Raw genomic sequence first — 41,201 nt, 5'->3', positions numbered from 1 at the left:
CAGGTTTGAAGGGCTTGACCCGTGAGGGCCGATTAGAGAAGTCCCGATTAAAACGACACTTGTTTTCCTGACTTTTGCGACATCGCAGAATAGGGAATTCTGCAACGGTCGCAATGGCCGGGATTGGCGGCAATTCCGCCAAGGCCGACCGCTCTCGGCGGCCCAATGCGGCCATTGCCAACGCGGCTGTTCTAGGGCTGCCCGAGAGGGTTCGCCTTCCCCGCCTCGCATTCCGGCAGTCGCACAGGTTTGGCGAATTTCGCCAGCGCCTCGTGCTTGGCGCACGCCGGGAAGCCAGCTAGCGGCATCGTCTCTATGAACCGACTGCGCTCCATTGTGCTTAGGCCGGGTTCATTGATCATGCTCTCGACAGTCAGGTCCGGGTGCTGCTTGAGAGCCTCTATAACCGAGGCATTTGCCTCATCGGTTCGACCCAGTGCCGCGAGCGAGCTGCTACGCACCACCCAAGTCCACTTTTGGTAGTTGTTAGGCGTCATGCGCTCCAGCATCTTCACCGCGTCCTCATATCGGCCCGCCATAAAATAGGCAGGTGCGAAGAAGTTGGACGCCCACATCGGATAGTTCGGGTCGAGCCGCATTACCTGGTCGACCATTTGAGCGCCGCGTTCGGGCTCACCGAAGCGTGCTGCAAAGCCGGTATAGAAAGTCAGGATTTCAGACGAACCCGGAGCTAGACGAAGGGCCGTGTCCAGCTCAGACTTGGCGCGGCCCATGTCGCCCTTGTTGGCAAGGCTCATACCAAACACTGCATGTGCTTCAGCGTCGCTCGGATCAAGCCGTACCGCGCGTTCGGCCACATCGGCAGCAGTCTTGCGGTTACTCTCGGGATCGACGCCAAAAACACCCATTAGATCATGAGCATGGTAAAGTTCCACCCAGGCCCGTGCCAGCCCCGGGTCCAGTTCGACGGCGCGGTTGAGAAGCGTGATGGCCTCCTGGTCATCGGCTTTGGTGAGCTTTTCAATCTTCTCGGACCCCAGAAGATAGTAATCATAGGCATTCAGGATTTCAGGCCGTTTACGTTTGGCTGCAGCCCGCCCGGCCTCTTGAATCAGTCCCACTCCGCCGCCGAGGCGGTTGGCAACCTGCTCTGCGATTTCAGTCTGAACGGCAAACACGTCCTCAGCGGGCCGATCCCAATTCTCCGACCAAAGATGGTGGCCGGTTTTTGCATCGATCAACTGTGCTGTGATCCGTACCCGGCCACTCTGCCGCTGGATCGAGCCCTCAAGTACAAAGCCGACATGGAGCGCACTTGCGACCTGGCGGGCATCCACCGGCGTGCCTTTAAAAACTTCCGTCGAATTCCGCGCCACCACCTCGAATTCGGGAAACCGCGCGAGGTCGGTGATGATGTCCTCAGTCAGGCCATCGGCCAGACGCCCGCTCGCCTCGTCGCCGCCATAATTGTCGAAGGGCAGCACCGCCACCGACGGCTTGCCGCTCAAAGGTTCGGGCTGCAAGAACCACCAGACGCCGGTGCCCGCCAGAGCAAGCGCCACGATCGCCGCCGCAGCCGGCTTCGCCCAACGCGGTATCATTCCGAGAAATGGGCGACGCGCCCGTTTGCCGTCGAGCCTCAGCCGATACATCCGCACCGGGCGGCTGATGTTCTTGACCTGCTGATTGCCGGCGAAATCGAGCGGCCAGTCGAGTTTGCCCTGGAGATGATCGTATGCCGTCCCCGACACCATCACGCCGCCCGGCTCGGCCAAATGCTCCAGCCGCGCGGCGACATTCACCCCATCCCCATACACATCGCCATCCACCAACGCCACATCGCCCAGATTGATCCCGACGCGGAATACGATGCGCTCCGGCTCCGGCAGACCAGCGTTGCGCGCCGCCACGCTATTCTGAAACTCCGCGGCGCAGGCAACCGCATCCACCACGCTGTCGAAGGCGACGAGCGCGCCGTCGCCCATCAGCTTGATAACGGTGCCATGGCGCTCAGAGATGGCGGGATTGATCAGCTCGGCGCGGATGTCCTTCAGGCGCTTGATGGTGCCCGCCTCATCGGCCTCCATCGCCTTCGAGTAGCCTACCATATCCGCCGCCAGGATCGCGAGCAGCTTCCGGTCGAGCGCGGGGGTACTCATCATCGTTGCCTTGCATGAACATGCAACAGTGCCGGCAGCTTACACCCACCGAAGCGCCGCAACCAGCACACCGCCAAAACGGCATGGCTGCTTGTGGCGCTTTGGCGTCGACCCTACCGGTGGGCCACCGTGTCAACTTGTCAGCCGGAGGGTCCGCCCGGTAGTATTCCGGACGGACCTGTTCGTGTCAGCCTTGGCGATTGGCCCACAGCCAGTGGCGATGAAGTGCTTCTACATCGCCGCTGGTCAAGATAGGCATCGCCTCCCCCAACGCTGCATCAGACCAATCCCACCACTTCATTTCGAGTAGCAATTCAATCTTCCTATCCTCGAAACGCCTGCGGATAGGCTTGGCGGGATTGCCTCCAACTATGGTGTATGGTTCGACATCGCGTGTCACCACTGCACGCGTTCCGAGCACTGCGCCATCGCCAACCTTGACACCAGGCATGACGATAACCTCAGAACCGATCCAGACATCGTTGCCGATCACGGTGTCGCCGCTAGGCAGGTATCCGTTTTCCGCTCCGCTGAATTCGGGTACTTCCGGCATCCAGAAAAACGGAAACGTGCTGATCCATTCGTTACGGTGCCCCTGATTGCCCGCCATGATGAAGGCAGCGCCCGATCCGATTGAGCAGAAGCTCCCAATTACGAGCTTGTCGGCTCCCTCGTCACCCAAAAGGTACCGGGCGCAATCGTCAAAGTTGTGGCCATGATAGTAGCCCGAATAATAGCTGTATCGCCCAACGATTATGTTGGGATTTGTGACCTGCTTGTCGAGCGTAATGCCCTCGAAAGGGCTTTCAAAATGGTTGTTCATCGATGTTCTCTCTACATACGTTCCTGACAGCATGCGCCATGGCAAGCGAATGCAAGGCGAGAAGCCCTTCAGACTCTCGCTCAGGCTCCTCGCGTTAGCGCGGGAGAACGATGTGGGGGGGTACTCGATGCTTTGATCATGCCGACTTCATATCGCAAAAGCTGCTGCAAGCCAATCGAAGGAGCGGTTCGCCGTCATCATAGTAACAGTTGCACCGACCCCAAAGTTCCTGCAGGTTCGCGCTGCTGCCCAGCCTTCTCGCCGCCCAGCCAGGAGACATGCAGGACGGTCATCGCATTCACGTCAACGACAAAGACCGATTACAGGACATCGACCAGATCAAGATACTCGCCGGCAGGGGGTCGGCAATTTCAGTCACAGGCATCCGTCCCGATCTTACGTTGAAGCGGTCGGGAACTGGATCCTGATCGCCGTTCAGGAGGCGCTATCCGCAGGCTGGCGCGGGATGCCGGGTTTTCTCCCGGCAAGCTCCAGATGATTTCTGACGCAACCGGCGTCAATCTCTTCCTTGTCGCCAGCGCGTAAGGAATCGCGTCGCTGAAACGCCAAACCGGGATCCTTCGTTCAACACCCGCTGCAACGCTGCCGAGGTTATTCAGGGGGCCAAGTCCTCGAGACATGCTGACGGATGAACAGGGCGAGAAGCTTAGGTTCTCGCACCCCAACATTCGGCGAACCGCAAATTGTCAGGCCGCCTTATTCGCTCCCATCATAGTCGATGCACTCGCGGGCCGACAGCGTCCTTTGCCGAAACCCTCCTATCCCGCCATTCGGTGGGATTGCTGTAGATAGGAGCGAGCTTCCGCCTCGATCCCGAGGCGCAACTCCTCATAACTTTCAACTTCTTCGCTATCGTGCTCCCGACGATGCTTTTCCAAGTGTAGATTTGCTAGGCTGTAGCATTCCAGAAGTTCCCCCATCTCAGGTGCAGCTGCCGAAAGTACGCGGAATTCTGGGAGCCTGAGAGCTAAGAGAGCCCATCCGTGCTTGACGTGATCGATCATCGAGTGCGTCATCTCCCTGTTGGACGGCGCATCGCCATCGCCCGCAAAACCCAGCATAGAATGGCGACATTCTCAGCTAAGTCACGTTATCCTTTAGTGCACCCTAAAACAGAAAATGGAGATGAACGAGAGTGATAATGGTCGTACCATGTTGCCTTAGAGCCCCGCTTGGAGCGTGTAGGAAAGATGTCTGCGGTGAGCCGCTAGTTGAGCACGCCCTGTCTTCCTCGGTTCGAGAACTGCTGGACGAGCATAATGCCCTGCTCGAGGAGGACCTCTGCTGCCTTGATATCCCCTGGCGCAAGGTCGCCGGACAAGCCTCGGATTGTATTGGCAACGAACAGTGAGTTGGCGACGAAGCGCGCATCGCCTTCATCCCCTGCTGCGTCGGCGGTTGCCTCGAGAGCATCGGCAACGGTTTCGATCAAGCTTGATCTCTCGAAAACGGTCATATCAGTAAGAGTTTTCGAAATGTCGTTCATGACTGTCTCCTCGCGCGTGCCGACCATAGGTCGCAGCGCCGGTATGCAATAGACACGCGTGGCGTACCTGGCAGGTGGAGACGATTGTTGGGCGACACAAGTTATGGCAGCCGCGCGCTTATTGCATGGATGAATCGAGAGGAACTGAAGTCTTACAAGTTAATTAATTAGTGAGGACGAGCTGCCCGACAAGGGTCACGCGCACTGAGCCGTTGCACATCGCCGATAACGGGACGGAGCGGGAAGACTAGTCAAGCGTGCCTGGTGGCAGAGTCTATGGACGACAGCTTGAACGATGCGCACAGTTCCGCAATCGTTGGCGACGAAATCGAGTCGGCCGACGGAGGGGACCCCGCACTGCGTTCGAGGATTACCGCACTTCGATGTTTACGGCTTTAGGGCCTTTCCCCCTATTGTCTGGCTCCGTATCGAACGACACCTTCTGCCCGTCACGAAGCGATTGGATGCCGGAAGCCTGAAGAGCCGAGATGTGTACGAACACATCATTGCCGCCTCCATCAGGACTTATAAAACCAAACCCTTTGTCGGCATTGAAGAATTTTACTGTACCGGTTGGCATAGATTACCTCATGAACTACGAGACGGCACCAACATGTAGCCGACGCTTGTCCTTCGCAAGCGAAAATACGCCTGCCGGATGTAATGTTCGTCGCGCCTGGGGTTACGTCACGGCGACCCGGTGAGTTCTTGCCGGCGCTGGAGGGTTAATTCAATCCTCGTCACACGTTCTTCGTCTGACCGAACTTCGAAGGCAAGGTTAGGTAGCGTTGCGATTTTGACAAAGGCGATTTCGGCGGCGGTGTTTTCGTCTGGGGCGTCCACGACCGTGGTCGTACTGACAAGAAAGCTCGGCATTGGTGCTTTTTGCGCATCGGTGGAATCGGAGGGCTATAACCGGTTCTGCCCCAATAGGTTGACCGCCTGTCGGACGTCAACCTCGCGAGATGTTTGAAATTGACTCTGGTGATTGGCTGCGCACTAGCGCTAGGCTACTAGCGCGTCCGCAGCAATTCGTCCCACGAATCCAGTGTAGGCCGCCTCGTGGCAGGGGCCCTGCTCCTCATTACTTCTCCACATCACAGCTAACGCGTTTCAAAATTCCGGCCGCCACGATATCTAAGCGCCCTACCGCGTCGATCTGCGCCAACTGCAGAGAGGAACCCTCAAAGAAAATGCCTATCCGAGAGCGCTTTGCGCGGCGCAAATCCTATCGACCAGAGCATCGAGTTCACCCCTTGCCGGACGGCTTTTCGCCAAGCGCTGCTTGACGTGCATGATTGGCTCAGCCAGGACTTCATCCAAGCTTTCCGCGCAGGTGAAGTCACCCGCCACGTGCTTGACCTTCGAATTGTCGAAGATCGCAGTCCAGGCCTTGTCGCCGATTAGCGGGCCTACCCAATCCGGATTGTACTTGATCAGGGTGTCCGTCGGCACGTGGACGATCTTGGCCTCTACGCCGAGCAATCTGGCGATCGTCTTTTGAATATCGTCCCAGATGTGTGCGCGATCGGAGGTGATGTGGAAAATCTCGTCAAGCGCCGCCTGCTTGCCGAAAAGCCCGACGAAAGGCACTGCGAAATCGACCGAGCGGGTCAGTGTCCAGGGCGTGTGGCCATCGCCCGCTACAATAGTGGGCTCGCCATCCAGCATGCGTCTCGCCATGACGTCGCTGTCGCCCATCATGATCGGCAGACCCGTGCGAACGGTGTGGCTAGGGCGGACGATTGTCCAGGCCAGATTTTTGGATTTCTTGAGCAAATCCTCGCAGGCAATTTTGGCTTGGCTATAGGGCCAGTAGGGATTGATCGCCGGTGTCTTCTCAGTAATGACATAGTGACGCGCCGGCTTCTCATAGACCGAGGCCGAAGAGATGAAAATGTACTGACCGCAATTGCCCGCAAACACCTCGATGTCGCGCGCGACCTGATCGGGCGTGAAGGCGATGAACTGGCATACGACGTCATAATTGGCCTTGGCGAGATCCGCGTAGGCCGTCGATCCAAGTTCGCCGACGATCGAGGTGACGCCCGCAGGCAGCGGGTCGCTTCTCAAGCCGCGGTTGTAGATGCTGACATGATGACCCTGGGTAACGGCGCGCTCGACGCACGGAAACGAGATTTGGCCGGTACCGCCAATGAAAAGGACTTTCAAAGCCATGTGGAGGACCTCAGTGTCTGACAGGCGGGATCTATGATCACTCTTCATAGCGCGAAAGAACCTGAGCGTCTCGCGCAAATCTCATGCACCCATGATCCCACCGCAAGCGTGGAGTTTCCGCTTTAGGGCGCCATAAGCAGCCCTGCATCTTGTTGGCCTCCGCGATGGCAGCGATGGCTACCCGAGGATCGTCGCCCTCGGTCTGCGTGGCCCTCACTTAAAGCACATGACAGTATCGACAACGTGCAGTTACTCTGGCCGCTCGAAGCGTCAGAGGAGAAACGAATGAACGAGGACGAGATAGAACGGCTCGCCAAGTCACTATGGGAGCGCGAGAACCACTCGAAACCGTGGGCAACGCCGACCTCTCGCCGCGTGCTCGGCCAGGACGTCGAAACAGGCGCCACCGAAGAGGAGCGCGAACGCTATCGCGATCGAGTGCGACACGGCGACCGCTGAAACGAGCAGACAACGCGAACATGGCATTCATACATGCGATGTGGATCGACAACGGCCAGAAGATCAGCATCGGCGACCACTCAAATCATTGCCATTTCTGTGATCGAGAGATCACCGACATTAAGCGACCGCCGCCGATGGCAACGCGATCCACGTCAAAGAATAGTACGCCGCCATCATTGGCATTCGAGCGCGGCTCGTGGATCTAAGTGAAAGCCATGATCAGCCCCACGACCGCCACGGCGCAGAGCAGAAACAAGACAATCCTCTCTGTTCGCGGGCTCATCGGGGCCACCACGCTGCCAAAGTGCTGAGAGCGAAGGTCAGCGCCAGGATGGCAATGAAAGCGATCCAGCCGAGAGTTTGGCGGACAGGACGAGGAAGAGCATCCAGACGGCTTTGCAGGCGATGTGTAAGGCGTGGTCCTGGGCGAACGTTGTTCTCCCCGTCACCTTCGCCTCGCCGATCGTCGCGTGAGTTGTCCATCCAGCCAAACCGAGCCATATGCTACCCGAGACCACCGCCACGCCGGCGCCTTGGATGCCGGAGTGAGCAATCAGATGGTAAACGCGTATTGGCCTTGATTGTTTGGCATTCGAAAGGAACTGGCCTCGAAGCGGGTAATCGCACAACCAATGGGCGCTAAGCAGCAGAAGTGCCAGCATCAGGAAATTTTCGATCATTATCGCTAAAGACTGGATCGACGCAGCTCACTTTTGTCGGTACGAGCCAGGAGCAGAGGAGCCAGCGCAACCTGCTTTGGAACTTGCGATCTACATGGTCAGTGAGGCTGGCGGCCGTCTCCGGTGGCTCGCTGAACTTAAACGCGCAAAACCCGCCGACCGGGTGACAAACCGGCGACGGGCTGAACCGAGGGCTCGTTGGCCCTCATTCGATATAGTAGTCTTGTCCGGCGTTTTGATACGTGAGTTTTAGCGTCCCGTCAGGCTGGACGACATAGCGCTCGTTAACGCGGTAGCCGAACTGCCCGAGGAATGTGTTTTTGATGACAGTTCCTGGCCGATAGGGAGAATGAACGACCCTGCCGCCGTATGTCAGGCTTCCTGGAAGCGGCTGGATCTCCGTCGTTGAGGTGGTACAAGCTGCCAAAGCGATTGCGAGCGTTGCGCTAGCAATCATTGGAATAATTCGCATTCGATGCTCCATGAAAGCACATCAGACAGCGGTTCTCTGCCAAGGTCCGCGGTTTGATAGGTGCCGCTGCCCCTCCCTGTTGGCGCAGTGGGCGTCAGGAGCGGATTCTAGTAAGGACCAATGCACTGACGCCGAGGGCCGTAGTAAGGCTGAAACGTGTTGTCATATGCCCGATAGGATCGATATCGAGAATAACACCAGTCAACGTGCGAGTAGCCATAATATCTGGGCGGAGCATAATATCTCGGCTGAGCGAGCATGCCGCCAATAATCGCGCCCGTCGCTAGTCCGCCGAACAGCAGGCCGAAATCGTTGTAACCACCATAGTAGTTGCCGCGGCCGTAGCCGCCATAGCGTCCGTACCGGTAGCCACCATAGGGCCGATAGCCGCCGTAGTAGCTGCGGCCGTAGTTCCTATAGCCGCCCCACGAGCCACCGTAGTGTCGGCCGTATGCGCGGGGGAAGTGCCTGCGATATTGGATCAGCTGTAGGTCCGAAGCTTGAAACGTCGGCCCGTTGAGGGTTGGGAAAGCCTGCGCTGGCATCACTGTCGAAAATGCAGCCACCAGAGACAGGCTCAAGACTGCGATCTTTCTCATTATATTCACCATCTGCGTTCAACACGCAAAACGGCCGGAAAGGTGTTTTGTGCCACATTAAATTATGGGTCACGCCAATGTGAACGCTCCCCGCGAAGTCCTGCAGTTCCACGGCGCATTTCTCCTAGCGTGCTGAGTGCCTGGACCGGCGCCGTTCGCGCACTGCAATATTACGAAGAGGGAGGCGTGGCCTCGAATTGGTGCCTGGCTACCCTCCCGGCTTGACCGCTGTCCACGGCCCGAAGCCGTGGTTCTCGATCGCCGGGGCAGCAGCGGCTCACCGCGCGTATTCTATGTAGCGCTAGACCGGATTGGTGGGCGTCTCTTCGCTCTCGATGGCCCTTCGATCCGCAAGCAACGAATCCAAAGCCTTGTGTTCCGGGCCAAACGGGCGCTGATTTAGAAATGAAGTCACGAGAGTCGTCGTTTCATGACCGCCCGACGATGGGTTGCCACGGTGAACAACCACCTCTCTGTTTGTTACGTCGTCGATGCCTAGAAACCACCGATCGCCATTTGTGCTGGAAGCAAATTCTCTTAGATTTTCCAAGTTAGTGCTCCTTCTAAAGGTAGAAGTAGAGCGCGGAACTGGAATTACGATGAAATACTTCGCTTCGGCTGCATGGATCACCACGTCCGCGGTTCGCATCGGGTGCTGGGTTGTCAGTTCTGGCCTGCTTCTTTGCTTACTGGGACAAACCAAGCGTATGCTAACCACTTGCTAAACTCCGAAGTTAGCTGCTCCAGAGGCAGCCGACTGAATGCTGCCGGCTCCCCGAAGCGGTGTTTTCGCTGTTCTGTTTTGCGAAGGGTGTCATGAACATCGCGTTCGCTGCGCCTTGAGCTCTACAGAGCCCTCCAAATCCCCTGTCCCGGTGGCTGGTATGACTGGCAGCCGGACAGAGCGGCGGCCACCCAGTCTCATCTAAGCCACCCTATTTGCAACGATGCCAGACCGAACGTCACCGCCACCAAGGCGAGATAGACGGCCCATGCAGCAGCATTGCGGACAGGACGAGGTAGGCGAGCCAGACGATCTTGCAGCCGATGTGCAGCGCCTAATCCTGGGCGAAAGTTGTCCTTCCGCGCACCTTCGCCTCGTCGATGAACGTATGAGCCAGCCATTCTGCTAACCCGAACCACATGTTTCCTGTGACCACAGGCACGCCTGCACCCTGTATGCCGGAGTGAGCGATCAGGTGATAAATGCGCAATGGGCCGGATTGTTTCGCGTCCGAGAGGTCTCCGTTCCGTTCAAAAATGGTCAATGGCGCCACACGAGCGTGAGTTCGCGCATGAATGCCTCGAAGAACACTTCGCTGCGGTTTTCCGTGAACAGCACGATATAGCCGTCACTGTCGATCAGCACCCAGCCTAGCCGGCCGTCTATCGTTGCCTTGCGCATGTAGCAGCAATGGTCGCGAGGGGCGAAACGGTTTGGATGTGCTTGCTCGGCCATATCAGAACCTCAACGAGACCTGGCGGCGGATCGCAGCCGAACATGACGAAAACCTGCGAACGAACGTCATGCTGGTCGGTTAAACGGCAGGGGAAAGCCCAGGTAGGCTGCCACGCTTCTGGGCCGATTGCGGTGCCCCCGTTTCGTCGCCTCAGGCGACCAATAGAAACGCTTGCTCTTCATCTCGGTTCAACGCGCCTGCCAATTCCTCGGCCTCTTCGGCAGTGAGCATGTCCATGACAAATCCGTTGACCACGGCTTCCCGCCCGGTGGTTTCTTCGACCACCGACCAGTAGATGTTGAGGTTCTTTTGAACGCTGTATGGCTGGGTTTCCATGGGAAACTCCTTCTTCAGGCACTTATAGAAAAGCACTGCCGCACCAGAAAGTGAATCGTGCGTGCGAATATTCACACTATCCTTTTGGATAGTTCGGCCACCCCCGCTCGCCCCGTGTAACCCGGTTCATCATTTGGAGAGCCACGTGAACTCTACTCAATCTCCTGCGTTTTAAAGCGCGAAGACCGCCGTTCGTGCCGGAGGAATGAAATGAGGCTCGTGCAATTGACCCTGATTGGACAGGCTGCGATGCCTGTTTTCGTAAACCCGAACCAGGTCGTATCGCTGGTTGCGCTTCCTGACCGTACGCAGATAGTGACGACTGCAACTGGTAACCATGGAGCTGCAATCGTCTACGATGTGACAGAGTTGGCTGCGGAGGTCGTACGCCTGCTGACGACCAATCCTTCTGTCGCCCCACCAGGGCGAGCCTAAGGCAAAAAACCCGCCGACCGGTGAAGGTGGCGTTAGCGAGTTGTTAGATTGAGAGCCTAGCGAGAACGGTCCGGTTCGGTTTCGTCAAAATTGACATCCCAATCCTTTTCTGGCCCCTCAGTTCCAGGCGGAGTGCGGTTTCCGGTTACATCTTCGGACCCGGTGATCACAGTAGGCTTCGCGCTTGCGACTCCACTGCTTTCCGCGTCGGCGCCCGATTTCGCAAACTGGCCCTTCGCGTCCTCTTTAGTCTTGAGGGCGTCAGACGGCCGGCGTAGTTCCGGGTCTTGGTTGTTTTCGCCCACAGCGTCCCGATCGACATCCGGCTCATCCTTTGCGGGAAGGTAACCGCGTGGCCGGTTCTCCTTGGGGCCTTCCCAGCGCGGCGACTGATCAGTTGTGCCAGGTGCGCCGTCTTTTGGTGAGTTCATACCCATAGTTTGATCTCCTTTTCTGGAGGTCAAAGCTCTGTGGCGTTGAAAAGTTCCTCTGGTCTTGCTCGGGAAAGCGAAGCTTCCGAAGGGCTCGCGGCTCCTCGGGGCCCACGCAGATGCACGTCGACCAGCGTCAGCCGCACTGAAGGGCAACCTTGTAGATGTCGCAGGAAACGACGAGATTGGTTCAAGTCATCTTCACCTCAATGAACTCAACCGGAGCTCCAGGGACATCATCGTCGAAGACCGCACATGAGAGCCTTCCATCGAAGACACATGCGCTATCGACGTTGGTTCTATTGCCGATCGTTCGGGGATTGTGGGCGGAGGGGGTATGGCCATGAACGAGGTGCTTGCCCCAGAATTCGTTGGAGTCGGAGGGAGTGAACCGCGTCCACATCAAATCGTGGGGTGTCTGATCCTCCAGATGGACGCCGTCTTTAACCCCGGCATGTACGAACATGCGGTACTGATCAGAGTGGATGAGCGGCAGGGTATCCGCCCAGTCTAAATGAGCCTGCGGAATGAGCCCGCCGTAGGACTCAACCGTCTCGATGCCACCGTTTGCAAGCCACCAGGACTCTTCGTAGCGGCCCTCCATCGCGCCGACCATCATGTCTTCGTGATTGCCCTTAAGCGCGATCCATTTCCACTCCAGCGACTTCGGGCCGGCAATCAGCCTCTCCACAACGCCCCGGCTATTAGGTCCCCGGTCGACATAGTCTCCGAGGAAAATGACAGTCCCGCGCCCATAGGGTTCGATCCAGCGAAGCATTGCCTCCAGTTGCCTGAGGCATCCGTGTATGTCACCGACGGCAAACGTGAAGCTCATGCTCCAACCCTTCCACCTGAATGACCTTGCTCGAACGATCGGTCGCACGGACGGAAATAGTGCGTTGGCTTGAGACTTCGCGTGGACCGTCTCACCGTCGCGAACGAGATGCCCGTTGAAGTATGCGAGGAGACGAGTTGTGACAGCCCTAAGGGCCTCGATCTCGGTCGGGAATACCTTCGGTTTGTCGCCGCCGACCATGATGGGCTTCGGGTGACTGCAGCGTCGGGGCCATCTTTGCCGTCTAGACGCTGTTCGATTTCGTGCACTGCGTAGAAATGGGCGTCCTCGCGGGTCTGAGCGAACCGCCCCTACTTCGCGCCGACCCTATAGCTGGCGCCGGCGCTGTCATCCAACTCGTCGACCGCATCCAGAGCCAGTCGGTATGCTGGTGGATCTCGATCCGCGCGCGGTCCCAGACGTCTCGGGGATGCTTGAGCTTGAAAATGAAGTTCGTTTCGGTCTGCAGGACCGGCTCATCCACAACGGCGGGAACGCGGACAGCTGGGCGGCGAAGCGTGTCGAAAAGGCCAAGCTGCTGCATCACAGAAGCCTCCCCTGCGTGGTCATACAGACGGAACGAAAATGGCGGCTCTTTCGTTTTTTGTATCAAAATGGGGAGTGCGATGTTTCAAACTGCATGGAGGAACTTGGCAGTAAGGCGAATGGAGGTTCCCGCGAGAAAGCTCGGAGAATAGCGATGAGTGAGAACGAAGTAGTTGTTCGCAGCGGAAGGAAGATTGCGGTCGGATCCGAGTACTGGGAGATTCGAGACGGCGGAGCGCCGGTCGAATATGTCGACATCATCACGGAGCTGAGGCATCACAATGGCGTAGTCTACGTCAGCCTGGGATCGGCTATCGTTGACGCAAACAACTTCCCGCTTGTTGCGATTGCTGGTCGGTACCGGATGGACATCGGAACCGCGCAGAGCCTGCACACGCTGCTCGGCGACCTGCTCGCCGGCATGCTGAAGCCCGTGGATCAGCCCAAGGCACATTGACATCAAAGCAACTCCCTCGCCTCGTACGGCTCCTTGAAATCAGGCCCGTAACTGGCCGTTGCGCCGGTCCAGCGGATCTCGCGCCGTCGCGGGAACTCGTTTTAGGAGAGAGAGAGAGAGAGAGAGAGAGAGAGAGAGAGAGAGAGAGAGAGAGAGGATCAGCGACCGCTCATCGCCTCGGCCGTCGAGTCCAGTGTCTTGTCGATCGCATAGCGGAAGCTCTCCGTCGGCTCGTTGCGTTCCTGAACCGAGGTAACAATCGCTGTTAGGCGCTCGCTGCATTCCTTGATACGTTCGATGAACTCCAGCTCGTCCCGAGCCTTGGCGCAGGCGAAGTAGGCCTCGTCGGCAATTCTCATCGCCTCTCGGCAGTTGAAATATCCGGTGATCGTATCGGCGAAGTCCAGAACGTTCATGACGTTGACCGCTACCATCGCGAGACGAGCAAGGTACTGCACCACCGTCATGTCCTTAGACATCGCCACCTGCGGCGGTATGAACGAACGGACCGTGATAGGAATCAGGCCCTTCTTCGCCTCGGCGACTGTGCTTACTTGAGCGAAGACGGCCCCCCATGACAGTTGAAGAGCCTCATGCCGCGCTCCTCCGGAACAAACGACCTGCGAGAGAATTGGGTCTCTAGAAAGGAGTTCGCAATGACGACCATTCCAACCGAGCCGACTCCAAGCCCTAAGCCTGGTCCCCTTCCCGATCTGCCGCCCGATGTTCCGCAGCCGCCGATCGAAGAGCCCGATCCTGACTTGCCGCCGGAAGAAGTTCCAAACCCGACCCCAGGCCCAAAAGAGTTTCCGCCAACGATGAGGTGAGCTCACGGGCTCCACCAAGCTGCCCTCCTCTTCGCTTCGAATGAACTGGTACGCAGTTCTATGAACCGCTACCGCATCCGCTTGATTTCGGGGATCGCGCATTGTGCAAGCAGAGAGGCAGACGCCGATAGCCTCGGCCGCGTCGCGTTGCATGGCCTTGTAGGCGGAAGAGCGAGCCCTCGCGCTGGGCGTATTCAACTAGGTCGTTCAGTTCGAGAGATGTGTGTGCAGGAATGCCTTCGCTCTGGTGAAGGACTGCTAGGTGTAACTGACACACCGGTCAGCCGGCGTCGGCATTAAGGTCGATGATCATCGAGACGGTTCCGAAGAAGTTGGTGGCAAACAGATCCTCGACCTCCTTGTCGTCACCCTCCTCGACCGCAGCCCGGTAGCCGTAGCCCGCGTTCTTTACGAGAACGTCGACGGAGCCGAAGTGGTCCTGCACCTGAGCAACAACCCGAGCCACCTGCCCTTGTCCGTGACGTCGAGGGCGGCTTCAGCAAGGCTTCTTCCCAGTCCCGTCGAGCAGCCCCTGATTATCCCGGTCGTCATCGTCGTTCCTTTCGTGTCGTCCTGATCTCTTGGCCGTACATAGAAGATGCCTCAATCCGGTCAGGTTCGCGGCGGCGCTTCCACGCCAGAGACGACCAGGACCTGGTCAGGTAGTCGCGCGCCGTTTACCTGAATGGCCGCGACGGCCTTGTTCAGCTCCGCGACCTCTTCGGGCTCGAAGTGGATGGAGGCCGCACCAATGTTCTCAAGCATGTGCGCAATCTGCGTGGTGCCGGGGATCCGTACGATCCATGGCTTCTGGGCCATGAACCACGCCAACGCGATCTGGGCGGGCGTCGCTTTCTTGCGATCAGCCCAGGTCTTCACTAGAGCGACCAGGGCCAGATTTTTCGGCAGATTTTCTGGCGAGAACCGCGACTCGACGCCGCGTATGTCTCCTTCGGCGAATCTTGTCCGTTCGTCGATGGCGCCAGCAAGGAAGCCGACGCCCAGCGGGCTCCATGGAACGAAACCGATGCCGAGTTCCTCGCAGAGTGGAATGACGGCCTCCTCGGGGCCTCGCCACAGCATCGAATACTCGTTCTGGACTGCAGTAAGCGCCAGCTCGGCGTGTGCGCGCCGTACGGTGTTGAGACCCATCTCAGACAGCCCCCAGTGCAGAACCTTGCCCTGCGCCACGAGTTCCTTGACTGCGCCCGCGACGTTCTCGATCGGAACCTGCGGGTCGACGCGATGCTGGTAGAGAAGATCGATATGGTCAGTCCGCAAACGCTTGAGCATGCCCTCGACGGCGAGCTTCACGTGCTCTGGACGACTGTTGAGCCCCGGCAGCCGCTTGCCGGTCTCCAGGTCGATGTTCCAGCCAAACTTGGAGGCGATGACGATCTGGTTCCGGAACGGCTGCACGCCTTCGCCGAGGATCCGCTCGACCTCATGCGGTCCGTAGGCTTCCGCGGCGTCGTAGAAAGTGACGCCACGCTCGTGTGCTGCCCTGATGATGCCGATCATCTCCGGACGGTTGGGGATGGTCGTCTGGTAGGTGCGGCTCATGTTCTGCACGCCGAGGCCGACGCTGGAGACCTCGAGCGATCCGACCTTTCGTCGCCCAAGCACCCGGCAGATGAGCCGGCGGCCGATGTCGACTGCGCCAAGGCAGGAGATAGGTTTGCTTCCAGAAGCGGGGTGGCTGCGAGCGATCCCGCCGCTCCCAGGAAGCTGCGACGGTCCAATGTCATCTTCTCACGGTCTGCCCCGCGAGGAAAGCTTCACGAAGGCCGCCGCCAAGCTCGGCGTGTCGCAGTCGGCCCTCAGCCAAACGATCCGAGGGCTCGAGGAGCGTCTGGGCATGAGACTGCTGACAAAAACGACGCGTCGGGTTTCACCCACCGCAGCCGGCGAGCGGCTGCTGCAGACCGCGGGGCCGCGTTTCGATGAGATCCAAGCGGAGCTCGCGGCACTGAGCGCGATGCGGGATGAGAAATCGAACCTAGAACTGGCCAAATAGGCGAAAACCCGCCAATTTCCGGCCAATATGGAAGTCAAAACTGGCCAACCGCATAACGGATTAAAACTACAGTAATTTCAGGCGTTTCGACGCCTGAAATTGGTAACTGGAACAAAGGGACAGCCCCCGAAGAATGGAAGGTCTTACATCCTGCGCCAACGACAGCGACACTTAAATGTCGACTGGGCAGGGCAGACGGCCTATACTCTTGAGACCAAGCCGCCTGGCGTCTTCCATTCTCCTTGTTCACTATATTTTCCCTTTCACCAGATCGTTGAACGCCCATAAATGAGCGAACACCGCTTGCATTGTTCACTTTAAGGCTTAGCTGGACAGCGTCATCGGTTGCGATGCCTTCAACGCCGTCATTATCGGCACGCGAACAAAGGGAGACAAGCTAATGGACTTGGCCTTTCAGCCGGAACTTACCGTGTGCGGCATTGACGAACTGCCGTCGCAAAGCGACCGCAATGTAACTCATGTGCTGTCGATCATCGATCCTGATCGCGCAGATCTTGAAGCCTTTTCGGCCTATGGACACCATGTCCGCACGACGCTCCGTTTCCATGACATAATCACACCGATTCCGGGCCAGATCATGCCTACTCACGATCACGTCAAAGCCGTACTCAAGTTCGGCGAGGACTTTCTATCGCGGCAGGATCGTACCGCTCGGAGCCACGTGCTTGTGCATTGTCACATGGGCGTCTCGCGCTCTACGGCCGCGATGATAACGCTGATGGCGCAAGCCAATCCCGACGAACCGGCTGAAGCACTATTCGCGCGGCTTGTGAAAATACGCCCGCAAGCCTGGCCAAATTCCCAGATGGTCGCCTTCGCTGATGACCAGCTCGGTCGCAACGGTGATTTGAGTGCCGCACTCTCTCGTCACTATGGCCGCCAGATAGAGATCCAGCCGCAATTTCGTGATTGGATGACCCGGCTCGGCCGCCAAGCCGAGCTCAAGATGGCGATCATAGAATAGACCCCCAGTGGCAGCGCAGTGGTGGGCAACATACCAACACCAAGAACAAGACCAATCGCAATGGCACGAAGAGCCTGTTAAAATTAATCGCATCTGAGCCATTTCAGGCCATTGATGGACCGGACTTACTTGCATTGTCTCTCCAGGCCACGGGCACTAGATGGCGATGGTAGCGCTTCCTAAATTTACGGACAGGTCGAAAGCATGGACGTGGATCAAGGCGACCACTGCGCCTTGGTCGCCTTGAAGGGATACGAACCGAAGACCTGACGACGGCGAAACCGCTTCGAGCGCGGTGCGGTCGTGCGTCGATTCTGGCGCAAAGCCGTCCATGCCAACAGCGGCAAGATCGCAGACGAAGGAGGAGAGAGCAGATGTCCGTCGACACCGTACCGAGAAAAGCGGACGCCGAATATGCCATTGAATACCTCCAGGAGCACCCGGAGGCTGGGCTCTGCTGCGAGGATCTACGCTGGTGGATCACGCCGAATGCAAACGAGACCGATCAGCAGGTTCTGCTTCTTGATGTGGTAGAGGCCGAACGGCTCAAAGATGATCCCCGCGTCCGGCCCGTGTCGGGAATCGCTCATGCGGGCCGGTCACTCTGGGTCGTTCGGCGAATGACATAAGTCCTGGTACTTGAGTGCACGCAACCTCTTTGGCATGCCCCTGAAGGCAAGGGACCGCGTCTTCCATGGCGCTCGTTCATATTCGACTTCATGCCAGCCTGTGTGCTGTTGTTGCCAATTCAGACCCCAAAAAGAGCATACCAGGCCCTGTGACGCCGCAGTCAGTTCGCGCACGGCTTGACCCGTTAAAGGGTCGTCGCCGGAGGTCCGGCTTGAGCAGGCGGCCCAAGGCCGGGAACCAGGACCGACCAAGCCGTTCCGTTCGATCGAGGGATTCCACCGTCGCGATCAGGCAACTCACCCCTCTCCTGCTCGGCCGCGCCAATGACTGCGCAATATCGATGATGTGGTCGCGGGCCGCGGTTGGGTCCTGGCGGTTCCAGGCGACCAAGCCCAATGCGGACTTATGGAAGTTCGATCTCGCCGTCAACCACGTGGTTGAGGCCGGTGCCTTCCGCCGTCAGCGTCATGCGGACCTTCAGCTTCTTGCCGTCGGTCTGCCCTTCACGCACCGTCTCCTCGATCTTGCGCTGCGAAGTGACGCCGACTTCCTTCAGGAACTTGCGGATCGACATGTTGAAAGCGTCTTCGTTCATGACGGAACTCCTGTGTGTCCGGAAGCGATTGTAAGGGAAGGCAAGTCGTCAAGAAAGCAGGGGATGAAGCGCGATGCCACACAAACAGACCGCGATCCGGGAGGAGGCGACGGGCGACGGGCAGAAACAGTCGTTGCCGCCAGGCGGGTGGCTAAGCTCCCGCATCCTTTGCGAACGTTCCAAACGATACATTATGCGCCTTCGACCAGCTTTCTCATTTTCCCTCACAGCATCTTCACCGGCGTATTATTAGCGGAATGCGCGCCAGACGCGAAGGCACGGTCAGAATCCATTTCCCCGACTGCGCCATCACGGCCTCACGACCGTGTGCGCTGCACAAATAAGTGCTCTCACGACGGCGATCACAACGAGCAACCGCACATTTCATGAGCATATGGAAAGTCTGCATAAAGAATAGGCATTCCTGGAATCGCGTGATTTCTCCTTTTGTTTCATATTGTTACGAGTTACCCCTAGAACTGGCACGCTGATTGCACGTTCCGACACGCACCGGTCAACGGCGACCGGCGCAGATAGGCGCGGCATAAGCGCCTACACACGACACCGACGTCGCAAGGTTTTTGATGTCCAGGATCCTCCGATCCCGTGACCGCAATTTCCGGCGGCGTTTTTTTGTGTCCAAAGTTCAGCCAGCAGAGGGAACCTGCGCATGACAAAGATTTCGACGACTGGGATTTCGACAAGCGGCGTTACCCGCCGCAGCATACTCAAGACGACTGCAACGGCTGCCCTCATCGGCGCCGTCAAGACTGCCTTTCCGTCCGGCGCCTTCGCAGCCGGGGCAGGCCCTGAAGTGAAAGGTGTCAAGCTGGGCTTTATCGCTCTCACGGATTCCGCACCGCTGATCATCGCCAAGGAAAAGGGCCTTTTCGACAAGCATGGCCTTCCGGAAACGGATGTCGCCAAGCAGGCATCCTGGGGCGCGACCCGCGACAACCTCGTGTTGGGCGGCGCAGCAAACGGCATCGACGGCGCGCACATCCTCTCGCCGCTGCCCTATCTCATGCAAACCGGCAAGGTGACGCAGAACAATAAGCCGGTACCGATGGCGATCCTCGCCCGGCTCAATCTCGATAGCCAGGGCATCTCCGTCGCCAAGGAATATGCTGAAACTGGCGTGCAGCTCGATGCCTCCAAGCTCAAGGCCGCGTTCGAGAAAAAGAAGGCAGAAGGCAAGGAGGTCAAGGCCGCCATGACCTTCCCAGGCGGCACCCACGACTTTGGATCCGCTACTGGCTCGCCGCCGGTGGCATTGATCCGAACAAGGACGTTTCGACCATCGTCGTGCCGCCACCACAGATGGTTGCCAACATGAAGGTCGGCAACATGGACGTCTTCTGTGTGGGCGAACCGTGGAATGAGCAGCTCGTCAACCAGGGCATCGGCTTCACCGCAGCCACGACCGGCGAGCTCTGGAAGGGTCATCCTGAAAAGGCGCTCGGGCTCCGGGCCGACTGGATCGAAAAGAATCCCAATGCGGCAAAGGCTCTGCTGATGGCTGTCATGGAGGCTCAGCAGTGGTGCGAAAGCATGGACAACAAGGCGGAGATGGCAGATATCCTCGGCAAGCGGCAATGGTTCAACGTCCCGACGAAGGATGTGCTCGGCCGCCTCAAGGGGGACATCAACTATGGTAACGGCCGCGAGGTCAAAGCCACCGACCTCTATATGAAGTTCTGGAAAGACGGCGCCTCCTACCCGTTCAAGAGCCACGATACCTGGTTCATGGCGGAAAACATCCGGTGGGGAAATCTGCCAGCGAGCACCGACATCAAGGCGCTGGTCAACCAGGTGAACCGCGAAGACATCTGGCGCGAGGCCGCCAAGGATCTTGGCGTCGCTGCAGCCGACATTCCCGCATCGTCTTCCCGCGGCAAGGAGACCTTCTTCGACGGCAAGGTCTTCGATCCTGAAAATCCCTCCGCCTACCTCGACAGCCTTTCGATCAAGGCTGCCTCCTGACCCCGCATCCGGCGCGCGACGCGCGCGCCGGCCTTTCATTCACGTGAGGAGCGCGTTGATGTCCGCCCTGGCAAATAAAGAAAATCCCTCCACAGCCGCCTCTGCCAAGACGGCGGCGAAGGTTCTGCCATTTTCCGGCAAGCATGGATCGCGGATCGATTTTCGTCGTGCGGGATTGACCGCACTTCGCAATATCGTTCCGCCGGCCGTCGTGCTGGCAGTTATCCTGCTCGTCTGGCAGGTGCTCTGTTCATCGACGGATGCGTCTTTGCCCTCGCCGCATCAGGTCTGGCAGGATAGCTATGACCTGATCGCCTATCCGTTCTTCAACTACGGCTCCCAGGATATCGGGCTCGCCTGGCGCGTTCTCGTTTCGCTGCAGCGCGTGGTTTATGGCTTTGGCCTTGCGGCGGTCTGCGGCGTTATCATCGGTGCAATCATTGGCCAGTCGGTCTGGGCGATGCGTGGCCTCGATCCGATCTTCCAGGTGCTGCGTACGGTTCCGCCACTCGCCTGGCTGCCGCTGTCACTCGCAGCCTTCCAGGATTCCAACCCTTCAGCCATCTTCGTCATCTTCATCACCTCGATCTGGCCGGTGATCATCAACACCGCCGTCGGCGTCCGCAATATCCCGCAGGACTACCGCAACGTCGCCGAGGTGCTGCGGCTCAACCAGTTCGAATTTTTCTGGAAGATCATGCTGCCGTCGGCAGCACCCTACATCTTCACCGGTCTCAGGATCGGCGTCGGCCTCTCCTGGCTCGCCATCGTCGCCGCCGAAATGCTGACTGGCGGCGTCGGCATCGGCTTCTTCATCTGGGACGCGTGGAATTCATCGCGCCTTCCAGACATCATCGTCGCGCTCGCTTATATCGGCATCGTTGGCTTCGCCCTCGACAAGCTGGTGGCCGCGCTCGGCAAACTTGTCACCCGCGGCGCCGTCGCCAACTGAGGAACGCACTGATGAACGCCTATCTCAAGCTCGACCACATCGACAAACATTTCGATCGGGGTGGCGTACGCGCCGACGTCCTGAAGGACATCAATCTGACGATTTCCGAGGGCGAATTCGTCTCGATCATCGGCCATTCGGGCTGCGGCAAGTCCACCCTGCTCAACCTCATCGCCGGCCTGACCCCAGTTTCAGCAGGCGCCGTGCTCCTTGAAAACCGCGAGGTCAACGAACCGGGTCCGGAACGCGCCGTCGTCTTTCAGAACCATTCGCTCCTGCCCTGGCTGACAGTCTACGAGAACGTGAACCTCGCCGTCGCCAAACTCTTCAACAGAACAAAGACCAAGGCCGAGCGGCATGACTGGGTCATGGCCAACCTCGACCTCGTGCAGATGGGGCACGCCAAGGACAAGCGGCCTTCAGAAATTTCGGGGGGTATGAAACAGCGCGTCGGCATTGCCCGCGCGCTTTCAATGGAACCGAAGATCCTGCTGCTCGACGAGCCCTTCGGCGCTCTCGATGCGCTGACCCGCGCGCATCTTCAGGACGCGGTGATGGATATCCACGCCCGGCTTGGCAATACGATGGTGATGATCACCCATGATGTCGATGAAGCCGTGCTCCTGTCCGATCGCATCGTGATGATGACCAACGGCCCGGCGGCCCGCATCGGCGAAGTGCTCGATGTGACCATATCCCGTCCCCGCAATCGCATCGAACTTGCCTCCGACCGGACATATCTCAAATGCCGCGAAGCCGTGCTGAAGTTCCTCTACGAACGCCACCGCTTCATCGAGGCCGCGGAGTAGATACCGCGAAATGAAGACCGGGAAACTCGTCCGTAACATACTGTTCCATCTGCCGGATAACTTCTACTGCCCAGCTCGGTAGCCTGATCAACCAGTAGGGACCACAGATTGGGGTGTCGGACGGGCGCTGTCGCAGTTCGTCAAGTTCCTGCAGCAGTCAGCCCCTCCCACCTGGTTGGCGAAATTGTCTCCCATCCGACCCATCAGCGAGGCGCGTGATTCGGTTCATCCGCAAGTTGCTTAGTTCCGCGTTATCGTCTTGCCAAACACGGCAAGCAGTATCAGTATTTCAGTGGTTCCGCATATTCGCGTCCCCCGCCTCGACAATGCCTTATGAGCTCTCCCGCATCTGAAGGGATGTCCTGTGAACCTCCTCAGGGAACCACTGCTCCACTTCGCCCTTGGCGGTGCGCTCTTGTTTGCGGGATACGCAGGGCTGGAGCGCGAACAGACCGATGCCAGCGGCCTCGAACCGGTCCGGATCAGTGAAGGCGAGATACGCTGGTTGAAGGAGACCTGGGCCAACCAGTGGCGCATGTGGCGGGTCGATCGGCCTGCCGACATAGCGGGGTCACCTCTCGCTGCTCAAGATATACGCGCCGAACTGGTGCTGTGATTGCCAGTGATGGCGAAATGTGGTCGAGGAAACCATCTCGGGGTCCGCACAATCAAGGCGGCCATCATGTCGTGCTGCCTCAACCACATATGCATTTTCGAACCCTGCACAAATGAGGTCGGATCACGTCGATAGCTGACGAACGTTCAAGGGAGACTGCCTCGATGACGACGATAGCGCAAACGGCTATGCAACTCACAGCCACGCTTACATCCGCGGTGCTGGCACTGACCATCGTGTCTGGAACGCCTTCGGACGCAGCGGCTGGCGAAACCGAGGCCAAGGCTTTGGTCAATGTCAGACCATATGGCCAATCAAAAGTCGGTCTCGTTCGCCTACGACACCAGTCTCGAGGTAGTCACAAGGAACATCAGAAACTGCTGCTGGCAAGTTCAGGCACGATGAATATGGCTCGGCCCGACAAAATCCGCGCCACCCGGTTCGGCGGCTTTGCCAATGTCGAGATCACCTTCGACGGAAAGACGCTGACGCTGTTTAGCAAGGACAGCAATCTCTACGCTCAGTTCGAAGTGCCCGGTTCGATTGACAATCTCATCGAGGAGTTAAGATCACCTACCCGTACCGGGCGCTGATCTACTCCAGTCAAACGTCTACGACGAGTTGATGCGCGACGTTGTCGAGGTGAAGGATCTCGGCAGTGGCGTGATTGGCGGCACGGAATGCGATCATCTCGCGTTTCGGGCCAAGGAAGTCGACTGGCAGATATGGATCGCACAAGGCGAGCACCCTCATCCCTGCAGATATGTCATTACTTCCACACAAGTAGACCAAGGACCGCAGTACAACGTCCAGATCAGCGACTGGAAGAGCGGCACGGAACTAAACGCGCAGGATTTCAGCTTCAAGGCCCCGACGGACGCCAAGAAGGTCGACGACCCGAAGCAACTTATCGATATCGATGAGCTTCCAGCTAACTTTGTCGTAGGAGACACCAAATGAACGTGTCGACGAAACTCAAAATCGTCCTGCTGACCGGGATCGTCGCGTTGGTCGGATTGGAACTGGGATCCGAGCTTTTAATTCCCGGCGTGCAGAGTTTTGTGACGACCAGCGAGGCGAGGGTTGGGCGACCACTTACCCCGGTCAGCGTCGCCGGGGTAGCACGGCGCACGGTGCGGCGCTGCGCGGTTGGTGTGTACTACTGCTAGGTGCTGCCTCAAGGCGGAGGTTTTGAAAACCGTCCCGGCGGGCTTCCATCGGCAAGATAAAAGCGCCTCGCGGAGCGGCCGACTGAGAGAGTGCGTTCGCGCTGATCATGTCGCACGATGATCTCAGGTTGCTCGACCGGGCGACCTTCGAGGCGGAGGAAGTCGCCGACTTGGTCTCGATGGGGACCGATCGTGTGAACGCGACGCTGGCCGTTGTATCGCTGGAACCGGGCAAGCTTGTCGAGGTTCCTGACGGACATCTCTTCCTGGGCGACGCTATCAGGGACACGCCAAGTGTAAGGCTGGGCGACAGTTTCGTCTTCACCATCCCGCAGACATTCTGCAGCCATGTGCACAGGATCATGGATCGCCTCGCCTCCGAAGCCGGACTGAAGGAGGCGTTGGAGAAGGCGCGCGCGGATTATCTCGAGCGAAAGCTGGACATAACGCTGCGACGGCCCTGCTAGGAGCCTACCTCTTTCCGGAAGAGCTTCGCGCCGTTCATCGCAACGTCATGCACGTGCTTGCATCGAACGCACTCGGTGAGCAAGGCGTCTAGACCTCCGTGCTGTTTCTAAGATCGACCGGCGGATGGGGTGTTCCTTACGAGGATTTACGGATCGCGAGACGCGTGGACTAGCGGTCCCGATCCTTGCTCAGTTCATTCTTGGGGACGTCTCTTGTTCGTCCAATGTGTCATCTCGATCATTGTGGGACGGAAACCGACAGCAGCGAACAAGCTCTGAGCCGCCTCGTTGCGGTACGCCGTCGAGAGCACCAGGAGCTCGGCGCCTTTGGACTTGAGATCGTAGATGGCTGCCTCAAGTAGCGACCTGCCGATGCCCTCACCGCGGCGGGCTGGATCGACGAAGAGATCGTGTATGACACCTGCGGGTCCGCGCAAGGACATGTAATCCCTGCCCTCGTGCGCCGCGTAGACGTAGCCGACTAGAGACCCGTGATCTTCGGCCACGAGAACGACCGCATCTGGTCGGCCAATCTCCCTCTCGAGAAAGCTCGCATACTTCGACGGCGTGGCAGACCCGGCCCCAATGAACCGCTCGGCGTCGAACTGATGGTGAAGCGCGATAAGCTCCGCTCCCCACGTCCCGAGAGGCTGCGCGTCCGCCGGAACTGCAGGGCGAACCGTCACGGCATCCTGAAACGCTGCTGTCTCCGCCATTCTTTCCACCTAGCCGCCCAACCAGCCTCTAACCTGCTCAAGCGTTTGTCGTTCCTGATCGGCCTCCATTGAAAAGGCTGGTTTCAGGTCTGCTCGAGGCGCCAAGGAAGTCAGCACGTCGATGCTGTTTCCCAGGCCGTATCCTCCATGGGTCATGAAGGGATATACCGCTTTTTCAGACAAGTCGTGAGTCCGGATAAACGAGCGGATCACCGGCGGCGCTGTCATCCCCCAGATTGGAAAGCCGAGATAGATCGCATCGTACTGACGGACCTCCCGGACGGACGCCCTGAGAGGTGGAAGGTATCCGGACGCTGTCTCGCGGCGGGCCTGCGCGACCGTTTCTTCGTAGTCCTCCGGGTAGGGGACTGCCGGATCGATTTCGAACAGCGCGGCATCCTTCGCTCTCCTGATCTGGTGTGCGATCACCCTTGTGTTTCCTGTTCGCGAGAAGTAGGCGACCAGTGTTCTTGGGCCGCCACCAAACTCCTGCGAAAGGGCGCCTTTCGGAACAGCCGACACGGCTGCCGCGGCGAGCGGCAGGGCCTGCAGGAAGTGGCGTCGAAACATTGATGCCTCCATCGCCGGTTTGCACCGCTCAATCAAGATTGCGGCCTGCGGCATAGTCTTCATCGGAGACCTTCTCCATCCACGTCACCGAGTTCCCGTCGAGGGCCTCGGCGACAGCGAAGTGCGTCATCGCCTCGTCGGTGGAGGCGCCGTGCCAATGCCGGACCTGAGCTGGTATCCAGACTACGTCACCGGGACCGACCTGCTCGACTGGGCCACCCTGCTTCTGAACCAAACCACGACCCGACACAATGAAGAGAGTTTGGCCGAGTGGATGGGTGTGCCACGCAGTCCGTGCTCCCGCCGAGAACGAAACGGTCGCGCCACCGATCCGAGCGGGCGCGTCGCCGCGATAGAAGCCCGACGTTTCGACCTTGCCGGTGAAGTACTGCTCCGGCGCGGCCGCCCTGCCCTCGCCTGCGCGGGTCACCTTCAGGTCGGCCGGAGCGGTGGCGGCCTGAAAAGCGGCCTCGCGACCTTCGAAGGTCTTCTTGAGAACCGGGACGGCCGACATCGCCCGAGGCCAGCCGGCATAGAAAGCCACTTGCGTGACAACCTCCGAAGCCTCGGCGTGCGTCAGGCCGCTGTCCATCGCGCGATTGGCATGGAATGGAAGCTGCTCGGGCTGTCCGATCGCGACCAGGGCCGCCATCGTCACCAGGCTGCGATCGCGGGCCGACAGATCTGGACGCTGCCAAAGGTCACCGAAGAGAACGCGGTTGGTGAGATCGGCCAGTGCCGACGCCGTCGGCGCAACGTTCGCGTCGACTGTGGCCCTGCGCGTCACTTCGGCTGCGGCTTCGAGCTCGACCCGGGCGGCGCCGCTGTTCGAAAGGGTGCCGATGCCCCGCTCCACGAATACGTTCTTTGTCTCGGTGACAGCCGACATAGCGTTCGGCCAACCGGAATAGAATGCGAGTTGAGTGATCAGCTCGCCGATTTCTTCCGGCTTCACGCCGTTGTCGAGTGCACGACGAACGTGGCCGCCGGTCTGCGCGACCCTGCCGGTCGACACGAGCGTGGCGACAGTGACGAGGCTGCGGTCGCGAGGCGAGAGCTCCTTGCGCTCCCAGACCTCACCAAAGAGGACATTGTCCGTAAAGTCTCCGAGCCCCGGCGCCGTCTCGTATACGGCCTGCGGCGCGACGCGCTGACGCTTCTCCTCGGCTTCGGCACCGGTCGCTGCCAAGGCCGACATTGCGGTGGTGGCTGCAATCTTCTTCATGAGCTCGTCTCCGTCGATGTTGGTTTGAAGGAGTGAAAGGAAAGGCCGCCGAAGCGCCTGTTCCGTCAGACGCGAAGAAGCGTCTTGATGGCGCGGCGCTCGTCCATGGCGCGGTAGCCTTCAGCGACGTCGGCCAGCGGGATCTCGAGGTCGAACACCTTGCCGGGGTTGATCGTGCGATCCAGGACAAGATCCATCAGGTACGGCAGGTAGCGACGCACCGGGGCCGGGCCGCCTAGCAGGCTCTTCTGCTGGAAGAAGAGGTTCTGGCCGTCGAACGTGACGCCGTGCGGAACACCGACGAATCCTATCTTGCCGCCCGGACGGGCGCAGTTGACCGCCTGGCTCATGGATTCCTGGGTGCCGACGCATTCTAGGACGGAATCCGCGCCGACGCCGTTCGTAAGTTCCTTGATTAGTGCCACGCCTTCGTCGCCGCGTTCGGAGATGATGTCGGTCGCGCCGAACTCCAGCGCGAGATCCTGCCGGCTCTTATGGCGGCTCATCGCGATGATCCGAGACGCGCCCATCTGCTTGGCGGAGAGGACGCCCATCAGGCCGACCGCGCCGTCGCCGACGACCACCGCCGTACCGCCCCCTTGGACGCCGGCGGCATCGGCCGCGTACCATCCGGTTCCGAGAACGTCGGAAACGGCGAGCAGGCTCGGGATCAGATCGTCCGACGGAAGCTCCGCTGTTGCGACGAGAGTGCCGTCGGCGAGAGGAATGCGGGCAAACGGCGCCTGCGCGCCCGTCATGAACTCGCGCTGCTCGCAGGAGGACTGGAAGCCGAACTTGCAGTGGGGGCACGTGTTGTCCGACAGGCAGAAGGAGCCGACCACGAACTGACCCGGCTTGACCGTCTTCACCGCGCTTCCGACGTCCACGACTACGCCGCAGTATTCGTGGCCCATGGCGAGCGGCTCGGTGACTTCGTTAGCGCCACGGAACGGCCAAAGGTCCGATCCGCAGATGCAGCTCGCCGACAGCTTGATAATGGCGTCGGTCGGCTTGAGGATCTTCGGCTCGGCGACTTCCTCGCAGCGGACGTCGCCCGGCCCGTAAAGCTTCGTTCCCAACATTAGCGTTGTCCTTTCGTTGTTGAGGTTGAGCCAGATCCCGTCACTTGGGTGCTAGCTCGCCGTAGAAGTACGAGGCGGTCACGCCGCCATCGATGAGGAAGTCGCTGCCGGTGATGAAGGCGCCGTCCGGCCCCATGAGGAGAGCGGCCAACGATGCGATCTCGTCCGGCGTTCCGGCGCGTCCTGCGGGAGAGAGGTCGATCATGCGCCTATATCCTTCGCCACGCGGGCCAGTCAGCTCGTCCTTGGCAAGTGGCGTGATGACGATGCCTGGGCTCATATTGTTCACGCGCGCGCCGCGCTTGCTCCACCTCACCGCCTCGGCCTTGACCCGCAGCGCGTTGCCGCGCTTGGAGATCTGGTAGGCGTTTAGCGGGTCGGCGACCTTGTCCGGCCGGAGCATGGGCAGCGCGAGCAGATCCTCGGCGGGAGTCGTGGCGAGAGCCTTGTCCTGCTCGGCGGTCAGGGCCGGTAGCCGGTGCCCGGACATCGACGCGATAACTACGCAAGAACCGCCTGGCGCGATCACATCGCCGAACTCCTCCAGCACGACCGCCGTCCCGTAGAGGTCGACCTTCAGGATGACTTCGGGAGGAGCCTGCGAAGGCGAAACGCCCGCGGCATGAACGACTCCAGATATATCACCAATGGCGGTGGCGGCTTCGACGAGGGCGTGCACCGAAGCCCGCGACGAGACGTCGACTACCATGGTGCTGACGTTGAAGCCCGCCTCGCTCAACACCTTTGCGGCAGCGTCGGCATTCTCTTTCCTGAGATCGGCAAGAACCACATGCTTCCCGGAACTGACACGCCGGGCGATCGCCTGACCGATGGAGCCTGCGCCGATGACAACGACCACATTTGTCATGAGGAAGTCCTTTCACACGGGCGAACTAGCCCGCCGTAGAGGTTCTTGTCGCTCTGTCCAAATCGCGTCGGACGCGGTCTGGCTCCTGATCGAGCGGCATGTTGTCCATGTCGAGGACCGCGTCGAGCGCGTCGTCCGGATCGCGCCGAAGCGCGGCGAAGAGCGGGTCGAGGTCTGCGGGCGCAGGGCCTTTCTCTGCGACGAGCTCCAGTGTCTTGCGCGTTGCGGCGTCCGACGTGAGGCTCTCGACCAGAACCTCTGCGATCTGCTTCCGGGAGATGACGCCGTCGCTTGGCGTGCCCAAGTGACGGCGGTCGCCCTGCAGGAAGACCAGACGATGCTGGTCCGCGGCATTATAGTCGAACCAGCCGGGACGCACGATCGTGTACGGCAGGCCGCTCTTGCGAACCAGTCGCTCCGCTCTCCGCTTCCAGTCGTGACCCTCGTTTGTCCGATTGTAGTGGCCGTTCCGCTCTGTGACTCCGATCGTTGTCATGAGGGCAATCCGCACGGGCCGTTCGCCAATGGCGACAAGCATGTCTCGGACGCCGCGATAGTAGACGGCCTCTGCCGCTTCTTTCCCCTGGCCGTCGGCGTTAACCGTGAGGACGACGGCGTCGATATCCTCGAGGGCGGCAGCGAACGTCTCTGGCCTTGTAACGTCGCCAACCACGACGTTCACGTCGGTCGAGAGTCGGGTTGTACGGGACGCGCTTCGCATAAGGGCGCGGACCTTGTGGTTCTTCTGTGAGGCATTCTCCACGACGAGGCGACCGATGCTTCCTGTCGCACCGATGACGAGGACGTTCATCCGTTGCATCTCTGGTGTTCCTTTCATCTCGCGGAGGAAGATAGCGCCGCCAGATTGATCTGATTAGACGCTCTCGATGGCATGTACCTATGCGCAGAATTCATGAATTCAGCGCGCATAACCACGTCCAGGCTTTCGAACAGTACGAGTCTTGCCGTGAGGTGGAAGCATGGTTTCTTCGCGCGCTCGTCGCCCTTGTTGCGGGCGTCGGTTTGTCCAGCCTCGGAGTGCTCGAAATCTGGATCAAGCTGACATTCTACAGCATGCGCTTGTGGACTTCAGCGAGTCCGGGGCGCCGTTTTTCATTCGATGGGGGTCCGTGCTTAGTCTCGGCGGTCATGTGTTCACTAAGCTCCGCTCCTGCCGTCGCGAAGGCGCGTGCCGTCTGTCACGAAAACGGCGGGCGACCGGTGGCATCTATGAACCGATTTCATGACCGCATGCCGATTTAGCAGACTAATCGCATCAAGCACTTCGTCCTATCTTCCGGTTCATCGCAACACGAGAGGTGACGACGATGAAGAAACGAAAACTCGGACAAGGCCTGGAGGTCTCGGCGCTCGGTTTTGGCTGCATGGGCCTGAACTTCAGCTACGGCCACGCGCTCAGCAACGATGAGAGCATTAGGCTCATCCGCGACGCCGTTGATCGCGGCGCCACGTTCTTCGACACGGCGGAAGTCTATGGCCCGTTCACAAACGAGGAGATCGTCGGTGAAGCGTTGCGCCCCGTGCGCGAGCGGGTGGTTATCGCCACGAAGTTCGGCTTCAACATCCAGGACGGCAAGATGGCCGGTGTCAACAGCCGCCCGGAGCACATCAAGCAAGTTGCCGAAGCGTCGCTTAAGCGGCTGGGCGTCGACGTTATTGATCTTTTCTACCAGCACCGTGTGGATCCGAACGTTCCGATCGAGGACGTGGCAGGGGCCGTCAAGGAGCTGATCACCGAAGGCAAAGTGAAGCACTTTGGTCTTTCCGAACCGGGTGCGCAGACAGTGCGGAAGGCACACGTGGTGCAGCCGATCACTGCGCTCCAGAACGAATACTCGCTGTGGACCCGCGGCCCCGAGACGAATGGCATCCTGCAGGCATGCGAGGAACTTGGCATCGGATTGGTCGCATACAGCCCTCTCGGTAAGGGATTCTTGACCGGCGCGATGGGTAAGGACAGCAAGATCGCAGAGAACGACTTCCGCAAGATCCTGCCACGCTTCACGCCCGAGGCGATGGAAAAGAACCAAGCCCTGATCGACCTGATCCGGCGCGTAGCGGAGGAGAAGAAAGCGACGCCGGCCCAGATCGCGCTGGCGTGGCTGCTGGCCCAGAAGCCGTGGATCGTACCGATCCCTGGAACGACGAAGCTTCACCGCCTTGAGGAGAACCTCGCCGCAGTAGAGGTCAAACTGACCGCAGCCGATCTCACCGAACTGGACGACGCCGCAGCGAAGATTCAGGTCGAGGGCGAGCGCTACCCCGAGCACCTGATGAAGACCACGGGTCTTTGATTCATTCGGAGGCGCCGCGAGGCGCCTTCCTTCTTTGCGAGCGAGTACGTCATGTCACAAGATTTCGCCGAGCAGCCGACCGCCTTCGTCACGGACGAAACTGCGGAAGCAGGCCCTAAGCCCCAGCGCCTGCGGGTGCTTGCCATCCTGAGTGCCCTTATGGGCTTTGCCTCGATCTCAACCGACCTCTATCTTCCGGCGATGCCGAGCAAGGCGAAGGAGCTCCACGCCAACGCCGGCTCCATGGAACTGACGGTGTCCGGCTTCCTGATCGGTTTCAGTCTCGGCCAGCTCCTTTGGGGGCCACTAGGAGACAGGTTCGGCAGGCGGCTCCCCGTCGCGGCGGGGCTCCTGCTGTTCGTGCTAGGCTCGGCGGGCTGTGCCCTTTCCGGAAGCCCCGAGCAGATGATCTGCTGGCGGATCGTGCAGGCCGTCGGTGCCTGCTCGGGCGTCGTGCTCTCACGCGCTATGGTGCGCGACCTCTACGAAGGCAGTCGCGCCGCGCAGATGCTGTCAACCTTGATCACCGTGATGGCGATCGCTCCGCTTCTGGGGCCCATCGTCGGAGGACAGGTTCTTGCTATCGCCGGCTGGCGCGCGATCTTCTGGCTCCTCCTAGTTGTCGGCCTGGTCACGCTTGCCGCGCTCTTCACCATGCCGGAGACGCTGCCGGCCGACAGACGCAGCAAGGATTCGATCTTCGACGCGCTACGTGGATACCGCCGGCTTGTCTCGAACAGGCGCCTCCTTAGCTTCGCCGCCGCTGGCGGCTTCTTCTACGCGGGCATCTACGCGTACATCGCCGGGACGCCGTTCGCGTTCATCGAATACTACCATGTGGCTCCGCAACTCTATGGGGTTCTTTCCGCGCTGGGGATCGTCGGCATCATGCTTGCCAATATCTTCAACGCTCGACTGGTGAGAAGCTATGGCAGCCGCCGTCTTCTGCAGTTCGGCTCGGCCGGCGCTGCGGTCTGCGGTCTGGTGCTGCTGGTAACGGGCTCCACCGGCTGGGGCGGGCTGGCTGGCCTTGCGATCCCGCTTTTCGTATTCGTATCATGGTCGGGGTTGGTCGTCGCCAACTCGATCGGCGGCGCCCTGCAGGACTTTCCCGCGCAGGCGGGCGCGGTTTCCGCTCTCGTCGGCGCGCTCCATTACGGATCCGGGATCGTCGGCTCCGCCGCGGTTAGTCGGCTTGCCGATGGGACACCTTTCCCGCTTGCCCTTGTCGTCGCCGTGGCAGGCGTCGGAAGCCTTCTGAGCCTTGTGCTACTGCCACCAAAAGCTTGACGGAGCAGCGGTTGCTTGCTTCAACTTAAGCAATCCGCCGCCATCGATATCAGGAGTTCATGAGTGAGACGCGAGGAACTGGTCGATCTAAACGCGTTCATGACGGTGGCGGAGGAACAGAACTTCACGCGCGCGGCGGCAAAGTTGGGAACGTCGCAGTCGGCGCTAAGCCATACGATCAGGCGTCTTGAGTCCCGGCTTGGCGTCCGCCTCCTCACCCGGACGACCCGAAACGTCGCCCCGACCGATGCAGGCGAGAAGTTGCTCGCCACACTCCGCCCCGCGCTTGATAGCATCAGATCAGAGCTCGCGTCCCTCAGTGCGCTCAGAGAACGGCCGGCCGGCAATATCAGGATCACCACCTCGGAACATGCGGCGACGACCGTCCTCTGGCCAGTGCTGCGGAATCTGCTCGGTGAGTACCCGGAGATCAATGTCGAGCTCGCAATCGACTCCAGTCTCATCGACATCGTTACCGAACGGTTCGACGCGGGGGTGCGCCTTGGCGAGGCCCTCGCCAAGGATATGGTTGCCGTCCGAATCGGGCCGGACCTTCGAATGGCGATAGTCGGATCACCCGAGTACTTCGCGAAGCATCCGAAGCCGATCATTCCGCACGATCTCGCGTCGCAGCGCTGCATCAATCTCCGTATGTTGAGCGGAGGCGGGCTGTATGCGTGGGAGTTAGAGAAGGAGGCACGCGAACTGCGCGTACGCGTCGAAGGCCAACTCGCGTTCAACAACGTCAACATGATCGTGCGCGCCGCCGAAGACGGGTACGGATTGGGTTTCGTGATGGAGGACCACGTGAGCCAGCAGCTTGCCGACGGACGCCTTGTGCGCGTGCTCGAAGACTGGTGCCCCTCCTTCCCCGGTTACCACCTCTACTATCCGAGCCGCAGGCAGCCGTCGGCCGCGTTCTCGGTGCTGGTCGACGCCCTGCGCTACCGCGGTTAATCAACTCCCCTCGGTAGAGCATTTCGGTATGACAAGGCCGACCTCCGCAAAGCAGCTAGTCGGCCTTGACGAACCATAACGGACAACATGGAAGGACGCCGTCTGGCCGCCGTCGATTGAGCGAGCTGTTGATGAGGCAACGCATTAACGAGCGGCTCGTTTGCTAAGAGCTGCCAGAATGAGCGGTGCGGCCGCCGTCGCAAACCTTCCAAAGGGAAGCCTTCTCGCCAGCCGTGTCAGCGCGAAGCTTCCCGCCATGGCACCTACCAGCTTCGCCCACGGGTATTCGCCGAGTTGAGCATGTGCGCTGGCATCTGCCCATTCGGCCCGTGATCTGATCGCGATTTCCGCCTGGCGAGTTAGGATGGCCAGGCGAGCCCGAAGATGGTTCATCTCATCCCGCACAGTCTCGATATCGGCCCGCACATCCTCGAATGTGCGCCTGTCCCGGCGGAAGTCTTCTGGAACCGATATGTCTTCGTCGGACGGCGTATCGGTCTCAAGGAGAGCGAGATGCTCCTGTAGCTCTTCGTCGGTGTCGAAGTCGGGCGCTCGTGGCCGGATCGCGCTCATGTCAATGTTTCCTTCCTCTGATCGTTGCCCGGGCCGTCGTCGTCCGACTAGGCGTCATTCTTCGCCTTGCGACGGTGGTCGGCCGACAGCGGTTTGCTGACATCGACAGCCCTCCTGAAGCGGTCGTGGTCAGCGCGGCGGATGTAGTGCTTGCCTGTTCCGGCATATCCATGAGTTCCCCTTTTGCAATGGGATCGCATACTTCGATTGTGCTGCGCATAACGCACAAGATTCCAAAAAGATGCATTAGTCGGCTTACCGACGACTTTTGCGGAACCCCGGCGCTCGACCGGAGTTGTGTCCCAGTGGAAGGAGTACTCATGCAAGTCATGGACACCAAAGTTACCCGCGACGGCACCGCGCTGAAGGCCGACGTCATCGGTGAAGGCGGCGAGGTAGGATCTGTTCGCATGAGCGACGAGGATCCCAAACTCAATGTCCAGACTGCGATCGACCATGCGAAGGTGATGATGGTGCAACTTTCGGCCTTCGGCGCGCGTGACAGCGGCGGAAGCGTCAATGAGTACGACGCTCTAGCCTTGGAAACATCGAGGACGGGGATACGAGCGATTTTGCAGCCAGTTCAGATGAACGCGAAGGAAAAGAAGATGGCCAGCCCGAATGAAACATCGCCTGCGGTTGAATCAATGAAACGCGAGCAGGCACGGCAGCTCCGTAAAGCTAAGAAAGGAGAGTTGGACAAGGGACTGGAAGACACCTTCCCGGCGTCCGATCCGGTTTCCATCACACGAACAAGCATCCCCGCAGGCCGTACCGACCAGGAAGAAGCGCAGCGTGTAAAGGCGCAGCCCAATGAATCGGAAGAGCCATTAGTGGAGGAAGCGTTAGAATCGCGGAGCCGTCAAGCAAGCGACTTTGGCGGAGCAGAAGTGCGCGCACTGCGCTCCGAAGCAGCACGCCTTTCGGAATCTGTGTCTGAGCTTGCATCAGGGTCGGTCCGGCTGGCGAAGGCGCAAGGAAAATCGTTTTTGACCGATCTGGAGGAGCGGGTGAAAGAAAGCCCGCTAACGGCCGTTGCGATTGTGGCAGCAATCGCGTTTGTCTTGGGTGCCACGCGGTAGGAAATGAAGGTCCGCAAACGGGATGGCCCTCTAGTGCAGACCGACACATCCAACCTGGGAACGTAGATGGGGACAGATCTTGCGAAAGCCTACGTCGATGCCGTTATCGAGGCGGGCGGCGATATCGTGGTTGTTGGTCCGGATGCCTATGTGATCGCCCGCACGATCAATGGCACATCATCGAAGTCAGACGAAGTTCTGGATCGATTTGGCAACGTAACACATCTGAAGAAGGAGATTGTCGCGTACCTTCGGAAGCTTGGTCGAACGATCGAAGGCGAGTGATACCAGCCTCCTTTCGATCGTTGCGTGTCGCCGCAACCAAGCCATCCGCAGCGGCTGGAGCCTGCGAGCGCCGTTCGTTTTTGCATTGCCTCCTTCGACTTGCGATCGGCTTCGCAGAAGCAGGCCAGCCTGTGCTTTTCACGTGAGTTCGCTCTGTCTCGGTCGCCGGCAGTGTGTCGCGGATTAAGGCGTCGCATCCTTCGAGAACGGCAGATCGTATCCAGGGGCAACTGCTAGGAAAATATGTTGCGAAAGGGCATGTGTTTGGCTGGTGACCCCTTATCCGGCATCAGCGGCCGTAGTCATTTCGTAGCGTGAGGACCGAGAAAGCGCACCAATCGGGTTGGCATCGGACGGAACACAACGTGCGGCTCGCAGTTTGATTGCTATCAGCAACAGCGATCATCGCCATGGGCTATCTGATCCAAATCCTGCTTCCAGTCGTCGAGGAAGTTGATTTCCGAACGATACTCGCCGACGTTCGGGGGCAGTTGATCGAGAAGTTCGGCGGCGTCACCCTGCATGTTAACGCGCCCGCCGAAGGGCTTTGGGACGATGGCGCGGGAATTGAGCGAGATCGGATAGTTGTTGTAGAGGTCATGTCCGGCGTCTTCGACCGCGCATGGTGGCTCGACTATCGATGTCGGCTGCAAGTTGAGCTTGAGCAAGATGAGATCGTGGTTCGGGCGTTCTTCATTGATCGGATGTGAACGTCCTTGCGATCGCGGGGAATCGATTTGCGCTCCAGATCTCGAGTGCTGAGAACTGGACTGCAACGGACTAATCGCCGGTAGGCTCCATACGGCGTCGATTTACGCTGCGCCAATGGAAGCAGACGGCTCGTGGTTGGAACTGACATCAGGTCGTTTGAGAAGGTCCGCCAGATGCGAGAACCTGGCGGCCCATAAAGGTCAGTTGAACAGCAGCGCGCACGTTCTGCGGCGATCCAACAAGCCGGAGAGTTGTCGAGCGCACAATCGGAACCTTAAGAGAGCCGTGGTCTCCATTCGCCGGCTACGGCGACTTATACAGATAGCTGGCTTTCGCCACCCGCTCGTTGGTCGGCCACACCCTCGACGCAGTCGGCCTTCTCCGCCAGTTTCCGACTCAGATCACGAAGCTCGTCTTCCCCGAGCTTTTCGATGCCGACAAACTTGTTTTGTGCCTGCGATGTAAGGATGAGTTCGTCCAACTTGGCCTGCAGCGCCTTGCCATCACGGTTCTGGGAGTTCTGAAGAACGAAGACCATCAGGAAGGTAATGATGGTGGTGCCGGTGTTAATCACCAATTGCCAAGTCTCGCTGAAGCCGAAGAACGGTCCGGAAATCGCCCAGACAAGAACGAGTGCGACTGCCGTTGCAAACGTTGCTGGGCGACCGGACCATTCCGCTACCGCGCTTGCGAATTTAGAAAAGAAGTTAGATGTGGCATGTTCTGACATTTAAATCTCCCGACTCGGCGGACAGTAAACGCCGAGCCGCAAGAACCGGTTCCACATGGCGTGCGAGTGCCGTTTTCTGTGCGGCACGGCTCGCTTCTCGTTAGCATGTTCTTTTCCGGATGCAGTGATGGCGAGGCCGGAAGGACGGTTGGCCGTTCGATCCGCCGGGTTTTCGATATCACCGATCATCTCGACAGTACGTGGCCCAAGCGCCTGGCTTCGGTCCGCCTCCGCCGTGAGCTACCAGTTCGACGCCCGTGCCTATCCGTCGCGGCCTCTGGGACCTTCCTCGCGAGCATCTGTCCGTCGCGACCGAGTACTGGGCAATACGCCAAAATGCGATGATTGACTACAATCCCTTCAAGAAGGGTGTCCGTGCGATCAACCTGGACCGCGCCGCGAGCGTCGGTCCGAAATTCAACAACTGATGGTCCCGATCGAAGTCGGGGCCGGAAAAGGCGTCGCCGAGCTCTTGTTGAGAGCGTCCGCGGCCAACGGGTACTAAGCAGCACGTGGATCTTGGATCGGATCGCTTACAAGAACTTCTTCCAAGTACCTTCGCGGCAAGCACGTGGTTGGAGCGAGGAAAAAGGAACTCGGCCCTCTGCTTAGAGTTAGCCACGACGCGGGTCTTAGTTTTTCGGAGCCATCTTTCTCAACTGCTTGCAGAAATATGGGTATGGCCGCTACAGCAATTTTTGTGGAGCACAAGTCGGTCTGCATTCTAGGGGGCCTCCTGGAGACCAAGGGCGTAGATAGCCCTTATGGAATGATGTGGGTCTCCGACATCCTTCGCACCCAGTGCCCAGCTTCGGTTGTCGCCATGCCGGAGTACGGCAATTGAGCTAAATCAGACCGTTGCGGGATTATGAAGCAGACCCACTGCTTTCCCGATCACTATGTTTTTTCCGGTATGTCTCACATAGGGGTTATTTGCTTTCGTGCGCTCCGTAGGGGGCGTATCATACAGGGGGTCGGCTCATCGTTTCCCGGGCAGGGCTGCTTGAGAGATTTTAAGTGCTCTTGCCTTGGGCAGGAGCCGTTCGATGAACTTTCTCACCAACGCGGACCTCAGCGACAACGAACTCGAAACTGTCACCGCCTCCCTCCAGGGGTGGTGCGGGACGACCCGAACTGACCCGAACAGCCTTTCGGTGCAGACGGCCGCAGGTGTTGCCATCGATCTGTTGTGGCAATTTCCGACGTTAACAGCCCCTGAGTTACTTGAATTGCTACTTCTTCGCCTTCCGGCCTCAGCTGGCAAATAGCGTGGAACAACGCCTCACTGTGGAGGTTCACAGAGTGGATCGCCGGGTGAGGATTTTTCTCCCCTCATGTCAAACGCTGGCTAACTGTGCGATCCACCATTTTTGCAGGGGGATCGGAGGACGAGTGTCAGCACCGGGGTGGCTGATCGTAATCGTAGAACGCAACAACTCGTTCTACACTATCGCGTCAGCGGAGGACGCACTGGATCTGCTGTTTTCAGATTGGCCAGTTAACAGCGGCGCAGCGTTCATATCGGCGATGGAAGCCTGCGCTGGCACAGCAACGGGCTTGGTAACCCAAGAAGAAGCTCAGTGGGCATTTCTTTTGGCCGCGGACGAGGCAAACGTACTTTTTAGGTTTGTTTGACCGAGGCAATCTATTCTAGTTCGAATACGGCAGCATTATCCTGCTCTCTCGCAACCCCTTATAGGACGCGTGGCGGAGCTTGCCGTCATGCGTCCCAGGCGCGATATTCCATCTCAGCGATGAGTGTCGGCTGAACCCAAACGAGGTTTTTTCGTCGATCGCTGTATTCGACAGGTGGCGTCTTTCGCTTGATCCGATCGAGCGTCTTCCGCAGGTACTCCGCGCTGCGCTCGTTGAAGCCGGTTCCGACGTTGCCAACATAGGCCCAACCACTGCCCCTGCGAGCGGCGAGTAGCAGGCTGCCAATCCCCGATCTGGCTACGGTCGAGAGCTCGTAACCCACGACGATGAAGCTGTCAGACTGGACGCACTTCACCTTTACCCAGTCACCAAGCCGGCCGGAGCGATAGGTACTGTCCTTGTTCTTGGCGATGATGCCCTCGAGGCCATGTTCACAGGCCGCAGCAAAGATCTCGCGGCCGTCGCCATCGACTTCCTCCGAGAGGCGGATCGCTCCTCCTCGTTCCGAAGCAGTGACTCCAGGAAGAACCGGCGTGACGACAACTCCATGTTCCGGATGTCATGGCCGTCGAAGTAGAGGAGATCGAACGCGAACATGATCGCATTACCGGCGGGCAACTTGCCGCCGCGCCCACCGAGGGAATTTTGGAGCCGACCAAAGTGCGGCCTGCCCTCCTCGTCGAGAACAACTGCCTCGCCGTCCAGGATGGCCGTGCCCACGCCAAGTCTTTTGAGATAATTACATCAAGGAATGCGCAAAAAGACAATTAACTTGATGTGACGATGAGCGAATACAAACCCGGCGGAACCAAGCGAAAGTGAAAGCGTTAAGGAGCAGGAAACGCGAGATTTGTCACTTCGCTCGCGTGTGCCCCTTTCCACAGTCCCTCTTCCTCGCCCCGCTTGGTACCCCATGCGGGGCTCTTTCTGACGGGACGCTATACAGGCGGAATTGCGACGGTATGGCCAAGTATGGAAACTGTGATCAACAGCGCGCACGCCAGGCAGATAAAGGCGGTTATGCCAAGAGCTATTGGGGTCTTTGGTTTCATGGAATGAAGATAAGAAGCTCGCTGCAGCGATGCTAGTGCGGCGTCTCGTCACGAAAGTCAGCGCAGCCCACACCTCGTCATTGACCGAAAACACGCAAAGGCCCACATTTATCCGCGGCGCATCCCCCAGAGCGCCAGTGCTCCTTAGCACTGCGGCCCGTTTGCCCCGGCGGCAGCGGGCCGTTTGCTTGTTGCCCCTATAGCGAAATGAAATGCCCGAATATCAACCGAAATATCGTTGGCGAGAAACGTCGCCAGGTGAAAGGTCATCAGGATTTTGCCGCGTGGGATGGCGATTCGGAATTCGGACGGATAGTGCTCGATCTCACCACCCCAAGAAATGGTCAGTGGATCTGGGCCATCAACCACATACCGTGGCAGTGACAAACCATCTCGCCCCACCACGGATGGACGCCGACGCCACGCTCGGCGTCTCGGCTGGTGGAAGGGACCTACGAGAAGGTGCAACAGTTGAATTTGACCACACCGCGATATGGAGCGGGAACAAAAATGCAGCGTCGAGCGTTGAGGCCCAGCCTTGAGAAACGAAACCCCTCAAGGCCCAACTCTCGCCTCTGCCCTCGCAGCCGCGACAGCGGGGGTTCTTTTTGCAGACTGTTCGAACTGACGGTGGCAATATGAACGTATCAACCGCTCGAAAATCGGTTGCAATGACGCGGGACCAGGAAACCCAAGCCGCCGTGATGGCGCTTCTCCCAAAGGTAAAGGCAGTCCTCAATCTGTACGAGATAGGACAGCCATTGGTCGCCCAAGGGTTCACGGAAACCGAGATCTTCGACGTACTGATCAATCTGACGCACCAGAAGGTCATCGAACTTCTTCCCGGCAATCAGTTGAGAGTTCTTAGAAGCCCAACTTGCTCGCGTTCATAGAGCGAAGGATGCTCGACTCGCGGGCTGACGCTGCGATCTGGAACTAATCTTGGATAGCCGCGTTTTGCCCAGGATGTCGATGTCCCTCGACATCAGCTCAACTGCACGAAGCTCTGTGTTCTCTCCTGTTCGCAGAGCCTCATCCGTGACGGCTTTGAAACATGGAAAACCCACGCTTCAACAGCTTTCGCTATGGATTGGCGGTGCTTCTGATGCGCCACCCACGTCTCCGGCCCTATGCCCCTAGCGCCCATTGGTGGATCGAAGATATCGAGAACTACGGTGACGCCGTCAGGTTCCGCGACAAGTTGCGTGCAGAGGGAGGCAACAAGGTACTCCTGAAGGAATACGAGCAACGCTGCCTCGAGCTTGAGGAGGAGGTGCTATCCTATTTTGGCGCATCCGACCACGATCGGTCGTGACGAATCCTCTCCCCAACCCGATGCCATGAGCGTATAATAACTGTTGTGCCAATGATGCGCATCTTTGGCACTCGGACGACTTCAGGTAAACCTCCAAAGCGAGCCTGAAGTCCCACTGGTGTCCTGTCCCCTAGGGCAGGATGCGTTGAGGGGTAAGGTTCTCGACAGCGTTGCCTGCGTGCGCCCAGCTGCTGAACCTCCCCTCGATGTTTTCTTTTTCGGACTTTGGTCCGACTAGCGATCCCGGCAGATCGGCGTACTCTGATGATTGTTCTGTCTCGGGTGAGTGGGTCCCGGTAGGGACGATGGTTGCCCATCGCCCCCCGGCCAGATCCGTACGTGCGGCACTACCGCATACGGCTCCTATCGGATGTCTTGACGGT

At 59.1% G+C, this 41,201-nt stretch carries 46 protein-coding genes and 6 pseudogenes; 25 read left to right on the top strand and 27 right to left on the bottom strand.

Features of this window, described 5'->3' with window-relative positions:
• Window positions 1-191: 191 nt before the first annotated feature.
• The 5 genes from BSG20_RS29600 to BSG20_RS29570 all read right to left on the bottom strand — a co-directional run bounded on the left by BSG20_RS29600 (window position 192) and on the right by BSG20_RS29570 (window position 6,628).
• The gene (locus tag BSG20_RS29600; protein WP_072381143.1) at window positions 192-2,120 is read right to left on the bottom strand and encodes an adenylate/guanylate cyclase domain-containing protein; all 1,929 of its coding nucleotides are present in this window, start codon (window positions 2,118-2,120) and stop codon (window positions 192-194) included.
• A 187-nt stretch (window positions 2,121-2,307) separates the two neighbouring features.
• Window positions 2,308-2,943 (bottom strand): type B chloramphenicol O-acetyltransferase, encoded by a 636-nt coding sequence (gene catB, locus BSG20_RS29595; RefSeq protein ID WP_072381068.1) that lies wholly within the window; start codon window positions 2,941-2,943, stop codon window positions 2,308-2,310.
• A gap of 1,228 nt (window positions 2,944-4,171) precedes the next feature.
• On the bottom strand, window positions 4,172-4,450 hold the full coding sequence (locus BSG20_RS29585) for a hypothetical protein (RefSeq protein ID WP_072381145.1): 279 nt from the start codon (window positions 4,448-4,450) through the stop codon (window positions 4,172-4,174).
• A 370-nt stretch (window positions 4,451-4,820) separates the two neighbouring features.
• Entirely contained in the window at window positions 4,821-5,030 is a 210-nt protein-coding gene (locus tag BSG20_RS29580) for a cold-shock protein (RefSeq protein WP_072381072.1), read from the bottom strand.
• 617 nt (window positions 5,031-5,647) lie between these two features.
• Complete coding sequence (locus BSG20_RS29570; protein WP_072381076.1) at window positions 5,648-6,628, bottom strand: SDR family oxidoreductase; 981 nt, start codon at window positions 6,626-6,628, stop codon at window positions 5,648-5,650.
• Window positions 6,629-6,913: 285 nt separating this feature from the next.
• Here BSG20_RS29570 and BSG20_RS36730 point away from each other — a divergent pair, with 285 nt between their 5' ends.
• The gene (locus BSG20_RS36730) at window positions 6,914-7,087 is read left to right on the top strand and encodes a hypothetical protein (protein WP_167371622.1); all 174 of its coding nucleotides are present in this window, start codon (window positions 6,914-6,916) and stop codon (window positions 7,085-7,087) included.
• Between the two features lie 323 nt (window positions 7,088-7,410).
• On the opposite strand, the gene BSG20_RS29560 is transcribed toward BSG20_RS36730, so the two are convergent.
• The 6 genes from BSG20_RS29560 to BSG20_RS29540 form a co-directional block, all read right to left on the bottom strand.
• The gene (locus tag BSG20_RS29560) at window positions 7,411-7,752 is read right to left on the bottom strand and encodes a DUF3307 domain-containing protein (RefSeq protein ID WP_072381147.1); all 342 of its coding nucleotides are present in this window, start codon (window positions 7,750-7,752) and stop codon (window positions 7,411-7,413) included.
• A 223-nt stretch (window positions 7,753-7,975) separates the two neighbouring features.
• Window positions 7,976-8,242, bottom strand: a complete 267-nt coding sequence (locus BSG20_RS29555; protein ID WP_370874334.1) for a hypothetical protein — start codon at window positions 8,240-8,242, stop codon at window positions 7,976-7,978.
• Window positions 8,243-8,349: 107 nt separating this feature from the next.
• Entirely contained in the window at window positions 8,350-8,841 is a 492-nt protein-coding gene (locus BSG20_RS29550; protein WP_072381151.1) for a BA14K family protein, read from the bottom strand.
• A 301-nt stretch (window positions 8,842-9,142) separates the two neighbouring features.
• On the bottom strand, window positions 9,143-9,391 hold the full coding sequence (locus BSG20_RS35910) for a hypothetical protein (RefSeq protein ID WP_143147549.1): 249 nt from the start codon (window positions 9,389-9,391) through the stop codon (window positions 9,143-9,145).
• 714 nt (window positions 9,392-10,105) lie between these two features.
• A complete protein-coding gene (locus BSG20_RS35905; protein WP_072381083.1) occupies window positions 10,106-10,300 on the bottom strand; it encodes a hypothetical protein in 195 nt (64 codons plus the stop codon).
• Between the two features lie 151 nt (window positions 10,301-10,451).
• The gene (locus BSG20_RS29540; protein WP_306372259.1) at window positions 10,452-10,712 is read right to left on the bottom strand and encodes a hypothetical protein; all 261 of its coding nucleotides are present in this window, start codon (window positions 10,710-10,712) and stop codon (window positions 10,452-10,454) included.
• A 135-nt stretch (window positions 10,713-10,847) separates the two neighbouring features.
• Between BSG20_RS29540 and BSG20_RS29535 the strand changes: the two genes are divergently transcribed.
• Entirely contained in the window at window positions 10,848-11,072 is a 225-nt protein-coding gene (locus tag BSG20_RS29535) for a hypothetical protein (protein WP_072381085.1), read from the top strand.
• Between the two features lie 56 nt (window positions 11,073-11,128).
• Here BSG20_RS29535 and BSG20_RS37075 read toward each other — a convergent pair whose 3' ends face one another.
• Together BSG20_RS37075 and BSG20_RS29525 are read right to left on the bottom strand one after the other, a co-directional pair.
• Window positions 11,129-11,377 (bottom strand): hypothetical protein, encoded by a 249-nt coding sequence (locus BSG20_RS37075; RefSeq protein WP_083540025.1) that lies wholly within the window; start codon window positions 11,375-11,377, stop codon window positions 11,129-11,131.
• A gap of 316 nt (window positions 11,378-11,693) precedes the next feature.
• A complete protein-coding gene (locus tag BSG20_RS29525) occupies window positions 11,694-12,338 on the bottom strand; it encodes a metallophosphoesterase family protein (RefSeq protein WP_072381155.1) in 645 nt (214 codons plus the stop codon).
• Window positions 12,339-12,723: 385 nt separating this feature from the next.
• Between BSG20_RS29525 and BSG20_RS29520 the strand changes: the two genes are divergently transcribed.
• Window positions 12,724-13,341, top strand: a complete 618-nt coding sequence (locus BSG20_RS29520) for a hypothetical protein (protein WP_093041566.1) — start codon at window positions 12,724-12,726, stop codon at window positions 13,339-13,341.
• A 158-nt stretch (window positions 13,342-13,499) separates the two neighbouring features.
• Here BSG20_RS29520 and BSG20_RS29515 read toward each other — a convergent pair whose 3' ends face one another.
• The 3 genes and pseudogenes from BSG20_RS29515 to BSG20_RS29500 form a co-directional block, all read right to left on the bottom strand.
• On the bottom strand, window positions 13,500-13,820 hold the full coding sequence (locus BSG20_RS29515) for a hypothetical protein (protein WP_143147548.1): 321 nt from the start codon (window positions 13,818-13,820) through the stop codon (window positions 13,500-13,502).
• A gap of 628 nt (window positions 13,821-14,448) precedes the next feature.
• A complete protein-coding gene (locus tag BSG20_RS37865; protein ID WP_072381096.1) occupies window positions 14,449-14,634 on the bottom strand; it encodes an SDR family NAD(P)-dependent oxidoreductase in 186 nt (61 codons plus the stop codon).
• 146 nt (window positions 14,635-14,780) lie between these two features.
• Window positions 14,781-15,916, bottom strand: a pseudogene (locus BSG20_RS29500) (aldo/keto reductase).
• Here BSG20_RS29500 and BSG20_RS38490 point away from each other — a divergent pair.
• The 3 genes and pseudogenes from BSG20_RS38490 to BSG20_RS29485 all read left to right on the top strand — a co-directional run.
• Window positions 15,910-16,158: pseudogene (locus tag BSG20_RS38490) on the top strand (LysR family transcriptional regulator); the annotation flags it as partial. The pseudogenes BSG20_RS29500 and BSG20_RS38490 sit on opposite strands and share 7 nt — an antisense overlap.
• Window positions 16,159-16,585: 427 nt before the next feature.
• A complete protein-coding gene (locus tag BSG20_RS29490; protein ID WP_072381098.1) occupies window positions 16,586-17,170 on the top strand; it encodes a tyrosine phosphatase family protein in 585 nt (194 codons plus the stop codon).
• A 374-nt stretch (window positions 17,171-17,544) separates the two neighbouring features.
• On the top strand, window positions 17,545-17,799 hold the full coding sequence (locus tag BSG20_RS29485; RefSeq protein WP_072381100.1) for a hypothetical protein: 255 nt from the start codon (window positions 17,545-17,547) through the stop codon (window positions 17,797-17,799).
• A gap of 307 nt (window positions 17,800-18,106) precedes the next feature.
• Here BSG20_RS29485 and BSG20_RS38690 read toward each other — a convergent pair.
• Both BSG20_RS38690 and BSG20_RS29475 read right to left on the bottom strand, forming a co-directional pair.
• Window positions 18,107-18,205, bottom strand: a pseudogene (locus BSG20_RS38690) (LysR family transcriptional regulator); the annotation flags it as partial.
• Window positions 18,204-18,395, bottom strand: coding sequence for a DUF6494 family protein (locus BSG20_RS29475; RefSeq protein ID WP_072381102.1), 192 nt, complete (start codon window positions 18,393-18,395; stop codon window positions 18,204-18,206). The pseudogene BSG20_RS38690 and the gene BSG20_RS29475, both read right to left, overlap by 2 nt.
• A 670-nt stretch (window positions 18,396-19,065) precedes the next feature.
• Between BSG20_RS29475 and BSG20_RS29470 the strand changes: the two are divergent.
• The 7 genes and pseudogenes from BSG20_RS29470 to BSG20_RS29440 all read left to right on the top strand — a co-directional run bounded on the left by BSG20_RS29470 (window position 19,066) and on the right by BSG20_RS29440 (window position 24,391).
• A pseudogene (locus tag BSG20_RS29470) lies at window positions 19,066-20,378 on the top strand (CmpA/NrtA family ABC transporter substrate-binding protein).
• Between the two features lie 58 nt (window positions 20,379-20,436).
• Window positions 20,437-21,330 (top strand): nitrate ABC transporter permease, encoded by an 894-nt coding sequence (gene ntrB, locus BSG20_RS29465; RefSeq protein WP_072381104.1) that lies wholly within the window; start codon window positions 20,437-20,439, stop codon window positions 21,328-21,330.
• An 11-nt stretch (window positions 21,331-21,341) separates the two neighbouring features.
• Window positions 21,342-22,139, top strand: a complete 798-nt coding sequence (locus tag BSG20_RS29460) for an ABC transporter ATP-binding protein (protein ID WP_072381106.1) — start codon at window positions 21,342-21,344, stop codon at window positions 22,137-22,139.
• Between the two features lie 364 nt (window positions 22,140-22,503).
• The gene (locus BSG20_RS29455) at window positions 22,504-22,755 is read left to right on the top strand and encodes a hypothetical protein (RefSeq protein ID WP_072381108.1); all 252 of its coding nucleotides are present in this window, start codon (window positions 22,504-22,506) and stop codon (window positions 22,753-22,755) included.
• A 164-nt stretch (window positions 22,756-22,919) separates the two neighbouring features.
• Window positions 22,920-23,715, top strand: a pseudogene (locus BSG20_RS29450) (DUF2092 domain-containing protein).
• Window positions 23,712-23,924, top strand: a complete 213-nt coding sequence (locus tag BSG20_RS29445) for a hypothetical protein (protein ID WP_072381110.1) — start codon at window positions 23,712-23,714, stop codon at window positions 23,922-23,924. Before BSG20_RS29450 ends, BSG20_RS29445 begins: the two are co-directional and overlap by 4 nt.
• Window positions 23,925-24,031: 107 nt before the next feature.
• On the top strand, window positions 24,032-24,391 hold the full coding sequence (locus BSG20_RS29440; protein ID WP_072381112.1) for a hypothetical protein: 360 nt from the start codon (window positions 24,032-24,034) through the stop codon (window positions 24,389-24,391).
• Between the two features lie 194 nt (window positions 24,392-24,585).
• Here BSG20_RS29440 and BSG20_RS29435 read toward each other — a convergent pair whose 3' ends face one another.
• From BSG20_RS29435 to BSG20_RS29410, 6 genes are all read right to left on the bottom strand, one after another.
• Complete coding sequence (locus tag BSG20_RS29435) at window positions 24,586-25,107, bottom strand: GNAT family N-acetyltransferase (RefSeq protein WP_072381114.1); 522 nt, start codon at window positions 25,105-25,107, stop codon at window positions 24,586-24,588.
• A gap of 9 nt (window positions 25,108-25,116) precedes the next feature.
• A complete protein-coding gene (locus BSG20_RS29430; protein WP_244541470.1) occupies window positions 25,117-25,677 on the bottom strand; it encodes a flavodoxin in 561 nt (186 codons plus the stop codon).
• Window positions 25,678-25,705: 28 nt separating this feature from the next.
• A complete protein-coding gene (locus BSG20_RS29425; RefSeq protein WP_072381116.1) occupies window positions 25,706-26,902 on the bottom strand; it encodes a (R)-mandelonitrile lyase in 1,197 nt (398 codons plus the stop codon).
• Between the two features lie 65 nt (window positions 26,903-26,967).
• Window positions 26,968-27,984: a zinc-dependent alcohol dehydrogenase family protein gene (locus BSG20_RS29420; RefSeq protein ID WP_072381118.1), complete on the bottom strand. Its 1,017-nt coding sequence runs from the start codon at window positions 27,982-27,984 to the stop codon at window positions 26,968-26,970.
• Window positions 27,985-28,024: 40 nt separating this feature from the next.
• Window positions 28,025-28,852: an SDR family oxidoreductase gene (locus BSG20_RS29415; protein ID WP_072381120.1), complete on the bottom strand. Its 828-nt coding sequence runs from the start codon at window positions 28,850-28,852 to the stop codon at window positions 28,025-28,027.
• Between the two features lie 25 nt (window positions 28,853-28,877).
• Window positions 28,878-29,672, bottom strand: a complete 795-nt coding sequence (locus BSG20_RS29410; protein ID WP_208611014.1) for an SDR family oxidoreductase — start codon at window positions 29,670-29,672, stop codon at window positions 28,878-28,880.
• A 508-nt stretch (window positions 29,673-30,180) separates the two neighbouring features.
• Here BSG20_RS29410 and BSG20_RS29405 point away from each other — a divergent pair.
• From BSG20_RS29405 to BSG20_RS29395, 3 genes are all read left to right on the top strand, one after another.
• Window positions 30,181-31,167, top strand: coding sequence for an aldo/keto reductase (locus BSG20_RS29405; RefSeq protein ID WP_072381122.1), 987 nt, complete (start codon window positions 30,181-30,183; stop codon window positions 31,165-31,167).
• A 51-nt stretch (window positions 31,168-31,218) separates the two neighbouring features.
• The gene (locus tag BSG20_RS29400) at window positions 31,219-32,457 is read left to right on the top strand and encodes a multidrug effflux MFS transporter (RefSeq protein ID WP_072381124.1); all 1,239 of its coding nucleotides are present in this window, start codon (window positions 31,219-31,221) and stop codon (window positions 32,455-32,457) included.
• Between the two features lie 63 nt (window positions 32,458-32,520).
• A complete protein-coding gene (locus BSG20_RS29395) occupies window positions 32,521-33,414 on the top strand; it encodes a LysR family transcriptional regulator (protein ID WP_072381126.1) in 894 nt (297 codons plus the stop codon).
• Between the two features lie 144 nt (window positions 33,415-33,558).
• Here BSG20_RS29395 and BSG20_RS29390 read toward each other — a convergent pair whose 3' ends face one another.
• Window positions 33,559-33,987 carry a hypothetical protein gene (locus BSG20_RS29390; protein WP_072381128.1) on the bottom strand — a complete coding sequence of 143 codons (429 nt, stop codon included), beginning with the start codon at window positions 33,985-33,987 and terminating at the stop codon, window positions 33,559-33,561.
• Window positions 33,988-34,595: 608 nt separating this feature from the next.
• Between BSG20_RS29390 and BSG20_RS29385 the strand changes: the two genes are divergently transcribed.
• The 3 genes from BSG20_RS29385 (at window position 34,596) to BSG20_RS29375 (ending at window position 36,064) form a co-directional block, all read left to right on the top strand.
• On the top strand, window positions 34,596-35,069 hold the full coding sequence (locus BSG20_RS29385) for a hypothetical protein (protein ID WP_072381161.1): 474 nt from the start codon (window positions 34,596-34,598) through the stop codon (window positions 35,067-35,069).
• Between the two features lie 66 nt (window positions 35,070-35,135).
• Window positions 35,136-35,354, top strand: coding sequence for a hypothetical protein (locus tag BSG20_RS29380; RefSeq protein WP_072381130.1), 219 nt, complete (start codon window positions 35,136-35,138; stop codon window positions 35,352-35,354).
• 410 nt (window positions 35,355-35,764) lie between these two features.
• The gene (locus tag BSG20_RS29375; RefSeq protein ID WP_072381163.1) at window positions 35,765-36,064 is read left to right on the top strand and encodes a hypothetical protein; all 300 of its coding nucleotides are present in this window, start codon (window positions 35,765-35,767) and stop codon (window positions 36,062-36,064) included.
• A gap of 314 nt (window positions 36,065-36,378) precedes the next feature.
• On the opposite strand, the gene BSG20_RS29370 is transcribed toward BSG20_RS29375, so the two are convergent.
• Entirely contained in the window at window positions 36,379-36,795 is a 417-nt protein-coding gene (locus tag BSG20_RS29370) for a low affinity iron permease family protein (protein WP_072381132.1), read from the bottom strand.
• 257 nt (window positions 36,796-37,052) lie between these two features.
• On the opposite strand from BSG20_RS29370, the gene BSG20_RS36720 reads away from it, so the two are divergent.
• From BSG20_RS36720 to BSG20_RS29360, 4 genes are all read left to right on the top strand, one after another.
• Complete coding sequence (locus tag BSG20_RS36720; protein ID WP_167371623.1) at window positions 37,053-37,223, top strand: hypothetical protein; 171 nt, start codon at window positions 37,053-37,055, stop codon at window positions 37,221-37,223.
• 251 nt (window positions 37,224-37,474) lie between these two features.
• Window positions 37,475-37,639 carry a hypothetical protein gene (locus BSG20_RS36715; RefSeq protein WP_167371624.1) on the top strand — a complete coding sequence of 55 codons (165 nt, stop codon included), beginning with the start codon at window positions 37,475-37,477 and terminating at the stop codon, window positions 37,637-37,639.
• Window positions 37,640-37,841: 202 nt separating this feature from the next.
• Window positions 37,842-38,063, top strand: a complete 222-nt coding sequence (locus tag BSG20_RS29365) for a hypothetical protein (protein WP_072381134.1) — start codon at window positions 37,842-37,844, stop codon at window positions 38,061-38,063.
• A gap of 1 nt (window position 38,064) precedes the next feature.
• A complete protein-coding gene (locus BSG20_RS29360) occupies window positions 38,065-38,430 on the top strand; it encodes a DUF982 domain-containing protein (RefSeq protein WP_342030079.1) in 366 nt (121 codons plus the stop codon).
• Between the two features lie 10 nt (window positions 38,431-38,440).
• Here the strand turns inward: BSG20_RS29360 and ligD are convergent.
• Window positions 38,441-39,183, bottom strand: a pseudogene (gene ligD, locus BSG20_RS37855) (non-homologous end-joining DNA ligase); the annotation flags it as partial.
• Between the two features lie 958 nt (window positions 39,184-40,141).
• On the opposite strand from ligD, the gene BSG20_RS29345 reads away from it, so the two are divergent.
• The gene (locus BSG20_RS29345; RefSeq protein WP_143147546.1) at window positions 40,142-40,396 is read left to right on the top strand and encodes a hypothetical protein; all 255 of its coding nucleotides are present in this window, start codon (window positions 40,142-40,144) and stop codon (window positions 40,394-40,396) included.
• Window positions 40,397-40,557: 161 nt separating this feature from the next.
• Window positions 40,558-40,818 (top strand): hypothetical protein, encoded by a 261-nt coding sequence (locus BSG20_RS29340; RefSeq protein ID WP_072381141.1) that lies wholly within the window; start codon window positions 40,558-40,560, stop codon window positions 40,816-40,818.
• Window positions 40,819-41,201 lie beyond the last annotated feature (383 nt).

The sequence above is a fragment of the Rhizobium tibeticum genome (assembly GCF_900110205.1).
Lineage (GTDB): Bacteria > Pseudomonadota > Alphaproteobacteria > Rhizobiales > Rhizobiaceae > Rhizobium > Rhizobium tibeticum.
Note: the sequence above shows the minus strand (reverse complement) of the source record. Positions and strands in the feature narration are given on the sequence as shown.

Excerpts from the sequence above, each read along its gene's own strand:
- BSG20_RS29445 (WP_072381110.1), top strand. The coding sequence starts at position 23,712 with ATGAACGTGTCGACGAAACTCAAAATCGTCCTGCTGACCGGGATCGTC.
- BSG20_RS29370 (WP_072381132.1), bottom strand. The coding sequence starts at position 36,795 with ATGTCAGAACATGCCACATCTAACTTCTTTTCTAAATTCGCAAGCGCG.
- BSG20_RS29550 (WP_072381151.1), bottom strand. The coding sequence starts at position 8,841 with ATGAGAAAGATCGCAGTCTTGAGCCTGTCTCTGGTGGCTGCATTTTCG.
- BSG20_RS29380 (WP_072381130.1), top strand. The coding sequence starts at position 35,136 with ATGGGGACAGATCTTGCGAAAGCCTACGTCGATGCCGTTATCGAGGCG.
- BSG20_RS29430 (WP_244541470.1), bottom strand. The coding sequence starts at position 25,677 with ATGTTTCGACGCCACTTCCTGCAGGCCCTGCCGCTCGCCGCGGCAGCC.
- BSG20_RS29485 (WP_072381100.1), top strand. The coding sequence starts at position 17,545 with ATGTCCGTCGACACCGTACCGAGAAAAGCGGACGCCGAATATGCCATT.
- BSG20_RS29340 (WP_072381141.1), top strand. The coding sequence starts at position 40,558 with ATGGAAAACCCACGCTTCAACAGCTTTCGCTATGGATTGGCGGTGCTT.
- BSG20_RS29555 (WP_370874334.1), bottom strand. The coding sequence starts at position 8,242 with ATGCGAATTATTCCAATGATTGCTAGCGCAACGCTCGCAATCGCTTTG.
- BSG20_RS29600 (WP_072381143.1), bottom strand. The coding sequence starts at position 2,120 with ATGAGTACCCCCGCGCTCGACCGGAAGCTGCTCGCGATCCTGGCGGCG.
- BSG20_RS29375 (WP_072381163.1), top strand. The coding sequence starts at position 35,765 with ATGGGCTATCTGATCCAAATCCTGCTTCCAGTCGTCGAGGAAGTTGAT.
- BSG20_RS29580 (WP_072381072.1), bottom strand. The coding sequence starts at position 5,030 with ATGCCAACCGGTACAGTAAAATTCTTCAATGCCGACAAAGGGTTTGGT.
- BSG20_RS29385 (WP_072381161.1), top strand. The coding sequence starts at position 34,596 with ATGGCCAGCCCGAATGAAACATCGCCTGCGGTTGAATCAATGAAACGC.
- BSG20_RS29460 (WP_072381106.1), top strand. The coding sequence starts at position 21,342 with ATGAACGCCTATCTCAAGCTCGACCACATCGACAAACATTTCGATCGG.
- BSG20_RS29405 (WP_072381122.1), top strand. The coding sequence starts at position 30,181 with ATGAAGAAACGAAAACTCGGACAAGGCCTGGAGGTCTCGGCGCTCGGT.
- BSG20_RS29475 (WP_072381102.1), bottom strand. The coding sequence starts at position 18,395 with ATGAACGAAGACGCTTTCAACATGTCGATCCGCAAGTTCCTGAAGGAA.
- BSG20_RS36730 (WP_167371622.1), top strand. The coding sequence starts at position 6,914 with ATGAACGAGGACGAGATAGAACGGCTCGCCAAGTCACTATGGGAGCGC.
- BSG20_RS29515 (WP_143147548.1), bottom strand. The coding sequence starts at position 13,820 with ATGTCTAAGGACATGACGGTGGTGCAGTACCTTGCTCGTCTCGCGATG.
- BSG20_RS29570 (WP_072381076.1), bottom strand. The coding sequence starts at position 6,628 with ATGGCTTTGAAAGTCCTTTTCATTGGCGGTACCGGCCAAATCTCGTTT.
- BSG20_RS29560 (WP_072381147.1), bottom strand. The coding sequence starts at position 7,752 with ATGCTGGCACTTCTGCTGCTTAGCGCCCATTGGTTGTGCGATTACCCG.
- BSG20_RS29490 (WP_072381098.1), top strand. The coding sequence starts at position 16,586 with ATGGACTTGGCCTTTCAGCCGGAACTTACCGTGTGCGGCATTGACGAA.
- BSG20_RS29435 (WP_072381114.1), bottom strand. The coding sequence starts at position 25,107 with ATGGCGGAGACAGCAGCGTTTCAGGATGCCGTGACGGTTCGCCCTGCA.
- BSG20_RS29525 (WP_072381155.1), bottom strand. The coding sequence starts at position 12,338 with ATGAGCTTCACGTTTGCCGTCGGTGACATACACGGATGCCTCAGGCAA.
- BSG20_RS29390 (WP_072381128.1), bottom strand. The coding sequence starts at position 33,987 with ATGAGCGCGATCCGGCCACGAGCGCCCGACTTCGACACCGACGAAGAG.
- BSG20_RS35905 (WP_072381083.1), bottom strand. The coding sequence starts at position 10,300 with ATGGCCGAGCAAGCACATCCAAACCGTTTCGCCCCTCGCGACCATTGC.
- BSG20_RS29420 (WP_072381118.1), bottom strand. The coding sequence starts at position 27,984 with ATGTTGGGAACGAAGCTTTACGGGCCGGGCGACGTCCGCTGCGAGGAA.
- BSG20_RS29400 (WP_072381124.1), top strand. The coding sequence starts at position 31,219 with ATGTCACAAGATTTCGCCGAGCAGCCGACCGCCTTCGTCACGGACGAA.
- BSG20_RS29535 (WP_072381085.1), top strand. The coding sequence starts at position 10,848 with ATGAGGCTCGTGCAATTGACCCTGATTGGACAGGCTGCGATGCCTGTT.
- BSG20_RS29440 (WP_072381112.1), top strand. The coding sequence starts at position 24,032 with ATGTCGCACGATGATCTCAGGTTGCTCGACCGGGCGACCTTCGAGGCG.
- BSG20_RS29585 (WP_072381145.1), bottom strand. The coding sequence starts at position 4,450 with ATGAACGACATTTCGAAAACTCTTACTGATATGACCGTTTTCGAGAGA.
- BSG20_RS29345 (WP_143147546.1), top strand. The coding sequence starts at position 40,142 with ATGAACGTATCAACCGCTCGAAAATCGGTTGCAATGACGCGGGACCAG.
- ntrB (WP_072381104.1), top strand. The coding sequence starts at position 20,437 with ATGTCCGCCCTGGCAAATAAAGAAAATCCCTCCACAGCCGCCTCTGCC.
- BSG20_RS29365 (WP_072381134.1), top strand. The coding sequence starts at position 37,842 with ATGAACTTTCTCACCAACGCGGACCTCAGCGACAACGAACTCGAAACT.
- BSG20_RS29425 (WP_072381116.1), bottom strand. The coding sequence starts at position 26,902 with ATGAAGAAGATTGCAGCCACCACCGCAATGTCGGCCTTGGCAGCGACC.
- catB (WP_072381068.1), bottom strand. The coding sequence starts at position 2,943 with ATGAACAACCATTTTGAAAGCCCTTTCGAGGGCATTACGCTCGACAAG.
- BSG20_RS29415 (WP_072381120.1), bottom strand. The coding sequence starts at position 28,852 with ATGACAAATGTGGTCGTTGTCATCGGCGCAGGCTCCATCGGTCAGGCG.
- BSG20_RS29410 (WP_208611014.1), bottom strand. The coding sequence starts at position 29,672 with ATGCAACGGATGAACGTCCTCGTCATCGGTGCGACAGGAAGCATCGGT.
- BSG20_RS36715 (WP_167371624.1), top strand. The coding sequence starts at position 37,475 with ATGGCCGCTACAGCAATTTTTGTGGAGCACAAGTCGGTCTGCATTCTA.
- BSG20_RS29520 (WP_093041566.1), top strand. The coding sequence starts at position 12,724 with ATGCTGGTGGATCTCGATCCGCGCGCGGTCCCAGACGTCTCGGGGATG.